The organism is Alkalihalobacillus trypoxylicola (assembly GCF_001590785.1).
Taxonomy (GTDB): domain Bacteria; phylum Bacillota; class Bacilli; order Bacillales; family Bacillaceae_D; genus Alkalihalobacillus; species Alkalihalobacillus trypoxylicola.
This window is the reverse complement of sequence record NZ_LTAO01000040.1, coordinates 57,672-115,342: the sequence shown is the minus strand read 5'-3', so window position 1 is coordinate 115,342 and position 57,671 is coordinate 57,672. Positions and strand designations below refer to the sequence as shown.

The 57,671-nt window shown below is 34.2% G+C and carries 57 protein-coding genes (2 of these 57 cut by a window edge); 31 read left to right on the top strand and 26 right to left on the bottom strand.

The features are described 5' to 3' along the window. From AZF04_RS20335 to AZF04_RS20320, 4 genes are all read left to right on the top strand, one after another. On the top strand, positions 1–752 hold the 3' portion of the coding sequence (locus AZF04_RS20335) for an ABC transporter ATP-binding protein (protein ID WP_061950377.1). It extends 169 nt beyond the left edge of the window; only the last 752 of its 921 coding nucleotides appear in the window; its start codon lies beyond the left edge, outside the window; its stop codon occupies positions 750–752. Beyond that, the gene (locus AZF04_RS20330; protein WP_061950376.1) at positions 745–1,725 is read left to right on the top strand and encodes an ABC transporter permease; all 981 of its coding nucleotides are present in this window, start codon (positions 745–747) and stop codon (positions 1,723–1,725) included. Before AZF04_RS20335 ends, AZF04_RS20330 begins: the two co-directional genes overlap by 8 nt. 18 nt (positions 1,726–1,743) lie before the next feature. Then, a complete protein-coding gene (locus AZF04_RS20325; protein ID WP_061950375.1) occupies positions 1,744–2,166 on the top strand; it encodes a DUF4064 domain-containing protein in 423 nt (140 codons plus the stop codon). Positions 2,167–2,263: 97 nt separating this feature from the next. Beyond that, positions 2,264–2,764 carry a hypothetical protein gene (locus AZF04_RS20320; RefSeq protein WP_061950374.1) on the top strand — a complete coding sequence of 167 codons (501 nt, stop codon included), beginning with the start codon at positions 2,264–2,266 and terminating at the stop codon, positions 2,762–2,764. A gap of 257 nt (positions 2,765–3,021) precedes the next feature. Here the strand turns inward: AZF04_RS20320 and AZF04_RS20315 are convergent, their stop codons facing one another. Continuing rightward, positions 3,022–4,221, bottom strand: coding sequence for an MFS transporter (locus AZF04_RS20315; RefSeq protein WP_061950373.1), 1,200 nt, complete (start codon positions 4,219–4,221; stop codon positions 3,022–3,024). A gap of 223 nt (positions 4,222–4,444) precedes the next feature. Next, positions 4,445–5,194: a phosphotransferase family protein gene (locus AZF04_RS20310; RefSeq protein ID WP_061950372.1), complete on the bottom strand. Its 750-nt coding sequence runs from the start codon at positions 5,192–5,194 to the stop codon at positions 4,445–4,447. Between the two features lie 471 nt (positions 5,195–5,665). Between AZF04_RS20310 and AZF04_RS20305 the strand changes: the two genes are divergently transcribed. The 6 genes from AZF04_RS20305 to AZF04_RS20280 all read left to right on the top strand — a co-directional run bounded on the left by AZF04_RS20305 (position 5,666) and on the right by AZF04_RS20280 (position 15,228). Then, positions 5,666–7,093: an aldehyde dehydrogenase family protein gene (locus AZF04_RS20305; RefSeq protein ID WP_061950371.1), complete on the top strand. Its 1,428-nt coding sequence runs from the start codon at positions 5,666–5,668 to the stop codon at positions 7,091–7,093. Positions 7,094–7,208: 115 nt separating this feature from the next. Beyond that, positions 7,209–8,165 (top strand): UV DNA damage repair endonuclease UvsE, encoded by a 957-nt coding sequence (gene uvsE, locus AZF04_RS20300; RefSeq protein WP_061950370.1) that lies wholly within the window; start codon positions 7,209–7,211, stop codon positions 8,163–8,165. Between the two features lie 258 nt (positions 8,166–8,423). Then, on the top strand, positions 8,424–9,548 hold the full coding sequence (locus AZF04_RS20295; protein WP_235600045.1) for a serine hydrolase: 1,125 nt from the start codon (positions 8,424–8,426) through the stop codon (positions 9,546–9,548). A gap of 638 nt (positions 9,549–10,186) precedes the next feature. Further along, a complete protein-coding gene (locus AZF04_RS20290) occupies positions 10,187–11,107 on the top strand; it encodes a macrolide 2'-phosphotransferase (RefSeq protein WP_061950368.1) in 921 nt (306 codons plus the stop codon). A gap of 398 nt (positions 11,108–11,505) precedes the next feature. Beyond that, positions 11,506–13,632 carry an MMPL family transporter gene (locus AZF04_RS20285; protein ID WP_061950367.1) on the top strand — a complete coding sequence of 709 codons (2,127 nt, stop codon included), beginning with the start codon at positions 11,506–11,508 and terminating at the stop codon, positions 13,630–13,632. 708 nt (positions 13,633–14,340) lie between these two features. After that, positions 14,341–15,228 (top strand): GNAT family N-acetyltransferase, encoded by an 888-nt coding sequence (locus AZF04_RS20280; RefSeq protein WP_061950366.1) that lies wholly within the window; start codon positions 14,341–14,343, stop codon positions 15,226–15,228. Positions 15,229–15,231: 3 nt separating this feature from the next. Here the strand turns inward: AZF04_RS20280 and AZF04_RS20275 are convergent, their stop codons facing one another. After that, positions 15,232–15,771, bottom strand: coding sequence for a D-glycero-alpha-D-manno-heptose-1,7-bisphosphate 7-phosphatase (locus tag AZF04_RS20275; RefSeq protein WP_061950365.1), 540 nt, complete (start codon positions 15,769–15,771; stop codon positions 15,232–15,234). Positions 15,772–15,791: 20 nt separating this feature from the next. Beyond that, complete coding sequence (locus AZF04_RS20270; RefSeq protein ID WP_061950364.1) at positions 15,792–15,974, bottom strand: H-type small acid-soluble spore protein; 183 nt, start codon at positions 15,972–15,974, stop codon at positions 15,792–15,794. 225 nt (positions 15,975–16,199) lie between these two features. Between AZF04_RS20270 and AZF04_RS20265 the strand changes: the two genes are divergently transcribed. Then, positions 16,200–16,901 carry a hypothetical protein gene (locus tag AZF04_RS20265; RefSeq protein WP_061950363.1) on the top strand — a complete coding sequence of 234 codons (702 nt, stop codon included), beginning with the start codon at positions 16,200–16,202 and terminating at the stop codon, positions 16,899–16,901. A 220-nt stretch (positions 16,902–17,121) separates the two neighbouring features. On the opposite strand, the gene AZF04_RS20260 is transcribed toward AZF04_RS20265, so the two are convergent. Further along, complete coding sequence (locus AZF04_RS20260; RefSeq protein ID WP_061950362.1) at positions 17,122–17,898, bottom strand: helix-turn-helix transcriptional regulator; 777 nt, start codon at positions 17,896–17,898, stop codon at positions 17,122–17,124. 122 nt (positions 17,899–18,020) lie between these two features. Between AZF04_RS20260 and AZF04_RS20255 the strand changes: the two genes are divergently transcribed. Then, positions 18,021–18,968: a glycoside hydrolase family 43 protein gene (locus AZF04_RS20255; protein WP_061950361.1), complete on the top strand. Its 948-nt coding sequence runs from the start codon at positions 18,021–18,023 to the stop codon at positions 18,966–18,968. A gap of 7 nt (positions 18,969–18,975) precedes the next feature. Beyond that, the gene (gene arfA, locus AZF04_RS20250; protein WP_061950360.1) at positions 18,976–20,487 is read left to right on the top strand and encodes an arabinosylfuranosidase ArfA; all 1,512 of its coding nucleotides are present in this window, start codon (positions 18,976–18,978) and stop codon (positions 20,485–20,487) included. 67 nt (positions 20,488–20,554) lie between these two features. On the opposite strand, the gene AZF04_RS20245 is transcribed toward arfA, so the two are convergent. Further along, positions 20,555–21,400 (bottom strand): hypothetical protein, encoded by an 846-nt coding sequence (locus AZF04_RS20245; RefSeq protein WP_061950359.1) that lies wholly within the window; start codon positions 21,398–21,400, stop codon positions 20,555–20,557. 269 nt (positions 21,401–21,669) lie between these two features. On the opposite strand from AZF04_RS20245, the gene AZF04_RS20240 reads away from it, so the two are divergent. Further along, on the top strand, positions 21,670–22,446 hold the full coding sequence (locus AZF04_RS20240) for an SDR family NAD(P)-dependent oxidoreductase (protein WP_061950358.1): 777 nt from the start codon (positions 21,670–21,672) through the stop codon (positions 22,444–22,446). Between the two features lie 138 nt (positions 22,447–22,584). Here the strand turns inward: AZF04_RS20240 and AZF04_RS20235 are convergent, their stop codons facing one another. Continuing rightward, positions 22,585–23,082: a ferritin gene (locus tag AZF04_RS20235; RefSeq protein WP_045482050.1), complete on the bottom strand. Its 498-nt coding sequence runs from the start codon at positions 23,080–23,082 to the stop codon at positions 22,585–22,587. 331 nt (positions 23,083–23,413) lie between these two features. Here AZF04_RS20235 and AZF04_RS20230 point away from each other — a divergent pair, with 331 nt between their 5' ends. From AZF04_RS20230 to AZF04_RS20215, 4 genes are all read left to right on the top strand, one after another. Further along, positions 23,414–23,950 (top strand): hypothetical protein, encoded by a 537-nt coding sequence (locus tag AZF04_RS20230; RefSeq protein WP_064504251.1) that lies wholly within the window; start codon positions 23,414–23,416, stop codon positions 23,948–23,950. Positions 23,951–24,033: 83 nt separating this feature from the next. Continuing rightward, the gene (locus AZF04_RS20225) at positions 24,034–24,348 is read left to right on the top strand and encodes a serine hydrolase (RefSeq protein WP_061950357.1); all 315 of its coding nucleotides are present in this window, start codon (positions 24,034–24,036) and stop codon (positions 24,346–24,348) included. A 377-nt stretch (positions 24,349–24,725) separates the two neighbouring features. Beyond that, positions 24,726–25,205, top strand: coding sequence for a hypothetical protein (locus AZF04_RS20220; protein ID WP_061950356.1), 480 nt, complete (start codon positions 24,726–24,728; stop codon positions 25,203–25,205). Positions 25,206–25,289: 84 nt separating this feature from the next. Next, positions 25,290–25,616: a DUF2834 domain-containing protein gene (locus AZF04_RS20215; RefSeq protein WP_061950355.1), complete on the top strand. Its 327-nt coding sequence runs from the start codon at positions 25,290–25,292 to the stop codon at positions 25,614–25,616. Positions 25,617–25,710: 94 nt separating this feature from the next. Here the strand turns inward: AZF04_RS20215 and AZF04_RS20210 are convergent, their stop codons facing one another. Together AZF04_RS20210 and AZF04_RS20205 are read right to left on the bottom strand one after the other, a co-directional pair. After that, positions 25,711–28,269, bottom strand: coding sequence for an ABC transporter permease (locus tag AZF04_RS20210; RefSeq protein WP_061950354.1), 2,559 nt, complete (start codon positions 28,267–28,269; stop codon positions 25,711–25,713). Then, a complete protein-coding gene (locus AZF04_RS20205) occupies positions 28,266–29,033 on the bottom strand; it encodes an ABC transporter ATP-binding protein (RefSeq protein WP_061950353.1) in 768 nt (255 codons plus the stop codon). The genes AZF04_RS20210 and AZF04_RS20205 overlap by 4 nt, the downstream gene beginning before the upstream one ends. 162 nt (positions 29,034–29,195) lie before the next feature. On the opposite strand from AZF04_RS20205, the gene AZF04_RS20200 reads away from it, so the two are divergent. Together AZF04_RS20200 and AZF04_RS20195 are read left to right on the top strand one after the other, a co-directional pair. Beyond that, a complete protein-coding gene (locus AZF04_RS20200; protein ID WP_061950352.1) occupies positions 29,196–29,897 on the top strand; it encodes a response regulator transcription factor in 702 nt (233 codons plus the stop codon). Beyond that, a complete protein-coding gene (locus AZF04_RS20195; RefSeq protein WP_061950351.1) occupies positions 29,887–31,251 on the top strand; it encodes a sensor histidine kinase in 1,365 nt (454 codons plus the stop codon). The genes AZF04_RS20200 and AZF04_RS20195 overlap by 11 nt, the downstream gene beginning before the upstream one ends. 238 nt (positions 31,252–31,489) lie before the next feature. Here the strand turns inward: AZF04_RS20195 and AZF04_RS20190 are convergent, their stop codons facing one another. After that, a complete protein-coding gene (locus tag AZF04_RS20190; RefSeq protein WP_061950350.1) occupies positions 31,490–31,840 on the bottom strand; it encodes a hypothetical protein in 351 nt (116 codons plus the stop codon). Between the two features lie 247 nt (positions 31,841–32,087). Between AZF04_RS20190 and ytvI the strand changes: the two genes are divergently transcribed. Next, positions 32,088–33,206 (top strand): sporulation integral membrane protein YtvI, encoded by a 1,119-nt coding sequence (gene ytvI, locus AZF04_RS20185; protein ID WP_061950349.1) that lies wholly within the window; start codon positions 32,088–32,090, stop codon positions 33,204–33,206. A gap of 76 nt (positions 33,207–33,282) precedes the next feature. On the opposite strand, the gene AZF04_RS20180 is transcribed toward ytvI, so the two are convergent. From AZF04_RS20180 to AZF04_RS20160, 5 genes are all read right to left on the bottom strand, one after another. Further along, complete coding sequence (locus tag AZF04_RS20180) at positions 33,283–33,573, bottom strand: CD3324 family protein (protein ID WP_045482077.1); 291 nt, start codon at positions 33,571–33,573, stop codon at positions 33,283–33,285. Between the two features lie 362 nt (positions 33,574–33,935). Continuing rightward, positions 33,936–34,325, bottom strand: a complete 390-nt coding sequence (locus tag AZF04_RS20175; RefSeq protein WP_045482080.1) for a tautomerase family protein — start codon at positions 34,323–34,325, stop codon at positions 33,936–33,938. A 197-nt stretch (positions 34,326–34,522) separates the two neighbouring features. Further along, the gene (gene parC, locus AZF04_RS20170) at positions 34,523–36,946 is read right to left on the bottom strand and encodes a DNA topoisomerase IV subunit A (protein ID WP_061950348.1); all 2,424 of its coding nucleotides are present in this window, start codon (positions 36,944–36,946) and stop codon (positions 34,523–34,525) included. A 3-nt stretch (positions 36,947–36,949) separates the two neighbouring features. Next, positions 36,950–38,923, bottom strand: coding sequence for a DNA topoisomerase IV subunit B (gene parE, locus AZF04_RS20165; RefSeq protein WP_061950347.1), 1,974 nt, complete (start codon positions 38,921–38,923; stop codon positions 36,950–36,952). A gap of 342 nt (positions 38,924–39,265) precedes the next feature. Then, positions 39,266–39,679: a CoA-binding protein gene (locus AZF04_RS20160; protein ID WP_045487999.1), complete on the bottom strand. Its 414-nt coding sequence runs from the start codon at positions 39,677–39,679 to the stop codon at positions 39,266–39,268. A gap of 385 nt (positions 39,680–40,064) precedes the next feature. Between AZF04_RS20160 and AZF04_RS20155 the strand changes: the two genes are divergently transcribed. Both AZF04_RS20155 and AZF04_RS20150 read left to right on the top strand, forming a co-directional pair. Beyond that, complete coding sequence (locus tag AZF04_RS20155; RefSeq protein WP_045488002.1) at positions 40,065–40,901, top strand: SDR family oxidoreductase; 837 nt, start codon at positions 40,065–40,067, stop codon at positions 40,899–40,901. 105 nt (positions 40,902–41,006) lie between these two features. Further along, positions 41,007–42,092: a tyrosine-type recombinase/integrase gene (locus tag AZF04_RS20150; protein WP_061950346.1), complete on the top strand. Its 1,086-nt coding sequence runs from the start codon at positions 41,007–41,009 to the stop codon at positions 42,090–42,092. 174 nt (positions 42,093–42,266) lie between these two features. Here the strand turns inward: AZF04_RS20150 and AZF04_RS20145 are convergent, their stop codons facing one another. Together AZF04_RS20145 and AZF04_RS20140 are read right to left on the bottom strand one after the other, a co-directional pair. Beyond that, positions 42,267–42,689: a hypothetical protein gene (locus tag AZF04_RS20145; RefSeq protein WP_061950345.1), complete on the bottom strand. Its 423-nt coding sequence runs from the start codon at positions 42,687–42,689 to the stop codon at positions 42,267–42,269. 124 nt (positions 42,690–42,813) lie between these two features. Further along, entirely contained in the window at positions 42,814–44,337 is a 1,524-nt protein-coding gene (locus tag AZF04_RS20140) for a carboxypeptidase M32 (protein WP_061950392.1), read from the bottom strand. A 139-nt stretch (positions 44,338–44,476) separates the two neighbouring features. On the opposite strand from AZF04_RS20140, the gene AZF04_RS20135 reads away from it, so the two are divergent. Next, positions 44,477–44,782 (top strand): iron-sulfur cluster biosynthesis family protein, encoded by a 306-nt coding sequence (locus tag AZF04_RS20135; RefSeq protein ID WP_061950344.1) that lies wholly within the window; start codon positions 44,477–44,479, stop codon positions 44,780–44,782. Positions 44,783–44,898: 116 nt separating this feature from the next. Here the strand turns inward: AZF04_RS20135 and AZF04_RS21065 are convergent, their stop codons facing one another. Further along, positions 44,899–45,069 (bottom strand): DUF2564 family protein, encoded by a 171-nt coding sequence (locus AZF04_RS21065; RefSeq protein WP_153017314.1) that lies wholly within the window; start codon positions 45,067–45,069, stop codon positions 44,899–44,901. Positions 45,070–45,251: 182 nt separating this feature from the next. Further along, positions 45,252–46,364, bottom strand: a complete 1,113-nt coding sequence (gene ddlA, locus AZF04_RS20130) for a D-alanine--D-alanine ligase (RefSeq protein ID WP_061950343.1) — start codon at positions 46,362–46,364, stop codon at positions 45,252–45,254. A 131-nt stretch (positions 46,365–46,495) separates the two neighbouring features. Here ddlA and AZF04_RS20125 point away from each other — a divergent pair, with 131 nt between their 5' ends. After that, entirely contained in the window at positions 46,496–47,026 is a 531-nt protein-coding gene (locus AZF04_RS20125) for a GNAT family N-acetyltransferase (RefSeq protein ID WP_061950342.1), read from the top strand. Positions 47,027–47,066: 40 nt separating this feature from the next. Here AZF04_RS20125 and AZF04_RS20120 read toward each other — a convergent pair whose 3' ends face one another. Genes AZF04_RS20120 through AZF04_RS20110 form a run of 3 tightly spaced genes read right to left on the bottom strand, consistent with a single transcriptional unit; the run spans position 47,067 to position 48,781 of the window. Next, the gene (locus AZF04_RS20120) at positions 47,067–47,552 is read right to left on the bottom strand and encodes a GyrI-like domain-containing protein (RefSeq protein ID WP_169802521.1); all 486 of its coding nucleotides are present in this window, start codon (positions 47,550–47,552) and stop codon (positions 47,067–47,069) included. Positions 47,553–47,577: 25 nt separating this feature from the next. After that, positions 47,578–47,949, bottom strand: coding sequence for a YybH family protein (locus tag AZF04_RS20115; RefSeq protein ID WP_061950341.1), 372 nt, complete (start codon positions 47,947–47,949; stop codon positions 47,578–47,580). A 28-nt stretch (positions 47,950–47,977) separates the two neighbouring features. Beyond that, positions 47,978–48,781, bottom strand: coding sequence for a class I SAM-dependent methyltransferase (locus AZF04_RS20110; RefSeq protein ID WP_235600040.1), 804 nt, complete (start codon positions 48,779–48,781; stop codon positions 47,978–47,980). A gap of 102 nt (positions 48,782–48,883) precedes the next feature. On the opposite strand from AZF04_RS20110, the gene AZF04_RS20105 reads away from it, so the two are divergent. Next, the gene (locus tag AZF04_RS20105; RefSeq protein WP_061950340.1) at positions 48,884–49,777 is read left to right on the top strand and encodes a LysR family transcriptional regulator; all 894 of its coding nucleotides are present in this window, start codon (positions 48,884–48,886) and stop codon (positions 49,775–49,777) included. Between the two features lie 13 nt (positions 49,778–49,790). Here the strand turns inward: AZF04_RS20105 and AZF04_RS20100 are convergent, their stop codons facing one another. Further along, positions 49,791–49,976 carry a DUF4177 domain-containing protein gene (locus tag AZF04_RS20100; RefSeq protein WP_061950339.1) on the bottom strand — a complete coding sequence of 62 codons (186 nt, stop codon included), beginning with the start codon at positions 49,974–49,976 and terminating at the stop codon, positions 49,791–49,793. A gap of 403 nt (positions 49,977–50,379) precedes the next feature. Here AZF04_RS20100 and AZF04_RS20095 point away from each other — a divergent pair, with 403 nt between their 5' ends. Further along, positions 50,380–51,489 carry an NADH-dependent flavin oxidoreductase gene (locus tag AZF04_RS20095; RefSeq protein ID WP_061950338.1) on the top strand — a complete coding sequence of 370 codons (1,110 nt, stop codon included), beginning with the start codon at positions 50,380–50,382 and terminating at the stop codon, positions 51,487–51,489. 165 nt (positions 51,490–51,654) lie between these two features. Here AZF04_RS20095 and AZF04_RS20090 read toward each other — a convergent pair whose 3' ends face one another. Beyond that, positions 51,655–52,134 (bottom strand): DUF5412 family protein, encoded by a 480-nt coding sequence (locus AZF04_RS20090; RefSeq protein ID WP_161485283.1) that lies wholly within the window; start codon positions 52,132–52,134, stop codon positions 51,655–51,657. A 105-nt stretch (positions 52,135–52,239) separates the two neighbouring features. Continuing rightward, positions 52,240–52,764 (bottom strand): hypothetical protein, encoded by a 525-nt coding sequence (locus tag AZF04_RS20085; protein ID WP_153017313.1) that lies wholly within the window; start codon positions 52,762–52,764, stop codon positions 52,240–52,242. 186 nt (positions 52,765–52,950) lie between these two features. Here AZF04_RS20085 and AZF04_RS20080 point away from each other — a divergent pair, with 186 nt between their 5' ends. From AZF04_RS20080 to AZF04_RS20065, 3 genes are all read left to right on the top strand, one after another. After that, positions 52,951–53,592 (top strand): hypothetical protein, encoded by a 642-nt coding sequence (locus AZF04_RS20080; protein ID WP_061950335.1) that lies wholly within the window; start codon positions 52,951–52,953, stop codon positions 53,590–53,592. 447 nt (positions 53,593–54,039) lie between these two features. Next, positions 54,040–54,306, top strand: coding sequence for a hypothetical protein (locus tag AZF04_RS20070; protein ID WP_061950333.1), 267 nt, complete (start codon positions 54,040–54,042; stop codon positions 54,304–54,306). A gap of 161 nt (positions 54,307–54,467) precedes the next feature. Continuing rightward, on the top strand, positions 54,468–54,740 hold the full coding sequence (locus tag AZF04_RS20065; protein ID WP_061950332.1) for a hypothetical protein: 273 nt from the start codon (positions 54,468–54,470) through the stop codon (positions 54,738–54,740). Between the two features lie 986 nt (positions 54,741–55,726). Here AZF04_RS20065 and AZF04_RS20060 read toward each other — a convergent pair. Then, a complete protein-coding gene (locus tag AZF04_RS20060; protein WP_061950331.1) occupies positions 55,727–56,869 on the bottom strand; it encodes a THUMP domain-containing class I SAM-dependent RNA methyltransferase in 1,143 nt (380 codons plus the stop codon). Between the two features lie 224 nt (positions 56,870–57,093). On the opposite strand from AZF04_RS20060, the gene AZF04_RS20055 reads away from it, so the two are divergent. Then, positions 57,094–57,671: the 5' end (the start) of an aminopeptidase gene (locus AZF04_RS20055; RefSeq protein ID WP_061950330.1), read on the top strand. The gene runs 676 nt beyond the window's last position; the window shows 578 of its 1,254 coding nt (coding positions 1–578); its start codon is at positions 57,094–57,096; its stop codon lies off the right edge, out of view.

The window sequence follows — 57,671 nt, the reverse complement described above, 5'->3', positions numbered from 1 at the left end:
TAACCGAAGGGGAAATACTCATACAAGGAAAAAGTATAAAAACAAATTTTAAAGAAGCGATTCAAGAGGTTGGGGGGATTGTAGAAAACCCTGAACTTTACCCCTTTATGAGTGGTTGGCAAAACTTGAAGCATTTTGCAAGAATGATTCCTAATATTAAAGAGGAACGAATTAAGGAAGTTATAAGTCTTGTAGGTTTAGAGAAAGCCATTCATGAAAAAGCAGGTAGGTACTCATTAGGGATGCGGCAGCGATTAGGGATCGCACAAGCATTATTACATAATCCTTCTATTCTAATCTTAGACGAGCCTACTAACGGATTAGATCCAGCTGGAATTCGCGAAATTCGCCAGTACATTCGTAATCTTGCTGAGAAAGAACAGGTGTCTGTCATCGTTTCAAGCCATCTTTTATCAGAAATTGAATTAATGTGCGATCGAATTGGCGTCATAAAGAATGGAAGTTTAATAGCGATACAAGACATTAAGGAGGAAAGCCAAAACAACGAACAGATAACCGTTGTAAAGCTAGTAGCTACTCCACTTGAACAGGCTGTAAATATTCTCAAGAATGATTATCCTAATATAACCCAAAAAGAGAATCATCTATTACTTGAGGTAGTAAGAGAAGAGATTCCGGCTATTTTAAAATTGCTGCTCAATCAAGATATTGCAGTTTATGAGGTTGAAACGATGCGCACAACATTAGAAGACAAATTCTTTGATTTGATTGGAGAGAATGTGATTGAGTAATTTTTTTCAGTTAATAAAAAATGAACAAATTAAATTATATCGGTTAAAGTCAACATGGGCTATGTATATACTATTATTTGTTATTATAGTAGGGATGGGTCTAGTTCTTAAAGTATTTAACGAGGAATTAGTTTCCAACACTTATTCTGATAACTGGCAAGAAGAATTACGAACAGAAAATGAGATGCTTCTAGAAGAAATAGAAGAATTTGAAAGTGAAGAAGATTCCTTCTTTATTAACTTAATAGATTACAATTATGATCAAATTGAGATTAATAGTTACTATTTAGATCAGGATATTGCACCTCCATCCTATGACGGCTGGGCCTTTTTATTAGAGAACGCGGGACTCTCTTCGCTAATTAGTTTATTTACGATTATCGTCGGAGCAGGAATAATCGCAAATGAATTTAAATGGGGCACGATCAAACTATTACTTATTCGCCCAGTATCAAGAACGAAAATACTTCTTTCAAAATATCTATCTGTCTTAATATTTGCCTTGTCTTTGCTACTTTTCTTAATGATCAGCTCACTCATCATAGGCGGTTTATTATTTGGTTTAGAAGGAATCAATCCTATTTATATGCTTCAGACGACAGAAGGTTTAATAGAAAGCACTTTTTTACTTGAAGTATTGAAACAATTTGGATTTAATAGTATAAATTTAATTATGATGGCTACATTTGCCTTTATGATATCGACGATCTTTAGAAGCAGTAGTATGGCAATTGGGATCGCCATTTTCCTTATGTTTTCGGGCAATATTATCGTCAATTCTTTATCTTCCTATGAATGGTCTAAATATATTCTATTCGCTAATACAAATCTAAATCAATACTTTAATAGCTATGGACCTATTATAGAGGGAATGACATTAACATTTTCTGTCATTGTTTTAATTGTATATTATGTGGCATTTCTAGCACTTTCATGGTTTGCCTTCACCAAAAGAGATATAGCAGGAAATTAAAAACAAAGGAGAATCACAATGATTAAAAGAACAGGGGAAGTTATTTTAGGAATTATAGGGATTTTAGGATATGGGTTAGCAAGCTTAATAGCACTTCTAGTCATATTTGTACAAACCGATGAACAGGCATTTAGAGATTTACTTGCTTCAGAACCATCAATAGAAGTGACAGGATCAATTGATCAAATGATTGCAGATTTAAATAGTGTTTCAGGCGGTCTATGGTTAGCGATTATCATTTTAGCGGTCATTTGTGGAATTATTGCGATGATTGTGCTTAAAGGAAATAAAAAACCAAAGCTTGCTGGTATATTATTTCTAAGCTCTGCCGTTATTTCAACAATTGTGACAGGAGGAGCTGCCCTGTTCGGTGCTGTATTCTTCCTAATAGCAGGAATTATGAGTTTAGTTAGGAAACCACAGCAACCAATCGAGCAATAGATAAATCCATCGAAACAAAACGTTTGAACAAAAAGTTATGGGGATTTTCCCGTAACTTTTTTTGTGTTAAAATCCATTAAAAGGAAGGTGGTGCAACATGAAACGTTTTTTACAAGTAGCTTCGCTAGTATTCTTACTAGTTGGTTGTTCAGATTACGGTTCGGTAGTTACCGATACGGAAATTCAGGAAAATGATACATCTGTTACAAGTAATACAGAGGGTGAATTAAAAGAAGAAAATAAGAAATTAATGAAAGAACTTGAAGAAAAGCCGAATGTTACAAGCGACCAACTCAGAGAAACGATGAACCTATCATTGCAAATTATACAAGCTATGTTAGAAACAGACTATGACTACCTAGAATCAGTCACAGCATCAAATGTTACAATTAATCAAGACGACAATAGCTTCACCTTTGAAGAGCATGATCAAGCGTTTTTACAGAATATTGAATTTAATACGACTGATTATAGCTACCACCATGCAGAAGAGGATGGTTCGATAGTGGTTGGCTTTTTAATAAATAGTAGCGCTTTAGAGTTTATTTATGAGCAAAACGGCGACACATACGTTTTATCCTCATACGCCACCAACTAATAAGCTGGCATCAATAACGAGGGTTGATTTTTGGAGGGTAAACCTGATTGAACCGGTAGATTTTTTATGAAAGACGAAACCTAGCGAACACAAGGAACGGAGACTCCAGTGGGATTAAGTGGCCATGCCGAAATCCAATTTTTAAAAAAAGTTAGTTCGGCAGCTCCCCACCGTACGCGAAGTGCCTTGTCGAGCGTACAGCCGGGCACCTAACATACGTGGAGTTCTTCATTCATGAGTATTGTCTTCTTTTTTTCTCATTTATGATAATGGATTTGAGAATGAAGCAATCGCTTGCGATACATAAAAATCATCACGGTAAGGATAAACATAACAATAGCCAAACTAAAAATGGTCCATAATGTTAGGTGAACCGAATATCGATCAAGCATTTCACCAAATAATCGTGGAAGTAGGGCACCACCTAAACCACCCATTGCAATCATTAAGCTTGTTGTACGATCCTCAAGTCCGGGAATTCCTTCATTGACAACAAGTAACCCTAGTGAGAAAATTCCTCCCATTAGTAAACCAGCAACGAAAATTACAAGAAAACTGATGATATAGTGGGGAGACAGTGCAAATAAACCTAATGTGACGGTTTGACCTAAAGTTGTGATGAAGAACAGCCTTGGAAATCCAACTCTATCGATAATAAAAATCATGATGATTCGACCAATGGTCATAGCCCCCCAAAAAACGGTGATACTTAAAGCTAAAACCGAATCAGATAAATTTGACATCATTCCTAAAATAGACGGTAAGTAATTCGGAAAGGTCATTTCTACCCCTACATACAAGAAAAAAAAGAAAGAGCCAAGAAACACCATCGGATACGTCATTTTAGGGAAGCGAGCTGCTCCGTCTTTTTTTGGTTCATTCATTGACTTTCTCTCCCTAATCAGAAGAAATTCGTATTCAGGGAAGCGGATAAATGCCCATAATAGTAAAGTTGAACTAACAATAACACTAATTAAAATAAAAACATGATTCCAGCTACCTGTAGCAATAAAAATCGCCGCAAAAATGGGTACAGTTAAGGCACCTACACCAAAAAGTGCCTCTGTTAAGACCATGATAGAAGCCTTTTTCTCTTTTAATTTACCAATGATTAGCCCGGCTAAAGTTGTTTCTATAAGTCCAATACCTGCTCCACCAAGTGGAATAATAAATAGGAGCCATTCCCAATGAAGTAGTAAACCTAGACTAAGTTGTGAGAAAGCAAATAAAAACAAAGATAGCAGCAGTGTATTTCTTCTTCCTAATGCTTTGATTATTTTAGGAGCAAATAAAACCCCAACTAAAAAACCAAAAAATTGATTCATAATTAATTGTCCACCATCACGGTAATCCAATTGATAGTGTTGAAGCATAGGTTCTAAAACCGAACCAATAATAATATGACCGAAACCAGTTAATAAATAGGCTAGGCCAAGCATCCAAATAAATTTTCTCATTTTTTTCTCTCCATAAATTTATATATATATTTTAGTATTTCTAAATCGATCCTATTTGCATAATGGATAGAGAAGTTTTTTACATACTTAAGCTAGTTTAATGATAAATCACACTAAATAGCAAGAACATTTTAGGAAATAATAAAACTCATGATCATATTTTCAAGAGTAAAAAAACCGTTAATTCAGAAAAAAGTCCAAAATAACGGTTTCTTTATTAAAGTTAGCAGTAGTAATTAACGATTTTCATAAGCCGTATTGAATTCTCAGATGTAACATTTTCAGATAATCTTGCACCCGCGACGATTGGAGCCCATTGGAAAATATCTGACCTCGTAAGTCCACTCTTTTCACAATAAAGATTTACATACATTTCTGCTAATTCTAAAGAAATTTGAGAGTATAAAAGGTAGGTACGATATATATCAGCACAAATATCGCCTGAACTAGAATCAACCCAATCTATTATGACTACTTTGCTTTCTGTCTTGATCAAATTAAATAAATGAAAATCACCATGGCAGAGTCTGTTTTCATATGAAAATGACTCTAATTTCTTTATTAAATAACTTTTTTTCCTTTTATCTAATAGATGCACATTCACACTCTCAATTTGATGGATTAATTTATCCTTCATTGATTCGATTCCTTTTGGAATAATTTTATGAATCTCCATTTGTGTATTAATTGAAATATTCAGGTAATTTTCTGTTTGATTTTTATCTTTAAACATTAAATCTCCTAATGTGTCACCCTTTATATACTCCATTATGATTGCTTGTTCTCCGTTTAACTTAGTTACATCTAACACCTTAGGTACAGGAAGTCCACATGAATAAGCATATTTTTGTTTATTTGCTTCCTTTAAAGATTCGGTATCCGGAAAATAACCGTTAAAAACTTTTACTATTTTGTTTTCAGAAAGATAAATTTTTGAAGTATTTCCGCTTGCTATTGGTTTACCTAAAATCATTCGGTTATCTCCCTTGTTTTTATGATTGTATTTGAGTGAATTTCATAATGGCTCTATAAGTGAAACGGAACGATTATTATACAATGCATTGAATGTTTGCAAATTGAAACGGTAGGTAGTGACTCCCAAAGGATGAGCGCAGTCTGAAGATCCACTCTGACGACGCTTTGCATAGTCAGAGTTAGCTGAAGACAAGCCCTTGGGAAAGCATCTACCTAAAGTGAAAATCAAGCACCTAATCGTTCGGTTTTCATTATAAGATATGAATGATGAAATTGATTGATTTACTAAAGTAAATATCATTATTATAGCATGAATATTTACTATTAAATTAAGTTCTAGCTTTCTATAAAAAGCAATTCTACTATCTATCTAATTAAAATTGATAAATGTTTTAGATAAAACGAAGTTTAATTTTTGTGATGAGAAGGTAATTAAGCTATATACAATTTATAAAGGAGTAGGATATCAATGATTCTAAATACCAAGCAGTATATTAATGGTGAATGGACAAATTCAACCTCAGAAAAAACAATAGAAGTGATTAATCCTGCAAATGAAGAAGTATTAGGAAAAATTGCAGACGGCACAAAAGAAGATGTGAATCGAGCTGTTGAAGCTGCAAAAAATGCTTTTCAATCATTCTCTCAAACTCCTAAACAAGCAAGAGTTGAATTACTAGAAAATATAGTTAAAGAATATGAAAAAAGAAAAGATGACTTGATAAAGGTGATTACCGATGAGTTAGGCTCACCTATAACCTTTACTGAATCTGTTCAATATGAAATGGGGTTACAGCATTTTAAACAGGCAGTAAAAGAACTAAAGTCCTTTAAGTTTGTGGAGGATAGAGGAGGACATGTTATTCAAAAAGATGCAATCGGTGTATCTGGATTAATTACTCCTTGGAACTTTCCAACAAATCAAGCCGCTACAAAATTAGCTAGTGCCATCGCAGCTGGAAGCACGGTCGTCTTGAAGCCCGCTTCTAAGACACCCTTTGCGGCCATCATATTAGCTGAGATTTTTGATGCTGCTGGTGTTCCAAAAGGTGTGTTCAATTTAGTCAACGGAAGTGGATCGACAGTAGGTGACGCGATTAGCTCCCATCCTGACATTGACTTTGTATCCTTTACTGGTTCAGGCGGAGTGGGAAGCAATATTATGAAAAAGAGTGCTGAGGATATTAAAAAAGTTTCCTTAGAATTAGGTGGTAAATCACCAATGATTATTTTAGAAGATGCGGATCTAAAAGAAGCCGCTAAATCGGCGATTGAAGGAGTCATTAATAATACAGGACAAGTATGTACCGCAGCTACACGTACATTAATTCCTGCAAAATTGAAATCTGCATTTATTGATGAAGTAAAAGAGCAAGTATCTCATTATAAAGTGGGTGACCCGTATGATGAACAAACAAATGTGGGACCACAAATTTCAGATGATCAATGGAATACGGTTCAATCTTATATCGAAAAAGGTATGCAAGAGGGTGCTACACTAGTTGCTGGTGGTTTAGGCAAACCAGAAGGGTTAGATAAAGGGTTTTATTCTAAAATAACGGTATTTAGTGACGTACAAAATGACATGACCATTGCACAGGAAGAAATATTCGGTCCAGTCATGTCCATCATTACTTATGATAGTATTGATGATGCGATTAATATTGCCAATGACACTAAATACGGGTTGGCTGGATATGTGTTTGGTAATGATTCAGGTACATTAAAGAAAATTGCATCCAAGCTACGAGCAGGAAGGATTACGATAAATGATGCTGAAGGTGATTTCTCTGCTCCATTTGGCGGATTTAAGCAATCCGGTATCGGAAGAGAATGGGGAGATTTCGGTATCGAAGAATTTTTAGAAGTGAAATCAATATTAGGAATTCCTCAATAAAATCTATTAGACCGTATATCTAAATTAGATATACGGTTATTATTAATAATAAGACATATAATACGGTTTAAAAAAACGATTTAATTCAATAATAAAAGAAAAATGAGGTTTATAAATGGAAATACATTTTGGTTATGTTGCACACGCATTAGATTTGTGGGAAGCAAGTCCTGCAAAAACCGTAACGTTTAAGCGCTATACTCAATTACCAAGTCATGAAAGACTAGAAAAATTACATGACATTACGGAACAAAATCTAAACCATACATTGAGAATTTTACATTATAATATTGCACATGAAATCAATTTATATCGGTTATCCAGCTCTATAGTACCACTTGCTACACATCCTGAAGTAATGTGGGATTATATTAGTCCGTTTAAAGAAAAGTGGTTAGAAATAGGCAACCTTATAAAAAAACATCAATTATTAGTGAGCTTTCACCCTAATCAATTTACTTTATTCACCAGTCCAAGAGAACAAGTAACCTCAAATGCTATTATCGATATGGAATATCATTATCAAATGTTAGAGGCTATGGAAGTTTTAGATAATAGCTTTATTAACATACATATTGGAGGAGCTTATGGCGATAAAACAGCTTCATTAGAACGATTTCATAAAAATTTGCAGAAGCTTCCTTCTCCTATTAAAAAGCAAATGACTTTAGAGAATGACGATAAAACATATAATGTTGCTGAAACGCTGTCTGTTTGTCAACGAGAAAACATTCCAATGATATTAGATTATCATCATCATATGGCAAATAAGATGGAAGGAAATTTAGTGGATTACTTAGAGGACATTTTTCTCACTTGGAAAGACTCAAAGAGACGACCAAAAGTTCACCTTTCTTCGCCTAAAACGGAAAGAGAATATCGTTCTCATGCATCGAATGTTTCCCTTGATTTTATCTGGCCATTTCTTGAAATGGCCAAAACACTAAACCAAGATTTTGATATTATGATAGAAGCAAAGCAAAAAAATTTAGCTATGCATCAATTGATAGAAGAGCTTTCTAAAATACGTGGTATTAAACAAACCTCAGGTGGTTCTATCCATTGGAAATAATTAATGACATTAAATACGATTACTTCGAAAGTGGTCGTATTTTTTATGTTTTTATTTCTATGTATGTCTAGCGTAGCCAACCATTGGCAAAGTAATAGCTGATAAACGTTTGTGTCTGAAAATGCCGATTTATAAATGTAAGAAAATGACAATATTAGTTCTTAGAAAAGCTATGGATATATTCTAAATTGAAACTTTATTAACTCATTAATCGTAGGAATATTATTAATAAAAATGAGGAGGAGAATTAATTTGGAAATGATCATTTGGATTATAGGGATTGCTGTAATTTCTCTTATCCTTATTTTAGGAACCGGAATATACATGTTTAAGAAGAAAATAAAAAAAGATAATCCAGAATATATTTTGCAGTTTGTGAAAGAGCATTTAGAAAGCGATAAAGTTGCGCTTTCAATCAATTATAATGATCAAGAATGGGTAAATATTAATTCTAAAAATTTACTACCTTTAGCAAGTACGGTCAAAATTATTGTAGCAATTGAATATGCACGACAAGCATCAAAAGGACAAATTAATTCGTTACAAAAAGTTAGTTTAGATGAGTTAAACACCTTTTACATTCCTAAAACAGACGGTGGTGCACATGAAGCGTGGATTGCTAGCTTAGATGATGGGAAAGGGATGGAGACAGTTTTTTTAAGTGATGTAGCTAAGGGAATGATTACCTACAGTTCAAATGCTAACACTGAGTACTTAATGCAATTGCTAGGACTTGAAAATATTAATACTGTGTTAGTAGACTTAAATATTTCTAATCACGAACCATTATATCCGTTAGTTAGTGCGATGTTTATACCTACACAGTTATTAAATGAAAAAAATGTAACCAGACAGGAATTACTTAAATTATTGGAAAATATGGATATTTCAGAGTACCGTAAAAGGGCCATTAACATCCATAAAAAATGGATAAGTCAACCACCGACGGATCAAGATAAAAAACAAATACTAAAAAATCTAGACTTGAATATTCAAAGAATATGGTCCGACCGATTACCTCGATCTACTACTGCTACCTATGTGGATATTATGGATAATTTAAACAGTAAAACATACTTTGATGATGATATATACAAATACCTAGAACCTGTTATGGAACAACTGATGTCACATCCAACTAATCGTGAATGGTTAATGCACGCAGGGGAGAAGGGTGGTTCTACGGCATTTATTCTGACTACAGCAATGTACGCTACAGATAAAGAAGGTAACCAAACTGAAATGGCTTTTTTTACAAATGATTTAACTTCATTAGAACAAACAAAATTATCTCGAAATTTAAATGGTTTTAAACTGAAATTTTTAAAAGATACCGAATTTAGAAATCGAATGACAAATGAATTAGCTATTATAAAAAAGTAAAATTCTCAACACTAGGGAATTTTACTTTTAATTTTAAAATGTACGTAGCCTTAAAATAAGCTACTATCAAGCAAAATAACATGATGGATTTGATAACATATAGCTACACAGAAGTAAAAGAAATTTACGACGGATTATTGCCCGACAGGGTGACAGAGCTTGGTGAAAGCAATATGTTGCCCCGCAGCATGAGAATATGTACTGAAGATCTTTATTGACAATGATTATAAGTAAATGTATAGTTTTTGTTAGATTACGAAAAGGAGGGTTATTAAAAATGATGCTATCAGGAAGATTACGCCAGAAAACTTTGAACAATAAGTAACTGAATATGTTCAAAGGCTCTGTTTTCATTAAGCAGAGTATTCGGGAGTAGTCTGCACATTTTTAATCATCTTCTACGGAGAAGTCTATACTTTTGACGTGAAGAAAGGCAGATATTCATCTGTCTTTTTTGTATGTCAGTTGTACGCTCATATACAGTATGACGTTTTTTGCTATACCTCGTTTACTCTTCACCACAGACAACAGACCGTCTGTGGTTTTTTTTGACTACATTCCTTTAAATCTTTAAAAAAATGAAATACAAGAAAAAAGAATGAAACCACTATATTAGAAAGATTAATGGAGGAAAAAGCATGAATACACTTAAAATTAAGCAATTAGCAACAAATAAAGGATTGGATATTGTAGAAAACAGTATCAAAATCAATGAATCAGGTGTTGACTTTCAAGTAGCCTACGCCAAAGACCAGCATAACGATAAATGGATTTTAAGAATTCCACGTAGACTGCAGTCAATGAGACATGCACACCAAGAGAAAAAAGCATTAGATATTATCCGGCGTCATTCAAGTTTTCAAGTTCCGGATTGGTCTATCTTCTCTGAAGAATTAATTGCTTATAAGCAATTAAGCGGACTTCCTGCAGCAACCATTGATATTGATTTACAAAAGTATATTTGGAATTTTGATGAATCCAATGTTCCATCTGACTATTATCAATCATTAGGGAAATCCCTTGCCGTATTACACTCATTGCCTCAAGCAGACTTCCAACATATCGGAGTTGAAATTGTTCATGCCAGGGAGTTAAGAGCTTCCATGAAAAAACGAATGGAAATGGTGAGGAAACAATACGAAATCAACACAAATTTATGGGAGCGCTGGCAAACCTGGCTTGCTACTGACTCTCTCTGGCCCTCCCATGTAGGAGTAAAGCACGGCGACTTACATCCAGGCCATATACTCATCAACAAAAATCATCAAGTAACAGGCTTAATTGACTGGACAGAAGTTGGTATTGCTGATGTATCTGTTGATTTCATGGCCCATCAGCTTCTTTTTGGGAGTGATGGACTGTCAAAGTTAATCGAAGCTTATGATAATGCTGGCGGAAAAACATGGTCTAGAATGGATGAGCACATTGTAGAACTTCTAACAACAAGCGGCATTACTGTAGCAGAATATGCAGAAATCTCAGGATTACAAGAAATGCGTGAAACAGCTGCACTTATGCTAGCGAAATGTAAAAAACGTCCAGGTCATTATCGACCATAATAAGAGTGAGAAACTACGTGTAGAAAATCCTTCAAACAGTAATAAGACTTATCTTTTACCGCGATGGGCGGTTTGTTATCGCTTTAATTAATGTCTTAAATTTCTTTTCATCTTACATTTGAAAGGCAAACCGTTGCTTCCGGTCCATCGGACAACATATAAATGAGCCGTGCAGTCTTGGAAAGAGTCTATTGAGTGAGCAGTAAAATAAGCAATCAAATCCAATGTTAAAACAATATCCCCGAAAACTGAAGATTTAATTAAACTGGGTAAAACAGGGCTTATACAGAATGATGGAAAAAATTAGGTGTTTCTACTTAGCTTAAGTTTGATTTTTCATTATTAGGGGAACATAATTATGGTTAATTAGTTACTTATTTTTTTAAGGGGGCTTGAATTTGAACAAGTTTTTACATCCTATTACAGACCGCGTCTCAACTAAAAAAGGGGCTTGGATTACCATTTCCATTTGGTTGCTGGTCATGATTTTATTAAGTTTTGGACCAAATGTTAACGATTATAAGGTATCTAACTTTGAACCCTTACCAGAAGATGCGGATTCGATTATAGCTGCTAATAAAATTGAAACTATTTTTCCTAATGAGCAAGGGACTCCAGGTATTTTAGTCTTTTATCAGGCAGACAACAGTGTCGAAAGGCAGGAAGTGCAAGACACGGTATCAGCTATAATGGATGCAGAGATAGCAGGAGTTGATTCTGTTTTAGATATTTCCCAACTTCCAGAACCGGCATTGGAGGAATTTCGTTCAGAAGACCAATCTTCATTTATTGTTCCTTTTCAATTGGAGGCAGAATTAGGTAGTAAGGATTATTTAGAAATTAATAAAGAAATAACAGAAATAGGTGATCATGCTTTAGCGGAATCTGGTGGTATTCAATTATTTGTTACGGGACCAGCAGGGATAGCGGGAGAAACGGTAGAACTGTTTGAACGAGCTGATTTTGTTCTGTTAATAGCTACTGTCATTATTATATTATTTTTATTAATAAGCATTTATCGCTCGCCATTGCTAGCTTTCATTCCATTGCTTGCAACAGGCATTGTATTCCAAATAGCTAATCAAAGTTTGGCTTTTCTTGGAGCAGGTGGTCTTGAAATCAATAATCAAACGACCTCCATTATGAGCATTCTTTTATTTGCTGCAGTCATTGATTATTCTTTATTTGTCTTTTCAAGATATCGAGAAGAACTTTATTCACATAATAGTAAATATGACGCCATGCGCTTAGCGATGAGAGCTACAGCTGAACCGGTATTTATTGCAGGAGGTACCGTTCTTTTAGCGATGCTCATCTTGTTTTTCGCTACTTTTAGAGAATATCAAAACTTTGCTCCTATATTTGGTGTGGCGATCGTCTTTATTATCCTAGCATCGATAACCTTGGTACCTGCTCTATTTACTGTATTTGGTCGTAAAGCCTTTTGGCCAAAAGTACCAAATTACGGTGATACGTCCCAAAATAAACATACCTTCTGGAATAAAGTTGCCCGATTTGTGATTAAGAAGCCCGGTATTGCTAGTGGTTCTGTCACATTGTTATTGTTAATCACATCTCTAAATATTTTTAATATGGAATTTGAGTTTGATCTCGTAAAGAACTTCCCAGAAGACATGCCTTCAAGGATGGGATATGAAATAGTTGAAAATAACTATGATAAAGGGGAAATTGCTCCAACTACTTTATTAATTGAAAATGATAACAGTTGGACAGAAGAAGAAATTGACGATATCATTAATGACTATTCATCCTTAGAAGAAGTAGCCACTACTTCACTGGAAAATATTTCAGATGATGCAAAGTCAATTAAACTCAGCATGGCTCTTCAGATTAATCCATACTCGATTGAAGCGATTGAATTTATTGATGAGATACGAGATCAAGCAGAGGCTCAATTACAATCCCTTTCCATTAATGGACAACAATACTTTGCGGGAACAACTGCACAGTTAGCAGATGAAAGAAGCGTCAATAATCGTGATATTGTTCTTATTGTTGTACTAGAAACGTTATTAATTTTGGCATTGCTTGTATTTATGACGCGCTCGTTGCGAATGGCCAGCTATATGATGGCAACGATTATTTTCTCCTATTTGTCTGCTTTAGGTTTAGGTATTTTCCTTGTAGATGTCCTTTTTGGTTATGATGCTATAAGTACGAGAGTTCCAATTTATACCTTTATATTCTCGGTTGCATTAGGAATCGATTATAATATCATCTTAGTATCGAGGTTTTTAGAAGAAAGAAGAAAGCATTCAGTCAAACAATCTCTTGAAAAAGCGATTACTCATACTGGTGGTGTTATTTCCTCTGCTGGTGTTATTCTTGCTGCTACATTTGCTGCACTCATGACTATGCCTATCGCCGATTTGTTTGTTTTTGGCTTTATCGTATCACTCGGAGTATTAATCGATACATTTTTAGTAAGAGGATTATTATTACCATCACTAATTTTGTTTTTTGAAAAAGATAAAAGTCATCCTCAGAAACAAAAAGAAGTTTAACAAGAAAAGTAAAAGTAAAACGAGTCCGTTTCATTTCGGATTCGTTTTTTTATTCTTTTTTAATGAGCAAGATGTGCGGGTAATTGTCTAGTATGAGTGGAAAAAGCTCAGTAAAGTAATGAAAAGCCACCTTTCAATTATGGTATTTTTTTACCAATTTACCCGTAAAACTTATAAAATTTTTTTATATGAGTGAATTTCATAATTGCTCTATAAACGAATAAAACCGAACGTTTCTTATAAACCGAATTAACTTCTTGATTGAAACGGTAGGTAGTGACTCCCAAAGGATCAAGATCCACTCTGACGAAGCGCTGCGTAGTCAGAGTTAGCTGAAGACAAGCCCTTGGGAAAGCATCTACCTAAAGTGAAAATCAAAAACCTAATCGTTCGGTTTTTATTAAAAATCAAATGTTTGTTAATTAACTTCTTGATTGAAACGGTAGGTAGTGACTCCCAAAGGATCAGTGCAGTCTGAAGATCCACTCTGACGAAGCKCTGCGTAGTCAGAGTTAGCTGAAGACAAGCCCTTGGGAAAACATCTACCTAAAGTGAAAATCAAAAACCTAATCGTTCGGTTTTCATTATAAGATATGAATGATGAAATTAATTAATATAATAATTTCTGTTTCCTTATTTTAATCTGAGACTTTATAATAATTTTATGATCATTTAGAGAAAAGACTTCATCCAGCTAGGGGGATCATTATGGAAATTAGACGTTTATACAAAGAAGACAAGCTTTTATTTGAACAAATGAACACAGGAATAGAAGATGATTATGTATTACATATTTACGATCAACTAATGGAAGAACCTCATTTTTTATATGGTTTATTCGAGCAAAACCAATTAGTTAGTATCGGTGGGTATACCATGTTTGCTGATGAATACGCCATGCTTGGCCGCTTAAGAAGCGACCTCTCCTATAGAGGAAAAGGCTATGCTTCGAAATTGTTGGAATTTGTTATGAATGAGGCCCTAAAACAGCCGGAAGTGAAATGGATAGGTGGCAACACTCAAAAAGACAATCCATCTGCTATGAAGGTCTTAAATAAATTAGGTCTCAAATCGTATCCCCTCATTTATCATGCTACGACTAATGACGTGGGGTCCTTAAAAAGGGTAGGGGAGTTATGGAGGAAAATAAATGATTTTACTGAAAAAAAGAGATGGTTATTAGAAAATTATTCCGATTCTAATAATCTCTTTGGTTATGAATGCTACTACCCATTTCCAGCAAGTGAAGCTTTGTTTTCTAACGAAAAGATAAAGGAATGGACTATTTTTGAAAATGAGTCTAAAACCCGCTGTTTGCTTTTAAAAAATGACGTAAAAGGGGTGCCTATCGTCCATGTCATTTATCCTTATGATGATATTTGGACACAGCCTGGTTTATGGAAAACGATACAAACTTTTTATGATGCCAAACCCATACACAAAGAGTCTGATACGCAGATTTGGCTCGATTTAAGCGATCAACAACTATTATCTATACCAGCTGAGCATACTTTTACTATTTCTACTCCTTGGATTTTATATGGTGAAAATCGCCAGCAACTTTTAATACAACAGAAAAAGCAAACGTTCCTTTAAATACTAAGCTTCAATCATTTGTTCTAGAATCCACGGAATGGCATCATGTAGGGAAGGGAAACTAGCATCTGCACCAAAGCAATCTGACGTTCTTTGATGGACTAAAATCGTTTTGCAGCCTGCTTTTTTCCCAGCTTTTATATCTGGTTCACGATCGCCAACCATAATACTTAAAGGTAAGTCAATATGATATTTTTCAGCTAATTGAAGAAGCATATTTGCTTCTGGTTTTCGACAGAGACAACCTTGATTAGGCTTATGAGCACAGTAGGCGATGTCGTCCAAAGTAGCATTATACTTTAATAAATCTTTCTTCATTTTTTCATGAATCGATTGTAACATTGTTTCCTTTAAATACCCTAAGCCAACACCACCTTGATTGGTCACGACAAAAACCAATATTCCTGCATCATTTAATAATTTTATGCTTGTTCCTACACCTTTCATTAAATGAAAATCTTTGGGATTATTCACAAATTTCACTCTTCTAGTCAAAACCTCATTTATGACTCCATCTCGATCCAAAAAAACAGCCTTTTTCATTCTAAACCATTCCTTATTCCTTAAAAATGTTCCATCAAACTATTCAAAGATACTTCAAGTTCATTGTCCGGATTTTCAAGGGAATAGACCCTTGCTGTCTTACTTCCTTCATTGACATGTTGAATATAAATCGGTGTTCCATCATAAGTAACATTGGCCATAATAGGTGATTCAGCAATTTCCTTAGCACGCATTATATTCATGATATAATCTCCTTTTTTTAATCGTTAGACTTCTGTGATAGTATGTCGATACTAGTCAAAAGTATACGAAAGAATCCACCCTAAAATTCAACTAAAACTTTCCCATTATCATTCTGCTCTCGAAGCAGGAACGGAAGATATCCATGCCTAATACTCTCAAGAAGTGTTACATATTTAAAGGATAATTGAATGTTTTATTGAAATGTTATAGTGAGGTGAGCGGAGATGAGAAAAGATGAGGCAGGTAGAAAGTTGAATTTAGACCGAATCGTATTCATAGGTAGAACATACGAAGAATATTTAAAAATATTTTCCCTTTCTATAGACGATTTAAAAGGGAAGCGAGTTCTTGATTGTCCCGCAGGTGCTTGTTCATTTACAGCTATCGCTAAGCAATTAGGGGTAAATGCTACAGCAGGTGATATTGCATACAGCTTTTCGGCAGAAGAATTAGAGACAAAGGGTCTAAATGATATTAGTCATGTCACAGAACATATGAAAAAAAAACCGAGAAATTATAGATGGGATTATTTTAAGGACTTAGAAGCGCTAAAGCAATATCGAATAAAAGCTTTAAAAGAATTTATAAAAGATTTGCAGATTAATAGAGAAAGCTATATTCCTGTTACTTTACCTTCATTACCATTTAAAGATGAACAATTTGATATAACTTTGTCGGCTCATTTTCTCTTTATGTATAGTGATAAACTAGATTTTGCTTTTCATCCAAAAGTGATAGATGAGCTTTTAAGGGTATCTACAGCAGAAGTGCGGATCTTTCCTTTAGTTGATTCTATAGGAAATAGACCTCCATTTTTAAAAAGGTTGATGGATACAATACAAAAACAAGGCTGGAAAGTAGAAGAGTTAGCCGTTCCATACGAATTTCAAAAAAATGCAAACACGATGCTAAAAATATATAAATGATCGAAGTGAAAAATTCCTCCAAGACATAAGGTACCTAATCATTTGGAAGGACAGGCAAAAAAAAGAGAATCAACTTATAATGAAAGTGTTTATGCTATTCGCTCCCATCATCAAATGTAACAGGACCCAATCTTCTAGTAAGAAGAAGGGTCCCGTTTGTTGTTCATGTATGTAGCATTTCAGATTATAGTTATTTTTTTTAAATTATATGCTGTCTATGTTAGAGAAGCTGTTTTTCTCGATATTCCTTTGGCGTAAAACCTGTACTTCTTTTAAATTGTCTTGAAAAATGACTTGCACTAAAAAAGCCACAGCTCTCCGCCACTATTTGAATGATAGATGCTTTATTCTTTAGTAGCTGTTTCGCTTTATTCATCCGCGCATTTAATAAATCAGCTTTCGGTGAAATGAAAAAAAACTTTTCATAATACGTATAAAACTGACTCTTTTCAAGATGTACCATTTTACAAAGTTCAGAAACCTTCCAATCCTTCTCACATTGTGTAATTAATTCTAAGCGTAGTTTTAAAAAGGAATGATATAGCACACCAAATTCCTTGGACTCAAGTGGCTGATCCAACTGCCTAGAGCATTCCACAAATAAATGGCGTAATAAAGCATCCATCATTTCATTTTTCAATTTAGATGGTGATAAAAATTCAGATTGAAGCTGTTGAAATAACTCATCCATCTTTTCTAAATGATAAGGGTAGAAGACCTTATTTAATGGAATTTCATATAGTTCGACTTGCTCTTTCGTTGTACTAAAATGAACATAACTATTTTGAAATTCTTGAATAGCCTCATAATCCTGTGGAGCTGTAGGTGTATATAAAATGCAGGCCCCTGCTTTAGTGATTACGATTTTATCATTTAAAACAAGTCTCATAGGCTTATAAAACCTTAAAAACAAATAAAAACCTAAACCATTCGGTCTATAAATACGATCATGATTCGGGTTATGGCAGCTATAATCACAATAATCTAATAGAAACATAGATTCCCCTCCAAACTTTAGTATATCAATACTGGAAGAAGTGTCAAGAATATCGGAAGAAACCATCTTTTTTTGAAAGCGTTTTTACTGTATTCTATCGATAAGTAGAGAGGAGGAATAGTATGGGAGCGTATTTGTTTGTTCACTTTAAAGAAAAGCGAACTCCAGATGGTGAACAAGTTTACTTTGGTGTTAGTCAAGATGGCTATCATTGGGAAGAAGTAAACAACGGGCACCCTGTTCTTTGGAGCTATTTTGGGGACAAGGGTGTTCGAGATCATACGATTATACGTACAGAAAATAACGAATTTATCATAATGGCCACAGATTTAAGTCTGTCTTATGGGATGCTGAATCAATATAATGACTCATGGGCAGAAATCGGAAGAAATGGTAGTAAATCATTAGTATTATGGCGCTCCAAAGATTTAATCAATTGGGAGCGTCAAGAACTCATAAAACTAGGAGACAAAGAATTAGGTTGTCTTTGGGCACCTGATATTATCTATGATTCCATTGAAAAAGACTACATTATTCATTGGTCGTCTTCTTACTCTCGAAACAACTTTACAAATAAAGCGATATTTTATTCACGTACAATAGATTTTCACTCATTTACAAAGCCAGAGATTCTTTATAACAAAGAAGATAGTGGTGTAATCGATTCTGCCATGTATGAAGAGGATGGACTCTATTATTTATTTGTTAAAAGTGAGGGAGCTCCTGATAATATCATACTTTTAACATCTAAACATATAACAGGTCCCTTTAAAAGAATGGAAAATTTTGATCAAAGTATGGCTCATTTGGAATCAGGAGTTTACGAAGCTCCTACAGCAGTAAAAGCAGACGATGGCCGCTGGTGTTTATTTTTAGATTATTATGGAACGGGAGCAGAAGGGCAAGGCTATGTTCCTTTTATAGCGGATAAATTGGCAAGTGCTCATTTTATCCGTAGTGAATCTTCCTTTTCGTTTCCATATGGGTTTAAGCATGGCACTATTTTAAACATAACGAATGAAGAGTATAAACGCTTAAAAAATTATCATAAAAAACCTTCAGAATATTAAAGGAGAGATGATCTTGAAAAAAGCAACCTTACACGTTAATAAGCACTTTCAAATAGGAGAAGTAGATAACAGAATTTATGGTTCATTTATTGAACATTTAGGAAGAGCCGTTTATGAAGGTATTTATCAGCCAGACAGTCCATTTGCAGATGAGCAAGGAATGAGAAAGGATGTTCTAGATTTAGTAGAGCAGTTAAATGTTCCTGTTGTTCGATACCCAGGGGGGAACTTTGTATCAGGCTATCGCTGGGAAGATAGTGTCGGTCCGAAAGAAGAGCGTCCTTCTACGATTGATTTAGCTTGGCGTGTCATTGAATCTAATCAATTTGGTTTCAATGAATTTATGGATTGGACAAAAAAAGCAAAAACAGAATGTATGATGGCCGTTAATTTAGGTACTCGTGGAATTGAAGCTGCCAAAAATATTCTTGAATATAGCAACATTAAAGGTGGTAGCTATTATAGTGACCTTCGCCGTAAGCATGGTTGGGAAGAGCCTCATAATGTAAAGCTTTGGTGTCTTGGAAACGAGATGGACGGACCTTGGCAGGAAGGACATAAAACCGCTTATGAATATGGTCGTTTAGCATCCGAAGCTGGACGCGCTATGAAAATGTTAGATCCGACGATAGAGACGGTTGCTTGTGGGAGCTCTTCATTAACGATGCCTACCTTTGGAACTTGGGAAGATACCGCCTTAATGGAATGTTACGACCAAGTAGATTATTTATCACTTCACCAATACTATGGAAATCGTGAAAATAATTCAGCAGACTTTTTAGCCAATACTGTAGCGATGGATCAATTTATAAAACAAGTAATCTCCATTTGTGACGCGGTAAAAGCTAAAAAACGTGGTAAAAAGGACATACACCTATCTTTTGACGAATGGAATGTCTGGTATCACTCAAATGAACAAGATCAAAAAATCGAGCCTTGGAGTCAGCATCCTCATCAATTAGAGGACGTTTATAATTTCGAGGACGCTTTATTAGTGGCTGGGATGATGATTACCCTTCTTCGTCATGCAAATCGTGTTAAAATTGCATGCTTAGCTCAATTGGTCAATGTTATTGCTCCGATTATGACCTCTGATACTGGAGCTTGGAAGCAAACCATTTATTATCCTTTTGAACTTATTAGTAACCTCGGTCGAGGAACAGTATTAAATACGGAAATTCAAGTTCCGTTCTATGAATCTAAGCATGGAGATACGCCTTTTTTAGATTCAGTAGCGATCATGAATGAGGAGTATGAGACGCTCACCATTTTTGCTGTTAACAAAGATTTGAAACCTTCCGAAGAGATGGAGCTTTCAGCTGATTTACGTCAATTTGAAAACTATATAGTTGATAAACATGTTGTATTAGTGCATGACGACCTTAAAGCAGTTAATACCGAAGAGAATCCAAATAACGTCACTCCACATGCAAATGGAAATGCTACGCTAGAGAATGGACATTTACAAGCAATGCTACCCGCTCAAAGCTTTCATGTCATTACATTAAAAAAACAGTAAGATACTTATAAAAATGTAATCCAAAAAGCAAAGATGATTTTAGAGCATCTTTGCTTTTTTATTTCTTTTATTCAGCAGCCAACCATGGACTTAATTGCAGGGATACATCACTCGTATTAATTGATTGACCAACTGTAAAACCCGTTAAATTTTGTGCCCTGAAATTTATAGGTGGGACCTCTTGAACACTACCAAATCCACTGTTTTTACCTGCAATGGCTGAACCATTCACTTGATTATAAACAGCTAAATAATAGATAGAATCATCATTTAAAAGAACAGGCGACACTAAAGGTAATGTAAAAATTCCCGCTGTAATATTAGCCATCATACTTGTTACAGCGATTACTGTTGCTGTTGTATTCGTTTCAGGCTCAAGAATAGCCATTTGAAAGTCACCAGTAGCGGTCCCAGTCTGAATGATATAAGCGGACATTTCGGTGACGATCGTTGACTGTTGAATAAATACAAGCGCTCCAATCGCTTGATTGTTTCCCGCTCCTGCATTAAAGGGTATTTCCGTCTCAATGGAGCCCATTGTAGTCGTTTGTATAAAAAAAGGAGTTGGGCCACCCGCCCCACCGGTAGGTCCGGTTATTCCTTGTAGACCCGTTGGTCCCGTAGGACCCGTTACGCCGGTTATCCCTGTTGTTCCTGTGGCACCTGTTATTCCCGTTACACCGGTAGGTCCGGTTATCCCTGTTACGCCTGTAGGTCCTGTTACACCTGGTGCTCCAGTTATCCCTGTTGTTCCTGTGGCTCCAGTTGGACCCGTTACACCTGGTGCTCCAGTTGTTCCTGCTGGCCCGATAGGACCGGTTGGTCCCACCTTAGGGAAAAATGGCTTTTTATGCGAAAGATTTATATTAGGAACAGCATGACAAGAACTGTTTGTTCGATTTTGATATTTCATGTCAACACTCCTTTAAGCACATCACTAACTATAATTAATGTATTAACAGCTCTAGAAAATGTATAAGCTTATACCCGTTATAGACGAAATACCTTTCTATCATAAGAATAATCTTAGTTATATAGGTAATCTTATAAAACAGTGGCAAAAGAAGTGACCATCAACAGAGAGCGCTGATGAGCATAATACTTTACTTCTTACTAAAAATAAGTGATAATACATTTTGTAAGTTAATAATTATTCTCATATAGTGAAGGGAGAAGTTACAAATGAAATTTCAAGATAAAGTCGTATTAATAACAGGAGCATCAGGTGGAATAGGAATAAAAACGGCTAAACTGTTTGAGAATGAAGGAGCAAGGCTAGCATTAGTTGATTTAGATAAAGGGAGATTAGAAAATTCAGCTAAAGAAGAAGGACTAAACCTATCAGAAAGTTTACTGTTGTCCGGAAATGTTGGTAGTGAGGACGAGGTACAAGCATTTGTAAAGGAAACAGTCAATCATTTTGGTAGAATTGATGTTTTTATTAATAATGCTGGGATTAATGGTCATTTTGGCGACATTACCGAACAGTCCATTGAAAATTTCCAAAATGTCATGAACGTTAATGCTACTGGGGTATTTCTAGGTCTTAAACATGTTATGAAGGTCATGAAAGAACAACAATCTGGAGCGATTGTAAATACAGCCTCTAACGGAGGGTTATTAGGTTCACCTGGCATGGCTCCATATATTGCTTCTAAACACGCTGTAATAGGCTTGACAAAATCTGCGGCATTAGAAGGAGCCCCACATCAAATTCGTGTCAATGCTGTTGCTCCATCTGGAGTAGATACAGCTATGGTTCACGCAATAGAGAAAAATGCAAGCCCTGATAACATTGAAGAAGCTAGAAAACAATTTAAAGCAAGTGTACCAATGAATCGTTATGCTACTGCCGAGGAAATTGGGAAGTTAATGATGTTTTTAGCTTCTGATGATGCTTCCTTCATTTCAGGTTCTTATTATCGTATTGATGGGGGACAAGGTGCAACATCTGTTTAAGCCATCCCTTTTAAATAATCATATCATATCATTTCAATATACTTATTAAAAAAAAAGCCCGACACATTTACTTGAGTTTAAATGGAGTCGGGCTTCATTTTTATTTACATGAGATTGAAGAAGGTCATCAATATCTCACTATTCTCCTACTTTTCGTTTTCCTAATTCTTGTTCATAAATATAAAGAGCGTTTGAATCATCTTTAATTCTTGTTAAATAATCAATATGAGTTTCAAACATTGACTCTTCTTCAACTTGTTCATCTAAAAACCAATTCAGAAAAGAAAGAGTTTGGTATTCACGTTCGTCTTGAGCAATACCGTATACTTCATAATAACTTTTTGTCACCTTTTGCTCCTGAACTAATGCCGCTTCAAAGGTTTCAACAAGTGAACCGAAGTTTGCTTTTGGTGTTTTAATTTCTGAAAAAACAGCTTGCTGACCTTTATCGTTTAAATACGTATAAACCTTCATTCCGTGTTCGCGCTCTTCAGTAGCTTGCATTAGAAAGAAATTAGCAAAGCCATCATAGCTATTATGATCGCAATAAGCAGCCATTGCCATATAATCATGCGCAGCTTGAAATTCAATATTCATTTGACGGTTTAATGCTTTAATAAGATTTTCTGATAACATAAAATCACTCCTATTTATACTAGTATTTACAGTTGGTTGAACGATCATAACCATTTTGCTGAAAAGGTGACATTGAGTAGTTCTATTCTCTACATAACTATACCACAGTGAGTGTAAAGGTAAACTATCCAGAATCTAAATGATAATTATTATCAATTATAAATAAATTGTATACGATCATTATTACAAACGGAATAGGACCTTCTTAGTTTTTGCTTTTTATTTATATGAAAAGCGATAGAACGATTCTTTCAAGAACGTTATAATAAAAGACAGCATTAACAAAATAAGTAAACAAAGATATTTGAACCTACTAAGAAGGGAGGAAGTCATGAAAAGTGAAACGATGAGAGCACATTTCCATAAAATATATGAACAAAGAAATACGATGAAAGATATTTTGGATCTTTACAAAGGAAAAGAATGGCACAGAATCCACGATGATAAATGGTCATTAGGAGAAACGTATTATCACCTATACTTATTGATTAAGTGGTTTAGGAGATTAAATATCTTTTATTTGCCTATATCTAAGATTTTTTTAAAAAATTCTAATCAAATCTACTTAAAGAATAGCCATGACATATACAGTCAATATAGAAAAACACATAAAAAGCCGATGAAGGCTCCGTTTATTTTAATTCCACCTAAAAATATTGAAAGAAAGATTTCATTCAATCAATTGTTACTTGAGCTAAATAATGAAACTCTTCTATTTGAAAAAATGGTAGCAGTCTATGAAGAAAATCAAGCTGGTCAAATTAAATTCCCTGACCCAATTGCCCATTATCCAAATTTAATACAGAGTGTAGATTTAATCGGAATACACGAGAACCATCATTTTCAACTTTATAGGACATACGCATAATAATACCATCCATACTAAGAAACCATCTATCAAATGTCACACACTAATAACCGTTTAATAGATAAAAAGGGGTCTAACATACATTGAATCAGCTTAACAAAAAGTTTATAAAGACATTTATTTGCCTTTTATTTATTTCGTTTTTATTCGGCTATCATTCACCAACTACGTTTGCAGCAAAAGATTCGATTTTACTTGAAAATAAAATCGATCATTACTTGGAGACACACCAAAAAAATATGGCTGGTTTAACGACCATTATCATAAATGATGATGAAGTCATTTCCAAAATGCATGGTTATGCAAATATAGAAGAAGAAATTCTTGTAGACGAGAATACTATTTTTGAATGGGCATCTGTTTCTAAAATTCTAGAACATGGTTTGGATTATTTATAAAATTTTATCGATGGTCAGCTATTCCGTTCTCCAACCATTTTTAACTTTAAACCTTATTTATATTGCTCTATCTATGATTAATTGTGGGTATTTAGTATCACTTTAAAAAATCAAAGCATTTCCAGGTTTGAAAAAAGCATTTGGTTTATGAGCATTATTCTTACGATGATTTTATGTATAAATATATTATATTGGGAGTTTTATTATTAATCATTTATGAAATATTTGTTATTATGCCAATAGCATTTTAGTTTACTAGTCATTTATTATTTTTTCAAAATCATAACATTTTTATGACAAATGTTTATAAAACCCTTTGATTACGTTTTACCTCATTCAAAATGGGAACAGAAAATGGTAAAAGGAGATGATTTAACATGTTTGAGTGGAGTGATTTAATCACAGCATTTTGGGCGTTTTTCCTCATTCTTCCTTTGGTTTCTCTTATTCATCAGTTAGGTCATTGGTCGATGGCTAAATTTTTTGGGGGAACTTCAAACCTGGTTATCGGCAGGGGAAAAACGATTTTTACTATTGGCTCTATCTCCATAAAAAGAATCTATATTGCCGATTCTTCCTGTAGCTATAGAGGATTAAAAACGAATCATAAAATAGCTCATATTTTAGTACATGCAGGAGGAATCATCTTTAACATTGGTACGATGATCGTATTAAATGTGATGATTTCAATAAATATTCTTCCTGAAGCCACCTATTTCTATCAATTCGGATATTTTTCTGTTTATTATGCTTTTTTTGCGTTACTTCCAATTAAGTACAGTGAGAAGCATGTAAGTGATGGTTTAGCGATTTTTGAAATACTGCGAAATCTAGACATAAAGGATGTTACGGATTAAGTGATGATTGCAGAAAATATTCTTAGCGTTCTAATTGAGATAGGGAAGGGACCATAACGTCTTTGTAAAAATAAGGAGGTAAGAATGAAGTACTTTTATGGAATATTAACAATACTAGGTTTCCTTTTACCGTATTCACAATTCATTCCTTGGTTATATGAAAATGGTTTTAATGTAACACAATTAATTAATGAAGTCTCCCAATCGAACATTAGTTCTTTTGCATGGTTGGACGTTATCGTAGCAGCCATAGTGCTAATTGGATTTATTTTATATGACGGAAAAAAGAAGGGGATGAAACATTTATATTTTCCTATAATAGGAACACTGACAGTGGGTGTTTCATTTGGTCTTCCATTATTCCTATTTTTAAGAGAAATCCATAGTGAAAAGAAAAAACAAATAAAATAAAGGGTAGGTAATATTTGTAACAAGGCGTAAAAGAATCTGGTTATTTTCATATTAAAAGGGATCAAAAACCAAAGTTAGGTTCTTGATCCTATAACTATTTAATATGAGAAAGGATATCTTTTCTCGACGCCCAAATAGCTGGAACGATGAAGGCAGTTAAGCCAATTAACGGTGATAACAATAGCATCACGAAAGAGGTTTGAAATGGAAGAGAAATAATCTCGCTACTTAACGACAGATTTAAGTGAACAGAAATCCATAGTGACATCACTACTGCAACCACTCCACAAATAATCGATATTAATGCACCTTCTATAATTAAAGAGAAGGTTTGTCGCTTTTTACTTAAGCCGACGGCTCTTAAGATAGATAATTCTGGTAGTCTTTCTTTTATGCTACTGATTGAGTTATTCATTAGGCCGATGATAGATAAGCCTATCATAAAGCCAGTCGCTAAAAATAATATAATCATACGTTGGTTATATTGAGCTAAGAAATCATTTACTGCCTCATAGCGATCGTAAATCGTAACTTCCTGTTGAAGATTTAGATCATTAATGACAAATTCTAGCGTCTTTTGATCAATTAACTTACTATCTGTAGAATCAATAAGTAATTCTGAATGATTGACAACACCAAATAAATCTTTCATTTGAGTAGGGTTTAATAGTAAAGTAAACTCACTATCATCTCCAAGCATCATACTATGATCAATAATCATTCCAATAGTAAGGTAATAAATTTCATTATTTACATCATTAAGTACTTCGACTGTATCTCCAATGTTGTAGCCCATTGCATTCGCTGCACTTAAAGTAATGATAACTTCATTGGCCGTTAGAGCATTTATATCTTCCTGCCCTTCTATAATGCTAGAAGTTTTCATTAACCTTTCTATATCTGTACCAGTAATTCTAACTAAGGCTTGTAATGAATCTGAATGTTCAATAGGATATAACCCAGCTGCTTGATTTGGCAAATTTACAGTCAACCACATTAAAGGCTTAGTAAAAAACAACGAATGCTCTTCAACATTGTCTAATTCAATTAAGCGGTTAAATAATTCAGGAGTAAATCCATTTGAATGGATCCTTTCATTTCCGTAAGCCATTTCTGTCAATTTATAATCGGTTGGATTGAGGTTGAATAACTGTTCAATGGATGTTTTCCTCATACTATCTAAAGTAGTAAACCCAATTATGCTAATTGAAACACTTACTAATAAGATAACTGCTATTTGCTTATTTTTTTGCATTTGTCTTCGTGCATTAAGTGGAATGAGCTTTAAAAAATGGTCATTCCTGAATTTCTCGATTAAAAAGATAGAAATCTTTAAACCGTAATGTAAAAAATAAGTGGTGAACAGGATCATAGAGCTAAAAAGAGCTATCATTGAAACGATGTGCCACATGGCATGATTGATTAAAATACTAAATAGTGATATCAACACACATACTATGAATGCTATCATGAAATACATATGTTTAATTCGGTAGATTGCATGACTCTTACTCGTATTTTGATAAGCTTCAATAGGTGGTGAATGGCTAGCTTTCATAGCTGGAATAGATGCTGAGACTATTATTAGCACCACGTAAATAACACTATAAAAGATGATAGTGAACCAAGGTATTGAAATATTCGTAACCTCTATATCCGCAAAAGAAATTGAGTTCATAAGTATTAATAATGGAACAATCATTCCTACAACTATACCTATTAGCAGTCCTATACTTCCAATTATAAATGACTCTATTAAGCTTAATTGAAATATCTTGCTTTTAGAAGCACCGATAATTCTCATTACAGCATATTGATGTTGGCGATTCTGCATAGAAATTTGAAGGATACTCATTAAAAGTAACCCACTAACAATAAGGATAGTTACATTAAGTGCGGTTAATATTGGATAAAGACCCCCTATATTTTCACGTTGCTCATCCGCTTCGTATAAGAAATCTATTTTTAAATCGGGATTAATCAAATGAATCTGTTCAGCAACCATTTGTTTAGAACGATAAGAGTCTAAACTAAGCATTAACATATTAGGACCTTCTCTTGTTACGGATTCTAACCAGTCATAATTAAAAAGTAATATTCGATTTAAATACTCTCTATCGTCTGATAAGCCAACCACTTTTACTTGTTGCTCTTCTTTTGGTGGGAAAGGAAGTTTGATCACATCTCCCACATTAATATTATTTAATTTTGCATAAGCAGGAGAAACAATTACTTCTGCAGCTCCGGGGAGTTCTTGAACCCCAATCTCAACCATCGTCGTTTCATAGGCGAGCGGTTCATTTTTAAAGCCAACATAAATCTCGTCATGCAAATCATATTCAATTTCCATACCAAGATAAGGATAGGAAACGGGGGTAAGCTCTTTAACTTGTTCAAGGCTTCTTATTTGATTAAAATCATCATCGGAAACTGGTATCCTTGAGTCGTGTGAAAGATTTAGTTGATGTCCAACATATAAATCAATTTCTCCGAAAAGATCCTTTACAGAAGCTTCATTCGATTCTTCGATCGATGCAATGAATATTTGAGAGGCTGTAATAATCATCGCCCCTAAACTAACCCCTAGAATCATTAGGAGATTGCGTAATTTCTGCTCGTATATTAGCTTAAAAGCTAGTCTAATTAATTTCATTTGTTTTTCCTTCCAATACTATTAAGTAACTGTGACAGATACATTACTTTGTTTTCATAATGATCCAACTTTGAAAGAGTTTGCTCTTCAACAATGTAACCATCATGCATCATTAAGACTCTATCTGCATAAGCAGCCACTTTGGCATCATGAGTAACCGTGATGATTGTTTGTTTATGTTCACTATTTAATCTTTGTAATTGCTCCATTACTAAGATTGAAGTATTGGAATCGAGACTTCCAGTTGGTTCATCAGCTAATAATATTTCAGGCTGATTGATTAAAGCTCTTGCAATGGCTACACGTTGTTGCTGCCCACCAGAGAGCTCTGAAGGGAAGGATGTGGCTAATTGTTCGATGCCTAAATCATTCAGAATGCTCCGTGCTCTTTTTTTTAAAGAGTGTTCATTTCGTTTTTCTTGAGTAAAATAATTAGGTAGTGTGATGTTATCCATTACATTCATAACTGGAATCAAATGAAAAAATTGAAAGACAAACCCATAATATTTATTTCTCAATGAAGTTAATTCATCATCATCAAGTTCTTTCAAATTTATATCCTTAAAAAACAACGAACCTTTCGTAGGTGTATCTAAACCTGAAATCATATTAAGAAGGGTGGACTTTCCTGAGCCACTCGTTCCCATAATAGCCGTAAATGATCCTTTCTCGAAAGTGACATCAATTGATTTTAATGCGTATACACTGTTCTTTTCGTTATTACCAAATTTCTTCGTAATAGATTTACCTGTTAATATGTTCATTAATAAAACCTCCTTGCACACACTTTAACAAGGAAAAATAAATGAACTATATTTTATTTATAAGCGATTTATAAAAGAAAAATTAAAAAACGTTTATAAATGACTAATTGAATTCAGTAATCAGTCATAATATACTGAAATTGGAAAAGGAGGGGGAAGAGCTTGTTCGAAAAGAATATATTATTAGTTGATGATCAACAAGATATTTTGGAGTTAATGAGTGATTACTTAGAAGCAGCAGGTTACAGCATTTATACTGCGTCTAACTCGGACGAAGCAATAACTATTCTAAATAAAAGTTTAGTAGACATTATTTTGTTAGACGTGATGATGCCTGGAGAGGATGGATTCTCACTTTGTAAAAAAATACGTGAATTTAGTACTACTCCGATTTTATTTCTCAGTGCTAGAGAAGGGGATATTGATAAAATAAGAGGTTTGACAATCGGAGCAGATGATTACATAACGAAATCTTCAAATCCTGCAGAAGTAGTAGCTCGAGTTAATGCTATACATAGGCGACAACTATTTAACGTAGAAGATAGTATTGAACATAGAGGCGGGTCTGGAGCCGTACATATAGACCATTCATCCATGGAAATTTACATTTTAGGGAATAAGGTGGATATGAGTATTAATGAATTTAGATTGTTTTCTTACTTATATTCAAATGTAGGGAATGTTCTTTCATATGACCAAATCTTACAAAAAGTATGGAAAGACGATTATTATGATCCGCAAATTATTAGAGTATACATAACAAAATTAAGAGATAAATTAGCAGAATATAATCATATTTTGAAATTAAAGAATATTAGAACGCTAGGTTATCGCTTAATCATGGTAACTGACGATGAACAATAAGAAGTCGCTCCCAATTAATTGGCTATTAGTCTTTTTTTCAATTTGTTTAATTGCCATCCCACTTCTCCTACTCAAAATATATGATCACGTAGTATTTGATTATTTTAGTGAACCTAATTACTTTGATAACCCAAACATTTGGTTGGAAGAGCAATTATTACTTGAGGAAATTTTTAATGACTCTGAAGAAAACATAAAGCATTTAGATCATGTAGTAGAAGAAGAAGGGGTTAATGTTGAAATCTTTAATAGCTCGAATCAGTTAATTTATCGAAACATGCGTCATGAGAATCAATCCATCATCGATAACGAAGAGAAGCTAATAACAGAATCCTCCTATAGGACAACCGTATTAGATAAGGATAACCAAATATTAGGTTATATTTACACAAGTCCAAATAATTGGGATTTTTCAATGCAAAATTCTAATTCAAGTGAATCAGTTATGATGTTTATACTAATAATTGTAATCCTTATCATATTATTTATCTTTTTGTTTTTAGTCAGAAATGAAATGATAAAGCCTATTATAGCATTAAATAAAGCGTCTAAAGAAATAGCTAATGAAAATCATTCTATAAAAATAACAGACTCAAGAATACGAGAAATTAATGATTTAACTTCAGCATATGAGCAAATGAATCAACATTTAGCCACACTTAAAAAACAAAGAAATCAGTATGAAAACGATCGAAATTTATTCGTTTCATCCATTGTCCATGATTTAAGAACTCCATTATTCGGTTTAAAGGGTTATTTGGAAGGTTTAACAAATGGATTAGCCACAAATGAAGAAAAACGAGAAAAGTATATCCTAAAAGCTACGAATCAAGCATTAAAAATGGATCAATTATTAAGTTTATTAGCAAACTATAACCGCTCATCTTACCTTAGTGAGCATATCTCAAAAGAAAAAATAGACTTGAACCAGTTAATTGAAGATATTCTAGACGATTTAGACTATCAAAAAAACAAAAAAGAGGTAAAAGTCATTAAAAAAATGGAGCGTATTGTAATCTCTGCAGACCATTTTCTGTTATATCAAGCTATGGAGAATATCCTATCTAATGCTATTAGATTTAGCCCAGTGGAAGGTTCTATTTATATCTCAATAAAAAAGGATCACCATTTCGTAAAAATTTTTATAAAAGATGAGGGACCTGGCATAGCAGAATCTGAAGTCGAGCACATTTTTAAGCCCCTGTATCAAACAGATCCATCCCGTAGTAACAGCGGACATATCGGTCTCGGTTTAGCTATTAGTAAAAGAAATATAGAGAGTCAAGGCGGAACCATAAAAGCTATCCACTCAAAAGATGCAGGTTTAGAGATAGAAATAACGCTGACAGATTAAGAAATGATTCATCATAAATAAAAAGAAAGCGGCTGTTAAAGTCGTTTTTTTATATGAGTTAATGAAAAGAAAGGGGGCACGATTATTGAAATTTTGTCTAGCATAATGAAAAATGAGAGAATTAAAAAATTCATTTCATAAGTTTACATAATATATATTATCGGATCCAAAATAAAAAAAGAGAAATTAATCTCATTAAATGAGTATACTCATAGTTTTGAGACGGAAAAAGATTTTTTTATGATAAGGACTGTTTTAATAAATTACTGGCCGTTTTTGCTTCAAATAATTGCTCACTATTATCGTATCCATCATCAATTTGAGATTGTAATTGATTGATTCGATTTTCGATTAATCCATTAAAGTTTTTTACTTTATTGTACAATTCCTTTTTAAATAAATCATTTTTAACACCAAATCTTTCTGCTTCAATGATAATTTCTTCAATCATGTCTCCATTATTAACAACATTTCGGAAATATTCTTCGAAGGTTCTCACATCTCCTGTAATTAGCAACTCTGTTTCAAAGTCCTGATATAAAGATTTAAAATCAATCGCAACTTCTATTAAAAATTGTTCATATAACACCTTTACATCGCTCCCTTCTTTTGGTTATTATCTCTATAACTTTTTAAAATAATCACATAAATTGCTTATTTTTTTAATCAACGCTATGATGTAATTACTACCAAATTTTGTTGGAATTTGCTTTGTCTATAATAAAGTGATTTTACGATTTATTTTGAATATAATGTATATAATATAATGAAAACATAAAAAAATGATCAAAGTAAAATGTTAAGCTTTTCGTTTTAGAGAAAGAGAGGAATAAACGATGACTCAAGCTCATGCATGGATGGCATTGCGGGCTGTTTTACTAGCAGCTATTATTATTGTTGTATGCTGGCTGTTTCTTAAATTATTTTCACTTACATATCCTTTTTGGTTTGCTGCACTATTCGCTTGGTTTTTGCAGCCACTAGTGCGATTTCTTCAAAATAAATTAAGACTTTCATCTGGTTTTGCAAGCTTATTTGGCCTATTAGGTGGAGTCCTCATTATAAGTGGGATTTTGACTGGTATAGCCTTCCTTTTGTTTTATAGTCTACGTAATTTCTTTATGCAAATTCCTAGTTGGGTTGAAATGGCTTCAATTGGCATTCAAAATTATTTTAATAACGTCATTTTTCCTTTTTGGCAAGAAGCATTGGGATTATTTAATCGTTTTAGTATAGAAGAACAGGAAGCATTTAAGCAAAGTATTTTACAATTAGGTACTCAGCTTGCTTCTACACTAGGTCAATTAGGACAAGGGATTGTCGACCGTTTTACGCACTTATTATTAGGATTGCCCACCTTCTTTGTAGCTTTTATCTTTTTTTTACTAAGTATTTATTTTATGGGCAAAAGCTGGGCGCAATATCAAAATTTTTTCAAAAAAACCATTCCATATGGCTTTAGATTAAGAGTGAAGGATTTTAATCGCGCTATCAAAAATCGTTTATTTGGATTTGTTCGTGCTCAGGTAATCATTATGTTCGCAACAGCGATTATTGTCATTATTGGGTTAACTATTCTTCAAGTAGATTATGCTTTTACATTAGCCGTTGTTATTGGAATTGCTGAATTACTTCCGTATCTTGGTACTGGAACTATTTTAATTCCTTGGTTTATTTATTTGTTCATTACAGGAAATATTAGCTTAGGGGTTGGTATTGTTATCTTGTATGGAATTGTAGTGGTCATTAGACAATTAATTGAGCCCAAAGTTCTTTCTAGTAGTTTAGATTTAAATCCAGTTGCTGTCTTAATTTCCTTCTTTGCTGGATTACAATTATTTGGTGCAATCGGTTTATTTATTGGTCCTGTATTATTAGTGCTTATGATGATTTTACATGATATTAAGGTTACTCATGATTTAGGAAGGTTTATAAGAGATGGTTTTTCGAAATAATAAAAAAACGTAGTCTATCGATTAACAATGACGATAACTACGTTTTTTTTGAAATTCACACATGTTCATCTATTTATTAAAGTTTAACGGATTTTAACTTTCCGCGAATTTGATACACAATCTTTCGGATACTCTCAGCACTTAAATTGTATTGTTTCTCTAAATCTTCAATAGAACAGCCTTGATGATAAAGCTTATACATCTCTTCGTTTCGTTTAGCAATTAATTGGCGCGAACCATTTATTTCTCCCCAGCCCGCACGTTCTTTATTTCTTTTAGGGATATAAATACATTCACCGTCAATATATTTTTGTAATTCCTTTAATAGCTTAGGGGGCAGTACCTCTTTTCCATTTTTGTATGACAAATAAAGCGTCCTCCTTTTGAATAACCCGTCTTATAACCCCATTACATGAAGTATTTACGTTTATCAATATGAACAACTCCTTTCAATCCATTTCTATTATTATAATCTGAACATTAAGTGAAAAACAGTCTTAAGCTTCTTAAGCTTCTTAAGCTAATAAATAAAGAGGCCGCAAAAAGCTTGCGGCCCGTTGATTTGGATTTCTGCTAAGCAGAAATCACCTCATATCGCTTAATCATTTCTATCAGCCTCCTTTCCGAAGATTATGTCGGTCCGACACTCTTATTAACTCATATAATGTATAACACTAACAAGTGAAAGAATGATTATAATTAATTTTTACCTTAATTAACACTTATTACTTACACATCGACTACATAGTTTAATTTTAATTCGTCCCCAGGTAAGCCTCTTATTCCCCAATGATACATTGGTGTTTCAAAGATGGTGATTTCAAGGTCTTCTGGAGAAATTCCCACTTCACTTTTTATCGTTTGAAATAATTGTGTGATTAATTGTTTTTTAGCTTCAACAGTTCGACCTTGGAACATGCTTATTTCAACGATGGTATAAGATTCACTTTTATCATTTGGAAAATAGAAATCTTCTTTATCGATAGGAAAATAGCGATGAAACTTCTTATCCACTGGAAGTTTTAAAGATTGCACCATACAGTCATGAATGACTTCAGACAATGATTTCTTAATCGGATTTAATGCTGCTTTAAGTCCATAAATTTTAATTTGTGCCATATTCATCTCACCTTTCTCTACTCGTCTCGTCTAATCTAGATTTGTTCCATTCCTTAAACATTATTCTATAAAATAGTCGAGATTCCTCTTTTATAAAATATGATTTAGTTTACATAATATTATTATGGTTTCCTTATATGACATGGAACATAAAAAAAGTACAGCAATCTATTATAAGGATTACTGTACTCACTATTTTATTCTGGTCGTAACCAAACTTCCTTTAATGACCCTTCCACAGCTGTATCGATAACAAATGAACCGTTGCTATATCGATCACTGTTACGGTATGAACTAACTTCAATTTCAGTCATTTGTCCATTCTCAGTCACAGCACAAAATACTTGTTTTGAATTCATAATTCTTTTGCATGCTATGACACGATGTGGATTAGATTTTAATTCTCTTAACATGACCAAACCTCTTTTAGCTCTCGATGATTTGTCAAATTCCGAAATAGACATCCTCTTAACAGCACCACGCTGTGTAAATATCATAAACTCAACCTTTTCATCTAAACTAAAGGTGCATGCATCCACGACATAATCATCTTCCTTTAGATTAATTCCTTTGACACCTGAGGCTCTCTGACCTACTAGAGTGACTTCCTCTTCGCTAAACCATAATCCATAACCTAAGTGAGTACTTATAAATAATTCATTGGTACCCTTTGTTCTAATGACCGATACTAACTCATCGCCCGTTTTTAGTTTAATTGCCATTAAAGGCTTAGAATATCTTTGTGCTTGATATAACGAGAGCTGAGTACGTTTAGCCATTCCTAGCTTTGTAATAAATAATAGAGATTCTTCCTCATTAAAGCTTGAAACGGACAACGCTCCTATTAACTCATCGTCTCGATCTATACTGACGATATTGGCGACATGCTGGCCATTATCCTTCCACCTTATATCTGGCAGCTGATGAACAGGAATATACAAGTAATTTCCAAACTTTGTAAAAAGAAGAAGCGTATCAGTTGTATTCATCTCTAGCCTTGATAATAGACGGTCACCCTCCTTCATACCAGGAGACTCACCGTTAGATGCAGAGAAGGAACGTAAGCTAGAACGCTTTACATAGCCCTCTTTAGTGACGGTTACCATCACATCCTCTGCCGCAATTAAAACATCCATATTAATTTTCAATTCTTCAATTTGATGCTCAATAACCGTTCTTCTCGCATCAGCAAATTGCTTTTTAACAGCTAGAAGCTCCTTTTTAATAACCGAAATTAGCTTATTTTCACTAGCTAAAATGGCTTCTAGTTCATGAATTTTACGCTCTAAATCGGCTGCTTCCTCTTCTAGTGTCGTAATATCCGTATTGGTTAAACGATAAAGCTGTAAGGTGACAATAGCTTCAGCCTGAGCTTCAGTAAATTCATATTTTTCGATTAAATTATTTTTAGCATCTTTTTTATCTGATGAGGCACGAATCGTCGTAATTACGTCATCTAAGATTGAGACCGCTCGGATTAAACCTTGAACGATGTGATGGCGGTCACGAGCTTTTTGCAAATCAAAAGAAACTCGTTTAGTAACCACTGATTTTTGATGCTCTACATACGCTTGAATTAATGATTGTAAACCCATCAGCTTTGGTGTTTTGTTATGAATAGCGACCATATTGAAATTATAGGTCACTTGCAAATCGGTATTTTTTAATAAATAATTTAAAATGGCTGTCGCATCTGCTTCTTTTTTTAGCTCTACAACAATTCTTAATCCGGTACGGTCCGTATCGTCTCGTACTTCAGCAATACCATCGACCTTTTTATCAAAACGAAGCTCATCCATTTTTTTCACTAGATTAGCCTTTACTACTTCATAAGGGATTTCAGTAATCACAATTTGCTGTTTTCCACCACGGAGCTCTTCTACCTCCGTTTTGGCACGAACAACAATTTTGCCTTTTCCGGTTTGATAAGCCTGTTTAATTCCCTCTATTCCTTGAACAGTTCCACCTGTAGGAAAGTCAGGACCTTGAATAACGGTCATTAAATCCTCAAGTGTCGTATTCGGTCTTTCCATTTGCATAATAACACCATCAATAATTTCTCCTAGATGGTGCGGAGGAATATCAGTAGCATACCCCGAAGAAATACCTGTAGAACCATTCACAAGTAAATTCGGAAAGCTTGCAGGTAAAACTACTGGCTCCATTTCTGAATCATCAAAGTTTGGAATATATTCTACCGTTTCTTTATCAATGTCATTTAGTAGAATCGCCGCTATTTTTGACAGTCTAGCCTCTGTATAACGCATTGCTGCAGGCGGATCACTATCAATTGAACCATTATTCCCGTGCATATCCACTAGCAGTTGACGAACCTTCCAATCCTGACTCATTCTAATCATCGCATCATAAACCGAAGAATCCCCGTGTGGATGATAGTTACCGATTACATTTCCGACTGTTTTAGCGGATTTTCGAAATGGTTTATCAGCCGTATTGCCATCCTTATACATCGCGTATAAAATACGACGCTGAACCGGCTTTAAGCCATCTCTCGCATCAGGTAGAGCACGTTCCTGAATAATATATTTACTATATCGACCAAAGCGATCACCAATTACTTCTTCTAAGGGAAGATCTAAGTAACGTTCGACTTGTGACATCGCTTATTCCCCCTCTTCTACTACAGCTAAGTTTTCATTTTCTAATATGTTCGTTTCTTCTTCTAAACCAAATGCTACATGGGACTCTATCCATTTACGACGCGGCTCTACCTTATCTCCCATAAGTGTAGTAATCCTTTTTTCAGCTCTTGCAGCATCATCAATTTTTACACGAATAAGCGTTCGTGTCTCAGGGTCCATTGTCGTTTCCCACAGCTGAGTCGCGTTCATTTCACCTAAACCCTTATAACGCTGCAGCATATAGCCTCGGCCAACTTTTTTCATAGCCGCACCTAAGCTACGCTCATCCCATGCATATTCAATTACTTCTTTTTTTCCAGAGCCTCTGCTTACTTTATATAGAGGTGGAAGTGCAATATATACTTTGCCCGCTTCTACAAGTGGCCGCATATAGCGGTAAAAAAACGTTAATAGTAAAACCTGGATATGAGCACCGTCTGTATCGGCGTCTGTCATAATCACGATTTTATCGTAGTTCACATCGGCTACTTCAAAGTCTGCTCCAACACCTGCTCCAATCGTATGAATAATCGTTCGAATTTCTTCATTTTTCATAATATCATCGATTTTAGCTTTTTCGGTATTTATTACTTTACCTCGTAACGGTAAGACCGCTTGGAACTTCCGATCTCGTCCTTGCTTAGCTGAACCACCTGCGGAATCACCCTCTACTAAATAAAGCTCATTTCTCTTTGGGTTTTTAGATTGAGCAGGTGTTAATTTCCCACTTAAGAGAACATCTTTTCGCTTATTTTTCTTTCCATTTCTTGCGTCTTCTCTTGCTTTTCGAGCTGCTTCCCTCGCTTGAGATGCCTTTATCGCTTTTTTAATTAATAAAGCACTGATGTCCGGGTTTTCTTCTAAGAAATAGGAAAGCTTCTCAGAGACTAGGCTATCAACAGCTGAGCGAGCCTCTGGAGTCCCTAATTTCCCTTTTGTTTGTCCTTCAAATTGAAGTTTTGCTTCTGGTACTCGAATGGAAATAATAGCCGTAAACCCTTCCCGAATATCAGATCCATCTAAATTTTTATCTTTTTCTTTGAGTAATTTTACTTTTCTTGCGTACTCATTAATAATACGAGTCATAGCTGCTTTAGCACCTAGCTCATGTGTTCCTCCATCCTTCGTTCGAACATTGTTAACGAAAGACAAAACATTCTCTGTATATCCATCATTAAATTGAAACGCTAATTCAATGTCTATTTCATTAGACTCTCCTTGGAAATAAACAATCGGAATCAATGTTTCTTTGTCTTCATTTAAATATTCAACAAAGGCTTGTATCCCTGTTTCATATAAAAAGGTTTCACTCGAGGTTTCATTTCTTAAATCAATAAGCTCTATTTTGATGCCTTGTAATAAAAAGGCAGCCTCTCTTAATCTTTCAGCTAATGTTTCAATATTATAAGTAGTCACACTAAAAATAGATGGATCCGGCTTAAAGTGTACAATAGTTCCTGAACGCCTTGTATTACCTACTGCTTCTAAACCGGTTACAGGCTTACCTCCATTTTCGAAACGCTGTCGATACTTTTTTCCATCTCTCATAATCTCGACCACGAGCCATTCAGAAAGAGCATTCACCACAGAAGCACCCACTCCGTGTAAACCACCACTCGTCGCATAACCACCTTGGCCAAATTTACCACCAGCATGTAAAACGGTAAAAATAACCTCTGGAGTTGGTTTTCCTGATTTATGCATTCCAGTTGGCATTCCACGTCCCTCATCTGAAACAGAAATGCTGTTATCAGGGTGAACCGTTACATTTATGTAAGAGCCAAAGCCTCCTAAAGCTTCATCTACTGCATTATCTACAATTTCATAAACTAAGTGATGAAGTCCCCTTGCATCTGTGCTACCAATATACATTCCTGGTCTTTTTCGAACTGCTTCTAAACCCTCTAGAACTTGTATCGAATCATCATTATATTCAAGCTGCTTATTTTTTGCCACGTACAGAAACTCCCTTCAAAACGACTACATATATGTATTCTATTTAACGAACAAAACGGTCGGTTTTGTTCTAATTGTATGACAGCATTTGCTACTTTTATCCTAACCACTTACATAAGGAAGTTTACAATTACTGTTATCAAAAAATATAAAAGTGCTGAAAACATAAGGTGTATAAACAAACCAAGTTTAATTTCATTTTAACGATAATTATCAGAATCGCAACAGTTTTTATAACAACGCAACTTTCTAACCAAAAAGTTGTAGGGCTTTTTTGGATATTCTTCGATAAAACAGACACTTAAAACACCTCTTCTAGACCAGAAGAAGTGCTAGCAGCTTCTATTTAAATTTGGCGTGTTCCACTTTTATACAACGGTCCATAACCGTCTTTACCTTATTTTCCAGCAAATAAGCAGCAGCTTCTTCGTCTACAACTCCTAGCTGAGCCCAAAAAACGGGCGCTTCTATAGAAACTGCCTCTTTAGCGATACTAGGTAAAAATTCACTTCTTCTGAAAACATTTACGATATCCACCTTTTCTTTTACTTCACTCAAAGAAGAATAGGCTTTTTCTTCTAGTACTTCTGAAACATTAGGGTTGACAGGAATAATCTTATAACCTGCTTTTTGCATGGCTTGACTTACCATATACGAGGTTCTTTCTGGATTATCCGATAAACCAACAACCGCCACATTTTTATATTGATGTAAAATTTCTTTTATTTGTTCGTTCGATGGATTAGTGAAAGCCATATTGTTACACTCCTTTTTCATTCCTAATCAATAAGCATTTAATAGTATGGTTTATAAACTCTTCAACCTATTCGATAAACTGAATAGATATTCCTGCTTTTGTTCTGAGTCAATTTTGAAAGACCATTTGAGGTCGTACAATAAATGTGAGCAGGTTTTTATAATCTTTCCATTTTAATGAGAAATATAAGGTCGTTTTACTATATCATTTCTTTTTGTATATGACAAAAGGAAAATGAGACGCTTATTCAAGCGATTGCTTTTTTTTGTTCCCGTAAAAGGCAAAATCAAAACCTCAAGTGTGTTTAATGGATACGTTTGTTTATACATATGCTATAATTTATTCAGTTACCAACTACCATTCCCTTTATGAGGAGGTCAAACCATGAATCAAAAAGTCATCATTATTACAGGAGCCAATTCTGGTATGGGTTTGGCCACAACGATCTCATTAGCTAAAAAAGGAGCTACGATCATTATGGCTTGCCGTTCTATCGAAAGAGGAAAAGAGGCCTTAGATCAAGTCAAAAAAGAAAGTGGTTCTGATTCGATCATCATGCTTCCGTGTGATTTAAGTTCTATGGAGAGTATTAGACTTTTCACCCAAGAGGTTAAAGAAAAATACCCGAGCATAGATATACTGATTAACAATGCTGGAGTCGTGACGATTAAGAAGGAAATGACAGATGATCAATTTGAGATGATGCTAGGAGTAAACCACCTAGGACATTTCCTTTTAACGAACTTACTTTTAAATTCATTAAAAAAAGCTAGTGACCCACGAGTGATTAATGTATCATCTGGTGCTTATAAAGCGGGTAGAATTTCTTTAGAAGACCCCTTTTTTCACCATCGTTCTTTTAATGTCATTAAAGGCTACAGTCAATCGAAATTAGCCAATATTTTATTCACAAAAGAATTGGCTAAAAGAGAACCGACTATTTCAACCTTTAGCCTGCACCCAGGAGCGGTATCAACTAGCTTGGGGGTGAACCGTCAAAATGGCTTTGGTCGAACGATTCATAAACTGTTACGACCGTTTTTTCTTACCTCTGAACAAGGTGCTGAGACCGCTATTTATTTAGCAACAGAGCCAAATCTTACAAGCATGAGTGGTCAATATTTTTATCAAACAAAACCGCAAACACTTCAACTAAAAGGAAACAAAGAAGAATTAGCTACTTTATTATGGGATTGGAGCGCCAAACAAGTGCACCTTTAAAGAAAGAGTAGCTCTTTCTTTTTTTATTTTCAAAAATAACGTTCCATGAAATATGTATTTCACAGAACGTTATTTTTACGTTAAAATAGATGAGAGGTGAATAAGGTGTCACTATTTGCAGAAATTAATAAACGCTCTTTAGCAGCAAACCCTATTAATACAGATGAAAATCATTCATTAAAATCTTTTAATAAAATAAACGAAATGCCTAGCTTCATTCAGGGATATATCATGAGTAAACTCTCACTTGGATACTCAAAAAATACGATACAAAGGTATATATATGATTACTATCATTTCTTTAGCTTCATAAAACGTGTTTCAGGAGAAAGCACTCTTCTCTTTTCAGATATCTCCTTATCTGATTTTTTAGAGCTAAATAAAGAAGGAATACAACATTATATTTCGTATTTAGCGATAGAAATTGAAAACGAGGGAACAACGATTAATCGGAAAATTTCAGCTCTACAATCTCTGTTTGACTATTTAGTCAAACAAGGAGCTACCTCTTCCAATCCAGTCCGTTCTGTTCAAAGACCTAAAAATGGAAAACGTGAACCGATTTATTTAACCAAACATGAAATAATTGCTTTATTTCATTGGTTGAAAGAAAGAACGTCTAGTTCAAAAAAACAAGCTTTTTATCAGGGGAAATTGAAATTAAGAGATGAGCTCGTTTTTTATTTACTAATGACCACAGGCTTACGAATTTCAGAATTAGCTTCACTTTCACTGAAACAAATTGATTTTAATGAAAAGAAGCTAAAAATTAATGGTAAAGGTAATAAAGAAAGAGTCGTTCCTATTTCTACTAAAACAATGGATCTCATACACTCTTTTCTTTCTTCAATACCCACTCATTCTCGTCCAAACCAGCCAACTGACTACCTACTCATTGGCTACGATTTTACGAAAAAGAAATTAGTCAATGGCGTTTCTGTCTCCTCACTACAAAAAATGATTAAACGAACGATGGATGACGCAAAAAAGGACCTTCCATTTCTACTATTTAAAAACATAAGCGCTCATAAGCTTAGACATAGCTTCGCGACTGAACTTGTAGCATCAGGAACGGACGTTCTGACTATTCAAAGTTTATTAGGTCATGAATCGGTTTCAACTACTCAAATTTATGCCCATGTTCAACAAGAAGCTCGTGAAAAAGCGATAGCTCATTTATCATTTGATTAGAATGAAGGTTGAGTTAAGCAGCTACTTGAAGAAAAACTCAATACTACAAAGCCTCAGACAACCGCTGTTACTCTTCGGCTTTCCCTTGCGCTTAACAACAAAGAAAGAACATTCCTCTTTTTGGAATGTTCTTTCTTTCTAATCGTTCAATTCATTTGTCTTTTCAACAGATTTTTAATCCGCTGTCAAAACGATTCGATAATCCTGATCCTCAGGAATATCCATTTCTTTTTTTCCTTGCTCTGTGTTACCAAACAAAATTAACATAAACATATCTCCTAACCCTTGTTGCGCTGGATTAGGCGTATGAAAGTAAACTTTAGTAAAAGCCTTATGAGGTTCATTTAACTCCTCAGCTGCATCTATTAATTCCCGTTCTTCTGTCATCAAAGTCGTAGCTCGAATAATTAAGCCTGTATCAATTTCTTCTCTTTTAAAGATTTGAACATGCTCTTCATCACCATAATCTTGCTCTTTTTGATCAATCGTACTAAACGGGCTTTCTTGATTATTGTTATTACGTGTATCATTGGTGGAACAAGAAATGACTACAAACAAACCAATAAAGAATAATATATATAATCGGATATTTTTCAAAAAACATCCCCCTTTGAACGCTCTCTTTCAAGTCATGATTTATATACTATTATCCTTTCAATTTACAGGAGAAATAAAAAACATGCAACCTTTACGGGTTGCATGTTTTGTTTAGAGAACGTTTTTATTTGCCTAACTGATATAATCGACTATATTTTTCCGTTAAATAGTCAACCAAAGGCTTGGAATCAATTCCGCCTCCAGTAATATCATGAATAATTTCAGATGGCTTTTTTAATTTTCCATGTTGATGAACATTCGTTTTTAGCCACTGTCTAATTTCCGTATAATTACCTTCTAATAAGTGCTGGTCAAATTGAGGTATTTCTTTTACAATCTCTTGCTTCATTTGTGCCGCATAAATATAACCTAAAGCATAAGATGGAAAATAACCAAAGGCACCAAAAGACCAGTGAACATCCTGTAATACCCCTTCACCATCATTTTCAGGAGTAATGCCTAAATACTCCTCCATTTTTTCATTCCACAAACGAGGTAAATCAGCCACTTCGATTTCTCCGCCAATTAAGGCTTTTTCTAATTCATAACGTAAAATGATATGCAAACAATATGTCAACTCATCAGCCTCAATACGAATGAGTGAAGGCTTCGATTCATTGACCGCAAAATAGAAGTCCTCGATGGAAACATCATCGAATTGTCCGTTAGAATGAGACTTAATCAAAGCATAATTTTTTTCTAAAAAGCTTGGATTCTGACCGACGAATTTTTCCATAAATAAAGATTGTGACTCATGGATTCCCATTGAAGTACCATCACAAAGAGGAGTTCCTATTAAATCTTCGGATATATTTTGTTCATATAAAGCATGACCACCCTCATGAATCGTTCCATATAAAGAAACACGGAAGTCCTTTTCATTATACTTCGTAGTCACTCGAACATCCCCAGGATTAAGACCAATTGCAAAAGGATGTACCGTTTCATCTAATCGACCCGCTTCGAAATCATAGCCTATTTCCTTTAAAACCGATTCACTTAAGTCTCTTTGTTTTTCTTTAGGAAAATGCTCAAACAAAAAGTCGGTTTTGGCTTGATGTTTGGAATTAGAAACTTCTTTGACTAGTGGAATTAATTTCTCTTTTAATTCACCAAACACTGTATCAAGTGTATCTACGAAAACGCCAGGCTCATAATCATCTAATAATGTATTATATGGATGTCCTTCGTACCCACGGTATTCAACAAATTTTCTTTTGAAATTCACTAATTTTTCTAAATAAGGCTGAAATTTAGCGAAGCTTGCTTGATCTTTTGCCTCTTCCCATATGGTTTCTGATTCAGATTGTAGAATGACATATTCAGTAAATTCCTCAGAAGGTATTTTTACATTTTGATCATACACCTTTTGACATTCTTGAATGGTTTTTTGAGTAATTTCAGAAAGACTATGAAACACGTCAGGAATTTGCAAGTCTTCTAGATATTGAGCCATTTCCTTTGAGGTAGACAGCTGAAACACTTCAGATGAAATCGTTCCGATTACTTGTGAACGCTGCTTCATTCCTTTTTTAGGCGCACCTGTTCTTGAATCCCAGGCTAATAACGCTAATGCTTCAGAATAGCTTTCGATTTTCTTCACTAAATTTAAAAATTGAACTTCTGTTTCATTATGTACTTTTTCCATAAACATCTAACCTTTCTATCTAAAAATGGGTCCTTACCATATATTTCGACATCCGAAGTTTTAATCCTCCCTATATATCACTTTTGAAACGAAATTTTTCGTGTTATAGTTAGTACGTTAAATGGTAAGGAGGAGAGTTATGACATTTATTCTATCAAATTCAGCTGCTAATTTATATATAAAAGAAATGACGTTAAATAAAGGAGACAGCTTACGTTTTTTTGTCCGAATTGGTGGAGTAGGTTCTGGCGGTTTTTCAGTAGGAGTTATGAAAGAAGAACCTTCAGATGGAGCTTTAAAAATAGAGCATGATAACAGAATTTTCTTTGTAGAAGAAGATGATTTTTGGTACTTTAATGAAATGAGCATTGATTATGATGAGGATTTAGGCTTTTTAAAGATGGAGCATCTTAAATTTGAAAACATTGAGCATCCTGATAGGTAATACAATCATTCAGTGGGCCTTCCTGCTCTCACTGAATGATATTTTCATAAGACTCTCTTTTACTATTAATTTAAAGAGGAGTGAAAATGAGTAGAATCTGCCCCTGTTTCAAAAGCCTATGCCTTTTGATATTGGACTTTTGCCTGCAGCATTGCTTGATTGACCGCCTCTATTTGATTTTCATTCATTTTCATACTTGCGTCTCCGATAAGTTGTTGGGCCATCTTTATAGCACCTTCGACCTGCACTAAATCAGTGTATCCCTGATTAACCATAAACCTTTTCATATTTGGACCTCCTTGAATCTTTAATGACCAATCTTTCTATTTTATGTATTTTCAAGAAGGAATATACCTGTTTTTAGTTTACATAATAATATTATATTAAACATAATTCATATTACTCCAATTTTCTTCCAATAAAAAAAGATGATCTTTTTTAATAGACCATCTTTATGAAACGGTTGACTTTAAAGCTCCTCATAAATGGAGCTTTGCAATTTTTGATCTCTTTGATGCCTCTCTATCGCCAATTCTATCAATTTCTCTATTAACATACTATAAGATATCCCACTCTGTTCCCATAGCTTTGGATACATACTAATTTTAGTAAATCCAGGTAAAGTATTAATTTCATTCACGATAATTTCATTGTTTTCAGTTAAGAAAACATCTACTCTTGCTAAACCCTCACAATTTAGAGCTTCGTAGGCTTTTAAAGAAACGTCTTGGATTTTTTCAATCATCTCTTCTGAAAGCTTTGCAGGTATTTCTAATATCGCACCTGTTTCGTCAATATATTTGGCTTCATAGGAATAAAATTCACCAGTAGAAATAATTTCACCAACAGTAGATGCGATTGGATGTTCATTTCCCAAAACAGAGCATTCGATTTCGCGACCAATGATCGCTTCTTCAATTAATATTTTCGAATCAAATTTAAAAGCTTCTTGTACTCCATCATAAAATTCATCTTCTGTTAGCACCTTACTCACCCCAACAGAAGATCCTTGATTAGCTGGCTTAATGAAAAGTGGCAAGCCAAAATCTTCGACTATTGCTTGGTACTGGATTTGACTTCTTTTTGCCGAGGTGAAGGTGTATCCCTTCGCAACACCTAGTCCTGCATCTCTTAATAAACGTTTAGCAATGTCTTTATCCATACTTATAGCTGATCCAAGAACATTGGAACCAACAAATGGAATATTTGCCATTCGGAGCATACCTTGAATACTGCCATCTTCACCTAATGTTCCATGAATGATTGGAAAAATAACATCAATTTGTTCTAATGATTCTGATTGATTCATCGTAACAACCTGATTTTTCTCCTCACCTGGAATGATGGAAATTCCTTCATTCGTTTTGTTTAAAGCGATCATTTTAGGATCTTCAGCATGTAAAAGAAATTGAGATTGGTCATTTAAATGCCATTTCCCCTGTTTATCTATTCCCAATAACACGACTTCATATTTACTTTGATCAATCGCATCAACGATATTTTTAGCAGATTGCAAGGAAACTTCGTGCTCTGCTGATTTTCCACCAAATACGATTCCAACTCGAACTTTTTGTTTCGTCATAGTTGATCGATCTCCTTTTCATACATTCTTAGTTATGATTAGTTCATTTTATCTTGTCTTATACATTGTACAATAAATATAATTATATGTATCATTACATTTGAGGTTTTCATTATGGGAGGGATATTCAAATGGATTATGTACAAAAAAATGTTCACTATCAAATTAGAGTTGCGGACGTTGAAGATGCAGAGCAATTATCTCAAATCCGTTTACAAATTGATGGTGAAACCGAGAATTTAGATAGAGAAAAAGGAGAAGCCTATTTATCTCCTGGTGATTTCCTAAAATTAATAAAAGCAGACCAAAAAAAAGAAAATCATCTATTTTTAGTCGCAGCTATCAATGAGAAAATTGTTGCTTTCTCAAGATGTGAAGGCTCCTCTTTAAAACGCTTTTCACATAAGGTTGACTTCGGAGTCGCTGTTTTGAAAAATTACTGGGGCTATCAAATTGGTTCAAACCTTCTTAAGGAGTCGATTAATTGGGCCCAATCGACCAATATTAAGAAAATGAGCTTAGCGGTGCTAGAAAAAAATGATAAAGCGATAAAGCTTTATCAAAAGTTTGGCTTTCAACAAGAAGGCTTGTTAGTTAATGATAAACTGCTTTCAGATGGCGAGTTATATCATACTGTGTTAATGGCCAAATATTTCGATTAAACGACCCACTAAACTAAATAAGAAAACTGCCACAACCAACTTATTTTTTCATAATCGGTATCAAAATTTGGAACTGCGGATCCGATTTATCACGATTAACAGGATATCTCTCATGCTTAATTGGTAGAGAGTCAAAATATTCGATAGCAGGTGCTTTATATGGAATATATTCACTATCCTTTAGTACACTTGCAATCTCGTCATACGTTTTTCCAATATCCTCTCCTTTTAAGTGCTCGGTTATTAGATACGTTAATTCTGGAACATGCAACTCAACCAGCCCCTCCAGTAGGGGCTGTTCATCACTTACCTCAAAGACAGAATAATGCTCAAAGCCATCAGGAATAACATGATAAGAAAGTCCGAGCTGTATATCTGGCTTAATGGCATACTTTAATTCCTTTCCTTTTTGCTCCATGTAATCGATAATTTCCTTTAATTGTTTTACATTTTCATATTTCCCTGTCCATTTCATTCCCATCGCTCGGTAGCTAGGTAACGTTAAAATATCATATTGACTTAACAAAATCACGACCTCCTTGAAATAAATTTTATAACGAAGTATCGGCACTTAAATGCTCATGAATCAATTTCCATTTACCTTTATACCATATAAAAACATTGGTTGCTCTTCCGCTTCCTTCTACATATTGACCTTTATAATAGCCTTCATATTGGTAAGTATAAAGACAAGTTGCGCTCTGTTCATTTGTAGTAATCCACTTTACATCAGTCGCACGATAAACCTCGTCCTTTATGACATCCCACGCATTCGTAAAATAACTCTCTATATCCTCTAAATTAGAACAACTCTTATCTGTAAACCAAAAAACAGCATGAGGATGAAGCATTTCCTTTACATTCTCAAATTTATGAGTATTTGTTGCCTCTATGTATTGCTTTAGTGCATTTTCGTAAGTCATTTAAATAACCTCTTTATAGATTTTTTAATTAAGATTTAACCACATGAATAAAAGCGGATTGTCCCTGAAAGGAATTGATTTTATTTTGAGCATTAATTTTAATTTGAAAATGGTTTTTAATTTCATCATTAGCATTTAGCATTTTTTTCTCTATAACCTTTTTTAAGGAATCAGAAACATCCATTCTTTCACACCAATCATCAAAATAAAAGATTTTTCTAAAGGTGTTCATTTCTAGCAACTCAAAGGAAGTACTTTCTATCATACGAATCCATTCGGATTTTTTCAGCGCTCGCTGATGGCTATAATCTCTCAACTTCTCCATTTCATTGTAAAAATAATCACTAAAATCATTTTCTGGTGCGACATTGTCAATGATCAATAATTGGCCGTTTGTTTTCAGCACACGATGTGCCTCTTGAACAAAGGCTGCAATATTAGCAAAATGATGAGCTGCAATTCGACAAGTAACCGTATCAAAATATTCATTAGGAAAGGGTAGTTCTTCTGCATTTCCAAGTACAAACTCTACATTCTGATGACCGTTTTTGGTAATAAATTGTTCTGCTGCTTTTAGTATCGGCTCTGTCACATCTAAAGCGTAAACCTTATTAAAAATTGGAGCGAGACTGTTGGCTACATGACCTCCTCCTGTAGCAATATCTAATACACATTCAATTCCAGAATGATTAACCCCTTCTATTAGCTTGGTTAAATCTTTCCCCTTTGAGTGTAAACTACTTTCAACATATTTTTGAGCGTTTTTTCCAAATTGATGTTGTACTCCATTAATGATTCTGTTATCAGCCGTCATTTTTTTCATTCCTTCCATAAAAAATTTCCAACTACTAGTAATAGTATATCGAATATGCAACAATAAGAATAATACATAAAAATTATCAAATTCGATAAGTAAATCTTATAGGAGGTTATAATGAAAGTAGATGACTTTAGAATTCTAGTTGCATTAGAAGAAGCAAAAACGATAAGAGCAGCAGCAAAAGCGCTCCTTATTTCACAGCCAGCCGTTAGTCAACGTTTAAAAAATATCGAATCAGAATGGGGAAAAGAACTTTTTATAAGAACACCACAACAATTAATTTTGACACCAAATGGAGAAAAAGTCGTAAATTTTGCAAGGAAAATGATAGCTGAGCATAAGCTTGTTCAACATGATTTATTAAGTGATTCAGAAGTCATTTCTGGAACCCTATCCTTAGGAGTATCATCTATTATTAGTCAATATGTTCTTCCACCTATTCTAAAGGAATATTTATCTCTTTATCCAAAGGTTCAGCTTGAATTAGTCAGTGGATTATCCAGTGAAATTCATTCTAGTCAGCATTCTTTTCACCTATCGATTACACGAGGGGAAAAATTGGGTATAGAGGAATCATTTCTATTATTTCAAGACCCTCTATACCTGATTGATTCTATTGAAGGAAAGCCATCTTCTACTTATATCGAATTTCAAACAGACTCTAGCTTTCAATCAATTGTAAACGATTGGTTTTCGCAAACACCACAGTATAAGCCCTTATCAAAGATTAAGGTCGATCAAATCGAAACCTCGAAACAATTATTGAAAAACGGAATTGGAAAAACGGTTTTACCTAGAACGGCTATTTATGATTTGGATTTAGCTCAATATCAGCTCATTCCATTAATGAAAACCAATAAAATGATTTTAAGAGATACATGGTTAACGTATTCCTCTTACTCTCAAAAACTTCCACAAGTGGATTCCTTTTTAAAGCTTATACAATCTAAAAATTTTCATTATAACGAGGAAGAACAACTATTTTTAAACCATGTACGACCATCATGAGATAAATAAAAAACTATGTTAATTTTTCAAAGATGATTTCAAAATAAGCAGCTGAACCATATCCATGTGTGGACGGAGCAAATATTTGCACAAGCCTCCACCCTTCATTCGCATGCTTTACTATAATATCTTGATAATCACCATCAGGAACTCGATTCCACTTACTAAGCTCAATTTTTACAAATTTATATTCATACATTATTAACACCTCCTATTTTCATAGAAAATCACTTACTACATATACGATGAGGGGTTTGAAAAGTTTCGTACTATTAAATTTTTATAAGTTGAGTCCATTTCATCATCTGAATAGTTGCGAATCCACTCGTTAATTGTAATGAAAGGTAGTGACTCCCAAAGGATGAGCGCCGTTTGAAGATCCACTCTGATGAAGCTCTGCGTAGTCAGAGTTAGCTGAAGACAAGCCCTTGGGAAAGCATCTACCTATAGTGAAAATCAAAAACCTAATCGATCGTTCTTCATAAAAAGATAGAAGAGATAAATTAATTCAGTTTAATTAAAATTAGAGCATCTTCTTTGCATACGTTCTAACCATTTTCTTATAATATAAGATATTACATATATTCTAGAGGAGGATACTCATGCAACAGAAATACAAACCGCTATTTGAAACATTTACCTTCCCAAACGGAGTTGATATTAAAAATCGTCTAGTATTAGCACCAATGACTCACTATTCATCAAATGAAGATGGTACCATCTCCGAAGAGGAATTAGCTTATATTAAAGTTCGATCAAAGGATTTTGGAACGATTATAACCGCATGTGCCAATGTGACGGAAAATGGTAAAGCCTTTTATGGTCAGCCCGGTATTTTTAGTGATGAAATGCTTCCAGGCTTAAAAAAATTAGCGAAGACTATCCAAAATGAAGGAGCAAAAGCGAATATCCAAATTCATCATGGCGGTTTTCAATGTCCTCCAGAGTTAGTTCCAAATCGTGACGTTGTCTCTGCTTCTTCTACTAAAGAAGGAGTTCGTTCCTTACAGCATGATGAAATTAAAGAAATTATTAAGGCGTTTGGAGACGCTACAAAAAGAGCGATTGATGCAGGGTTTGATGGTGTTGAAATACATGGTGCTAACGGCTATTTAATTCAGCAATTTTATTCTCCTCACTCCAATATAAGAGAAGATCAGTGGGGTGGCACGAATGAAAATCGTATGAGATTTCCTTTAGAGATTGTGGATACTTGTCAAGAAATCATCGAAAAATACGCTAATAAACCGTTTATCCTTGGTTATAGATTTTCTCCAGAGGAACCTAGTACCCCTGGACTGACGATGACTGAAACCTTTGCATTGGTGGATGCTTTAGCAAATAAACCGTTAGATTATCTTCACATTTCATTAGCTGAAGCTTTATCAGCTCCACATAGAGGAGCTGCGCAGACGAATTTGTCTAGAGTGGAGCTCATTAGGGATGTAATCAATGAGCGTGTTCCATTGATAGCTGTTGGTAGTATTAACACTCCTGACCAAGCTTTAGAGGTTCGCGAGAAAAATATTCCGCTCATCGCTTTTGGAAGAGAGCTACTGATTGCACCTAGATGGGGTCAATTAGTAATGAATGACCAATTAGAAGAAATTGAATATATTTTACAATTAAAAGAGAAGGACAAATATCAACTTCCCGAAAATTTATGGAAGAAGATTGAAAATAGAGAAGGTTGGGTTCCTTTCGAACGATAAGCTTTTCTTTTTTTAGACTATATAAAATGCTCATATAAGTGTTTTCAGCCTGTCGATAGTAATCTCATATACATGAGACTTTCGACAGGCTTATTTATTTGGGGTAATGTGTCACGTGAAAAAGCTTTAAACTCGCTTTCTGGATGTTGTTTGGGCATCTTTAAACTAATAATGCTGATAGCAGGTTGTAAATTCTAATAACAAGCTTTTGCATGCAGCTCCGTTCTCATGATATATCTCATTTGTTACATCCAGCTCGATACTTCGGTCAGAATCTGGATAATTAAAATGCTTATTCGTAATTTCTAGTGTATACTCCCCTACCCATTTAAGAAAAAAATTTGTTTTTGCATCACTATAATATACGGTTTTTACTGAATTGTTTTCTTGATGGTCAGTAACTTCTACCCAAACATTCACACCGCCAGCAGCTCCACCATAAAGTTCATAATAAGCATTAGCACTATATTTTTCCGTTGGCGATAGGATTGGTCCTTGACCTATTTGCATATCTCCCTTATTAATAAAATCAAACGTAAAAAAATATTGTACGTATACATAATGAGTAAAAAGCAAAAATAGGCTACAAATAAAACTGTAAAATACTTTCTTTGGAAATGGCTTCTTTTTTATGTAACTCTTCATTACTTTTACCAATAAAACGATAAATAGAACAAATGTAATAAGAAAAACGAACAATCCTGAAAAAAATAATATATAGATACCTCCTTTAAGTTAAAAACAGATAGATTATTTATTTGATATTTCAATCGTTAGCTCTCCACTTTCATTTGAAAAAAAAATAATTTGCCAACTTTGATGCTCTGAATTAAACACCACATCTCGAACAGTCACATAATGAAGCTCCTCAGATACTGCTTCCATATCCAATTGCTCAAGAACAAGCGGGTACGCCTCTTGAATGGCTTGCTTTGCATCCATATTCATAGCATCTGGAAGCTCTGGTTCTTCAATCTCATAATCTAATACATGGGCTTGGCCAGGATAGGATTCCATTATTGCTTCTACTTTCATTTTGATATAATCTCCTACCTCCGCTCCTCCAACTTCACTAAAGAAAACTAACCCAGTAGATTCCGTTTCAAGTAAGACACTTTGTTCCTTTACATCGCTTACATAGCCTTGTATCCACCAACCATCTTTATAATCAGTTCCCTGACTTGCTTGGTCATTGGACGGATCACTCTCACCACAAGAAGCCAAAATAGATAAAAATAGAATGAGAAGTAGAGCTCTTTTTATAGTAAGTTTCATCATAATCAATCCTTTATTAAATTTGTCATTTACCTGCACTCCCTTCCTTAAGTATATAACGATTAAGAACGTCCTTGTAAACTTTTATTTGTTAAACATAAGTATATATTCCTAGAAAAATAGATGCATTTATTTGGTTTTTTATGTATAATCAAGAAGTTGTTTGTACTTAAAGGGGGAACTATCATGAAAAAAAACCTTATATGGTTAGCATTATTAATTGGAATTCTTATTTTAACGGCTTGTGGGGGTAATGACGAAGTAAGTAACTCTGACGAATCTGCCGAGGCCGAAGAAAGCGAAAATCCGGCTGAAGAAAATGAGGAAGAAGAGCAGCAAGAGGCAAATGTCGATAAAGGGTTGTTTAACGTTGAAATTACATTGCCCGCTATGTTCTTTGAAGATATGACAGAAGACGAAATTAAAGCAAGTGCAGAAGAAGAAGGAATTAACGATGTAACAGTGAACGAAAATGGAACGGTTATTTATAAAGTATCTAAAGCACAGCATAAAGAATTACTGGATGAAATGGAAGCAAACATTCAAACTGCTCTTGAAGAAATCATCAATGACGAAGAAATCACATCGATTAAAAATATAACGAATAACAAATCTTATTCTGAATTTACAGTTACAGTCGATCGAGAGCAATTTGAGAATTCATTCGATGGATTTATGTTATTTTCATTAGGAATACTAGGTATGTATTATCAAGTTTTTGATGGGCAAGATGGTGAAAAAGCGAAAGTTACAGTGAATTTAGAGGATGAAGCATCTGGGGAAACCTTTAGTGAAATGGTCTTTCCAGACGATTTAGAATTAGAATAGAGTACTCATTTTTAGCGACCTGACAATCTCAGGTCGTTTTTTAATTTAACCTTTCATGCTACCAAAAATCCAAATATTTCAAAAATTATGCTTTTAAACGCTCATTTTTAAATGTATACTATTTACAATTCGTTCAATATTTTGGGGGTTTCCATGAAAAAGTACCTTTTAACTGGAGTAGTAGCTGTATTTTTTGCTCTCATATGCTTGATTATTTTTTCATTTACATTTCCTACTTCCAACCTTATATTAATCCTTACTAATTTCTTAATCTCATGTCTATTAGTCTTTTTAAGCAAATTAATAGTAAAAAAGCTCACTACCAAGCATATAGAGTCCAGAAAAAAAATAAACATATCCTTTTATACCACTTTTTTTATTATGTTTATAGTAAGCGCTATTATACTATTTTAATCCAACTATAATGAGAGGAAGAGAAAATATCTGATGAAAGAAAATCCAAACAGAGGCATTCTTATTGCGATATTAATTTGCTTAATTTTCATTTTATTTAGTAACTCTGAACCTTCTAGCGAACAGAACTATAACCTCCCTATTCAAATGGAGATGGTATCAGATGGTCAAATTACTGCATTAGGAGAAAATCGATTTATCGTTAATTCCTATGGAGAGTTACATGTTTTTGAATGGGATGAAGAGGAAAGCACTTATAAATGGATCGAAACCTTTCACTACTATGATCGAATCAACTAAGTAGGTATTTTTATATACTATTAAATCATGTAGCCATCTTTCTATTATTTAAGATAAGTGAGCAAGGAAGGTACTTATATATATTATTTAGCTTATTTCAAAGTAATTTCCTTCATTATGTAAAACAAGTAATTCAGTAATCAAGAAAGAGAGGTTTTAATTTGATTAAAAATAAAAAATTACTTATATTTAGCGTCGCTGCCTCTATTATTTTTGGGTTTTTACCTAATGTAGGGTTAATAATTGAGGAAGGTCCTTTTAACTATTATTATTTTGGGTTCCCTGCAGTTGCCTTTTCATATATGGGGCATGGATTATTTACTTTTCAAATTTTAGGTATATTATTTAATATCTTAATTGTTTATTATTTATCACTTTTCGTCGTAAAAATATCGAATAACATATTTTTAAATAAAAACCAAAAAACAGAATAAATCATACCATTGAATTTAAAAACTCTTAGATTGCATATAACGCTATCAAAAAGAGCATTTTGTTATGAAACTTATATATTTATCAATTTCATAATGAATATCTTACAATGAAAACCGAGCATTAGGTTGTTGATTTCCACTTTAGGTAGATGCTTTCCCAAGGGCTTGTCTTCAGCTAACTCTGACTACGCAGAGCTTCGTCAAAGTGGATCTTCACACTGCGCTCATCCTTTGGGAGTCACTACCTACCGTTACAATCAACAAGTTAATTCACAAACATTCAAGACATATTTTTTAATAAACGTTCGGTTTCATTCTCGAGCCATTATGAAATTCACTAAATTAGTATTATTAAAATTATAAGTTTATATTATCCCCAGAATGAGGAGGCTATTATGAATTGCACACATTGTAGACAACCACTTAAGATATCCCAATATTCTTCTGATTTAAGACTAAAATCATGTCCGAGATGTTCACAAAATCATTCAAAAAACATCCACATTTATTATTCAAATAACGCTTTCGGTAAAACAATTCACCGCCAGAACCAAAATAATTTAGAAGGTATTCAAAGTCATTGTACTTCTTGTAGAGCTGAGAATGGCCCTAATATCAACGATGGAATACCATGTAATATGATTGAATGAGGGGAGCAAATCACCTCTTAATACTTTCAATTTAAAACATAACATAATATGTATGTCTGCTTCATTATAATTAAGATTAAAAACGGTGAATATTTAATTCCATACGCCTTTCTTTATCACGTTTAATTCTATCGTAAGGCATTGTACGAAGGTCATATTGATCCTCCTCGAATAATTGCTTAAGTTTCTGATTCATGTTTTTTGTCTCCGTTAAATTAATAATTAAACAAAAAGCCATACCTTTCTCATTTATAATGAATGAAAAAAGAATATGGCTAAATACACAAATAGTCAGAGTTATCATCAATGATTATTTTCTACTGTTCAAATTCTATATCATGTCGTCTGTTTTGGTGGTCTCGGTCCAAAAAACTGATAATAATCGGTTTTAATATTTCCATTGTATAGCTTTCTTTTTTTAGAGGCCTTTTTACCATATATAGTTTCGAAGGACTCATTAGAAGTAAGCATATAAACAGACCATGTGTCGTAGCTGGAAAAGGCTTGTCCCATCTCTTTGTACATGATTTCAACTTCTTCTCTTTCTCCTAATCGTTCTCCGTACGGTGGGTTCCCTATAATAATTCCATAGCTGTCTTTATGACTGAAATCTCGAACTTGCATTTGCTTAAAAGAAATTAAATCACCGAAACCGGCTTCTAATGCATTATTTTTCGCTAATTCAACAGACCGGTGGTCGATATCCGTTCCTAAAATATTAAGAGGCTGATCATAATTGGCTAAGTCCTCTACCTCTTGTCTCGCTTTATCCCAAATATCTTTCCCGATCCAAGACCACTTCTCGGAAGCAAAATCACGATTGAATCCTGGTGCAATATTTTGACCAATCATCGCAGCCTCAATTGGTATCGTACCAGAGCCACAAAATGGGTCAACAAGTGGTCTGTCTTCTTTCCATGAAGTAAGCATAATCATCGCAGCTGCCATCGTTTCCTTTAAAGGTGCTTGATTATGTAGAGAACGATAGCCACGCTTATGTAATCCTACACCACTAGCATCCAATGTTAATGTAGCAACATCTTTATGAAGAGCAACCTCTATTCGATATAGTGGTCCAGTTTCATCAAACCAAGTGGTTTTGTATTTCTTTTTTAAGCTTTCAACTACAGCCTTTTTTACAATAGCTTGGCAATCAGATACACTAAAAAGCTTTGATTTGACGGAACGTCCGATTACTGGAAACTCAGCATTTACCGGAATATAGTCAGCCCAAGCTAGCGCCTTTGTTTTTTCAAATAGCTCATCAAAAGTAAATGCTTTAAATTCTGCTACTTTTATTTTTATACGATCAGCAGTACGAATCCACAAATTAGCTCTAGCAATTGAGGAAACATCAGCCGTAAACATAACTTTTCCATTCTCTACTTGTACATCTTCATAACCTAAATCTTTAACCTCTCTGGCAACGATTGATTCTAAACCCATAGTCGCTGTTGCAATTAACGTAACTCTATTCATAAAACTCTCCTTCAATTTCCGAACTTTTTCATACGCTTCATTATAAAGATAATTGCTACATGTTACAACTAAATGCCTGTTACTTTAAAAAAATAATTTTTATATTTATTATGGTACATGAAATTATCACAACCAAAAGGAGTTAAGGTGGATCGGCGTGGCTGCAAATTGTTATGATGTACCTAATGTTATAATGGAATAAAAAGTTAGGGAGAAGATAGGCAATGACTAAAGGGAAATATGAGCTGGTTAGTGAAGAACAATTGAAAAAGTATGCAGAGCTTGCGGTACGGGCTGGTGTGAATTTGCAAAAAAATCAATTAGTCATTATTCATAGTGATATAGAAAATGTAACATTTGCACGTCTCATTCAAACAGCAGCCTATCAGGCGGGAGCTTCCAATGTGGTGATGGATTGGACAGATGAACAGTCGACCAAAGAGTTTTATTTACATGCTTCAGATGATAGCATCGATTACTTTCCGGACTGGCAGGCTGCCCGCTTTAAGGAGTGGGATGATGCAGGTGCCGCTTATATCCGTATTATCTCTGAAAACTTTGATGACTTTAAAGAGGTTTCCCCAGAACGAATGAGCCGCTTTCAAAAGGGGTCTCGCACGAAGTTGAAGGCTTATTATGAAAAGATTAGATCTCACGAGGTACGATGGTGTCTTCTTGCTGTTCCATCCTTCTCATGGGCAACTAAAGTTTTTCCTCACTTAAATAAGGAAGAAGCCCTACATTCTTTATGGAGATTAATCTTACAGGGAGCTCGAGCTGATGGGAAAAATCCTCTAACAGA

Excerpts from the sequence above, each read along its gene's own strand:
- AZF04_RS20325 (WP_061950375.1), top strand. The coding sequence starts at position 1,744 with ATGATTAAAAGAACAGGGGAAGTTATTTTAGGAATTATAGGGATTTTA.
- AZF04_RS20320 (WP_061950374.1), top strand. The coding sequence starts at position 2,264 with ATGAAACGTTTTTTACAAGTAGCTTCGCTAGTATTCTTACTAGTTGGT.
- AZF04_RS20315 (WP_061950373.1), bottom strand. The coding sequence starts at position 4,221 with ATGAGAAAATTTATTTGGATGCTTGGCCTAGCCTATTTATTAACTGGT.
- AZF04_RS20310 (WP_061950372.1), bottom strand. The coding sequence starts at position 5,194 with ATGATTTTAGGTAAACCAATAGCAAGCGGAAATACTTCAAAAATTTAT.
- AZF04_RS20305 (WP_061950371.1), top strand. The coding sequence starts at position 5,666 with ATGATTCTAAATACCAAGCAGTATATTAATGGTGAATGGACAAATTCA.
- uvsE (WP_061950370.1), top strand. The coding sequence starts at position 7,209 with ATGGAAATACATTTTGGTTATGTTGCACACGCATTAGATTTGTGGGAA.
- AZF04_RS20295 (WP_235600045.1), top strand. The coding sequence starts at position 8,424 with ATGATCATTTGGATTATAGGGATTGCTGTAATTTCTCTTATCCTTATT.
- AZF04_RS20290 (WP_061950368.1), top strand. The coding sequence starts at position 10,187 with ATGAATACACTTAAAATTAAGCAATTAGCAACAAATAAAGGATTGGAT.
- AZF04_RS20280 (WP_061950366.1), top strand. The coding sequence starts at position 14,341 with ATGGAAATTAGACGTTTATACAAAGAAGACAAGCTTTTATTTGAACAA.
- AZF04_RS20275 (WP_061950365.1), bottom strand. The coding sequence starts at position 15,771 with ATGAAAAAGGCTGTTTTTTTGGATCGAGATGGAGTCATAAATGAGGTT.
- AZF04_RS20270 (WP_061950364.1), bottom strand. The coding sequence starts at position 15,974 with ATGAATATAATGCGTGCTAAGGAAATTGCTGAATCACCTATTATGGCC.
- AZF04_RS20265 (WP_061950363.1), top strand. The coding sequence starts at position 16,200 with ATGAGAAAAGATGAGGCAGGTAGAAAGTTGAATTTAGACCGAATCGTA.
- AZF04_RS20260 (WP_061950362.1), bottom strand. The coding sequence starts at position 17,898 with ATGTTTCTATTAGATTATTGTGATTATAGCTGCCATAACCCGAATCAT.
- AZF04_RS20255 (WP_061950361.1), top strand. The coding sequence starts at position 18,021 with ATGGGAGCGTATTTGTTTGTTCACTTTAAAGAAAAGCGAACTCCAGAT.
- arfA (WP_061950360.1), top strand. The coding sequence starts at position 18,976 with ATGATCTTGAAAAAAGCAACCTTACACGTTAATAAGCACTTTCAAATA.
- AZF04_RS20245 (WP_061950359.1), bottom strand. The coding sequence starts at position 21,400 with ATGAAATATCAAAATCGAACAAACAGTTCTTGTCATGCTGTTCCTAAT.
- AZF04_RS20240 (WP_061950358.1), top strand. The coding sequence starts at position 21,670 with ATGAAATTTCAAGATAAAGTCGTATTAATAACAGGAGCATCAGGTGGA.
- AZF04_RS20235 (WP_045482050.1), bottom strand. The coding sequence starts at position 23,082 with ATGTTATCAGAAAATCTTATTAAAGCATTAAACCGTCAAATGAATATT.
- AZF04_RS20230 (WP_064504251.1), top strand. The coding sequence starts at position 23,414 with ATGAAAAGTGAAACGATGAGAGCACATTTCCATAAAATATATGAACAA.
- AZF04_RS20220 (WP_061950356.1), top strand. The coding sequence starts at position 24,726 with ATGTTTGAGTGGAGTGATTTAATCACAGCATTTTGGGCGTTTTTCCTC.
- AZF04_RS20215 (WP_061950355.1), top strand. The coding sequence starts at position 25,290 with ATGAAGTACTTTTATGGAATATTAACAATACTAGGTTTCCTTTTACCG.
- AZF04_RS20210 (WP_061950354.1), bottom strand. The coding sequence starts at position 28,269 with ATGAAATTAATTAGACTAGCTTTTAAGCTAATATACGAGCAGAAATTA.
- AZF04_RS20205 (WP_061950353.1), bottom strand. The coding sequence starts at position 29,033 with ATGAACATATTAACAGGTAAATCTATTACGAAGAAATTTGGTAATAAC.
- AZF04_RS20195 (WP_061950351.1), top strand. The coding sequence starts at position 29,887 with ATGAACAATAAGAAGTCGCTCCCAATTAATTGGCTATTAGTCTTTTTT.
- ytvI (WP_061950349.1), top strand. The coding sequence starts at position 32,088 with ATGACTCAAGCTCATGCATGGATGGCATTGCGGGCTGTTTTACTAGCA.
- AZF04_RS20175 (WP_045482080.1), bottom strand. The coding sequence starts at position 34,325 with ATGGCACAAATTAAAATTTATGGACTTAAAGCAGCATTAAATCCGATT.
- parC (WP_061950348.1), bottom strand. The coding sequence starts at position 36,946 with ATGTCACAAGTCGAACGTTACTTAGATCTTCCCTTAGAAGAAGTAATT.
- AZF04_RS20160 (WP_045487999.1), bottom strand. The coding sequence starts at position 39,679 with ATGGCTTTCACTAATCCATCGAACGAACAAATAAAAGAAATTTTACAT.
- AZF04_RS20155 (WP_045488002.1), top strand. The coding sequence starts at position 40,065 with ATGAATCAAAAAGTCATCATTATTACAGGAGCCAATTCTGGTATGGGT.
- AZF04_RS20140 (WP_061950392.1), bottom strand. The coding sequence starts at position 44,337 with ATGGAAAAAGTACATAATGAAACAGAAGTTCAATTTTTAAATTTAGTG.
- AZF04_RS20135 (WP_061950344.1), top strand. The coding sequence starts at position 44,477 with ATGACATTTATTCTATCAAATTCAGCTGCTAATTTATATATAAAAGAA.
- AZF04_RS21065 (WP_153017314.1), bottom strand. The coding sequence starts at position 45,069 with ATGAAAAGGTTTATGGTTAATCAGGGATACACTGATTTAGTGCAGGTC.
- ddlA (WP_061950343.1), bottom strand. The coding sequence starts at position 46,364 with ATGACGAAACAAAAAGTTCGAGTTGGAATCGTATTTGGTGGAAAATCA.
- AZF04_RS20125 (WP_061950342.1), top strand. The coding sequence starts at position 46,496 with ATGGATTATGTACAAAAAAATGTTCACTATCAAATTAGAGTTGCGGAC.
- AZF04_RS20115 (WP_061950341.1), bottom strand. The coding sequence starts at position 47,949 with ATGACTTACGAAAATGCACTAAAGCAATACATAGAGGCAACAAATACT.
- AZF04_RS20110 (WP_235600040.1), bottom strand. The coding sequence starts at position 48,781 with ATGGAAGGAATGAAAAAAATGACGGCTGATAACAGAATCATTAATGGA.
- AZF04_RS20105 (WP_061950340.1), top strand. The coding sequence starts at position 48,884 with ATGAAAGTAGATGACTTTAGAATTCTAGTTGCATTAGAAGAAGCAAAA.
- AZF04_RS20100 (WP_061950339.1), bottom strand. The coding sequence starts at position 49,976 with ATGTATGAATATAAATTTGTAAAAATTGAGCTTAGTAAGTGGAATCGA.
- AZF04_RS20095 (WP_061950338.1), top strand. The coding sequence starts at position 50,380 with ATGCAACAGAAATACAAACCGCTATTTGAAACATTTACCTTCCCAAAC.
- AZF04_RS20090 (WP_161485283.1), bottom strand. The coding sequence starts at position 52,134 with ATGAAGAGTTACATAAAAAAGAAGCCATTTCCAAAGAAAGTATTTTAC.
- AZF04_RS20085 (WP_153017313.1), bottom strand. The coding sequence starts at position 52,764 with ATGAAACTTACTATAAAAAGAGCTCTACTTCTCATTCTATTTTTATCT.
- AZF04_RS20080 (WP_061950335.1), top strand. The coding sequence starts at position 52,951 with ATGAAAAAAAACCTTATATGGTTAGCATTATTAATTGGAATTCTTATT.
- AZF04_RS20070 (WP_061950333.1), top strand. The coding sequence starts at position 54,040 with ATGAAAGAAAATCCAAACAGAGGCATTCTTATTGCGATATTAATTTGC.
- AZF04_RS20060 (WP_061950331.1), bottom strand. The coding sequence starts at position 56,869 with ATGAATAGAGTTACGTTAATTGCAACAGCGACTATGGGTTTAGAATCA.